Here is a 55,317-nt window from a genome sequence, read left to right on the forward strand (position 1 = left end):
TGCTATCTATCTGTTCATGCTCGCTTTTTCCCTCGCAACAGGGGCGTTCTGGGCAACCATGCTCACCAGCCCGCCCAAATCGAGAGCGGCTCCTACCGCCATTGCCGATACCTGGATCGTCGAGAGGTCTCAGCCTGCAATCGCAGACGATTACGATCCAGAGTTCTAAGTTGCGCAATAGATCTGATGCGTGTTGGGCGGATGCGCCGAGCAGCGGTAGCGCTATGCGCAACGTCTAAGCCACTTGCAGCGCGAGCCGTGCCGATCGGCACGTCAGACCCGCGTCAGCCTCACGATCTTCGGGTTGGAACCTGTCACGGCCCCTGATGATCAGAGACCGCGCCTTGCTCAAAGGTGCAACCATGTCGCTACATATCGCTTCCGTTACCGCCGCGCTCGTTGTCACCGCGCTCGGGTTGAGCCTGCTGACGAGTGCCGCTCACATGCCGCAGCAGATGTCTTCGGTCTCGCCTAAGCTTGCGCTGGCCCTTTCTTTGGCGGGATGAAGGCTGGGGACTGAAAGCAGCGAAGCTGCCTGCCGCCGCAGCTTCCGATCCCTTGCGGACAAAGCAAGCTCATCGCGTTGTCCAAGAAGTTGCGACGGAGCAATATGCGAAGAAACTGCCGTCGAGCAACATCTTGGAAGGGCGATTACCCTTCTCCAATGAATAAGCAAAGGGATATACCTTGTACTTACCATCCCTTGAAAAGGAGTGCGGCTGCCCCATCGACGAATAGCAACAGATCGTCCGGGATCAGCTGTCGGCCAAACAGATGGACTTCGTGTCGATGTTGAAGGACGAGTACGGCCTGGGGCCACGGTCACGCTAACCCGATCATCGCCTACGTGCTGTCCACGGGAATGGCTTAGGCAACTCTGCCATCAATCTGAGGTGACGGCTTTCAACCCTCAGCAGCCCTTTGCACGCTCAAACTGCTTAGGCTCTGACTCTGAGCCGTATCCGGCCTGATTGCATCAGGCCGGCGCCTCGAAGTCTCTGTCTCGATACTATCCCTTCGACGAACCGGTGATCGCTGCGTCGAAATGCGCTCTACGCGCCATCTACGACGGCGCCGAGCGGCGGAAGGCGTCGCGCTCCTCCAAAGCTTCGATCAGGTCGAGCACCCGCACGACCTGGCCCGAGACGTCCCACCAAGCCGGGAGGCCGCGCGAGGCCGGCACCGGATGGCGCAGCACGGCCTCGACGAGGAAGGCCGTCTCGGAGAGCGGCGGCATTTCCAGCCCGTGCGGGCGCGCGGCCGGCAGGGCGGCGCGGGCGAGCAGGCCGGCCTTGCGCAGCCCGCTCACGCGGGCGCGGCGAGTCACCGAATCGAGGCCGTTCGCCTGCACTTCGCAGCCGATCTCGGCGTAGATCGCCCGGGCGGCCCGGATCGCCGGGCGGCAGGCGGGGGGCAGCGCAGCGATGCCGGGTTCGGCGCGGGCGTAGAGCTGGCCGGCGACGGCCAGGAGATGCGCCACGACCCGCTCCAGCCCGGGGCTGGGACGGGGATCGGCGAGGAAGGCCCGGGCATCGAGGCCGGCCGCGTCGAGCCATGCGCGGGGAAGGTAAAGGCGGCCCGCCCGCGCATCCTCGCCGACGTCGCGGGCGATGTTGGTGAACTGCATCGCCACGCCGAGATCGCAGGCGCGGGCGAGCGCGTGCGCGTCGCGCACCCCCATCACCAGCGTCATCATCGCCCCGACCGTGCCGGCGACCCGGGCGGCGTAGGCCGCCAGATCCGACAGGGTGTCGTAGTGCCGGCCCTGCACGTCCCAGGCGAGCCCTTCGAGGAGCGCCCGCGGCAGGGCCTCGGGGATGGCGTGGCGGGCGAGCACGTCGGCGAGCGCCCGGTCTGCCGGGTGGTCCGCGGGGCGCCCGGCGACGGCTGCCGAGAGGCGCCGCTCCAGCCGGGCGAGCGCCGCCAGCCGGTTGCCGCCGGCCTCGTCCACCGCGTCGTCGGAGAGGCGGCAGAAGGCGTAGAGGCCGTAGGCCGAACTGCGCACCGACGGCGGCAGCAGCAGCGAGGCCGCGAAGAAGCTCTTCGAGCCGGCGCGGATCGAGGCCCGGCAGGCGGCGTGGTCCGCGCGGCTGGCGAGAGGCGGATCAGGCAGGAACACGGGCATCCGGCACCACGGAATCGAGGACACGGGCCGAGGAGAGGACGCCCGGAAGGCCGGCTCCGGGATGCGTCCCCGCCCCGACGAGGTAGAGGTTCGCCACGTCTTCCGAGCGGTTGTGCGGGCGAAACCACGCCGATTGCGTCAGCACCGGCTCCAGCCCGAAGCCCGAGCCGCGGAAGCTGAGGAAGTCGTCGGCGAAATCCTGCGGCGTCGTCACCCGCGAGGTGACGAGCGCCTCGGAGAGCCCCGGCATCACCGAGGCTTCGAGCGCGCGGGCGATCTTCGCGCGGAACGGCTCGGCGAGCTGCGCCCAGTCCTGGCCGCCGGCGAGGTTCGGCACGGGCGCAAGTACGTAGAAGGCGTCGTGGCCCGGGGGCGCGAGCAGCGGGTCGGTCGCGGTCGGGCGGTGGAGGTAGAGGCTGAAATCCTCCGCGAGCGCCTTCCGCTCGAAGATGTCGCGCAGCAGGCCGCGATAGCGCGGCCCCATCAGGATCGTGTGGTGATCGACCTCCGGGTATTTCCTGCGCGTGCCGAAATACCAGACGAACAGGCCCATGGACGAGGCGGCGCGCTTTAGGCGCCGGGCGCTCCAGCGCCGCGTCGTGCCGCCCAGCAGCGTGCCGTAGGTGAAGGCGGAATCGGCGTTCGAGACCACGATGTCGGCAGGAATCGTCTCGCCGCTCGACAGGGTCACGCCCGTCGCCGTCCCGCCTTCGACGCGGATGCGCGCGACATCCGCCCCGCAGCGGACCGTGCCGCCCTGGCCGCAGATCAGCCCGGCCAGCCCCTCTACGAGGCGCCCGGTGCCGCCCATGGCGAAGTGGACGCCCCAGCGCCGCTCCAGATGGGCGATCAGGCAGTAGATCCCGCTCGCCCGGAACGGGTTGCCGCCGATGAGCAGGGGGTGGAAGCTGAAGATGGTGCGCAGCCGCTCGTCGCGGATGAAGCGGGCCACCACGTCGTAGACGCTGCGGTGGCCCGAGAGCCGCAGCAGGTCCGGCGCGATCCGCAGCATGGCACCGAGGCTGCCGAAGGGAACGTGGCCGAGTTCCTCGAACCCCACCCGGCAGACCGCCTCGCTGTGGGCCATGAAGCGCTCGTATCCGGGCACGTCCTCGGGCGAGAAGCGGGCGACCTCGGCGCGCATCGCCGCCCGGTCGCCGCTATAGGCGAAGCTCTGACCGTCTTCGAAGCGGATGCGGTAGAAGGGCAGCATCGGCACCAGCGCGATGTCCTGGGCCATCTCCCGCCCGCACAGCCGCCACAGCTCCTCGAACAGGAACGGCGCGGTGACGATGGTCGGCCCCGCATCGAAGGTGAAGCCGTCCTGCCGGTGGACGCGGGCGCGCCCGCCCGGCTGGTCGAGCCGCTCCAGCACCGTGACGCGGTAGCCCCGCGCCCCGAGCCTGACCGCCGCCGCAAGTCCGCCGAATCCGGAGCCGATCACGACCGCGTGCGGCCGGCGATCCGGGTCGGTCCTGTCGCTCGGCTTGACGGCGAGTGTCAACATGAGTTGACAGTAGGACCGGAATCCCCGTCAAGGCAAGAGGACACGGAGAGAGGACGTAACCGCTCTAGGGTGCAAGCGCCGCGACCTCGGCGGCGATGGTTTCGGCCACGCGCTCCGGCGCTTCCTCGTGGGCAAGGTGGCCGAGGCCGCGCAGCAGTTCCACCCGGGCCTGCGGCAGGCGCTCCCGCAGGGCGAAGGCGTCGTCCGGCTTGATCGCCTTGTCGTCGCCGCCGACGATCAGAAGCGTGCGCGTGGCGAGGCCGGGCAGGTCGCGGGACAGGGCGGGAAGATCCCAGTTCGCCATCATCCCGAGCGCACCCGCCACGTGGCCGGCGCGGGTGAAGAGCCGCCGGTAGAGTTCGAGCCCCTGGGGATCGAGGCGCGAGCCCGTGCCGTCGATGAGGCGGCGCACCGCCGCGCGGTCCGCGCCCCAGGCGAAGACCTTCGGGGTCACGGGGTTCAGGAACAGCACCCGGGCGATGCCGGGAAAGAGGATGTTGGCGAGCCCCGGAAAGGGCGTGAGCGCCCCGTTGATCGCCACGAGCAGGTCGGGAGCGATGCGCCGGTCGAGGCACATCCGGGCAAGCACCGCCGCTCCCGCCGAGTGACCCACCGCGAGGCGTGGCGCGAGGCCGAGCTGCGCCGTCAGATCGCCGACCGCCTCGGCCATCCCCGGCAGGGAAAGCCGCCGGCTCGGCAGCGGATCGCTGAAGCCGTGGCCCGGCAGATCGGGTGCGACGACCCGAAATTCCTTCGCCAGCAGGGGCGCCAGACCCCGCCAGGAATGGGTCGCGGCGCCGGTGCCGTGCAGGAGCAGGAGCACGGGTGCGTCAGGCGCCCCGAATTCCTGCAGGTGCCACCGGAGCCCCGCGGCCTCCACGAAGCGGCTCGCGGCACGGTGGGGCCAATCGCGGCCGTCGCGCTCCCATTTCGGCCGGTCTTTGTCGTGGCTGGGCAAGGGCAAGCCGACTTTCAGGCTGTCGCGGCGCGGACCGCGGCGCTGAGGCTGCCGGCATCCGCGTGGGGCAGCGGACAGTAGCGCGCCTGCGCCGCTTCGGCGAGGCGGCGCGCGCCGTCGGGCCGGTTTCCGGTGTCGATCACCAGGGTGCGGAGCCCCTGCGCCCGCAGCAGCCGCCCCGCCGCCAGGGCCTCCTCCCCCGCCAGCGCCCGGCCGCCGAGGCCGGAGCGGGCGACGTTGGCCCGCCCGTCAGTGAGCAGGACGATGACCGGATTGCCGCCCGAGCGCCGCACGCCGAGCGCCACGAGCGCGGCGGCATCGAGCCCGGCGGCGAGCGGCGTGCCGCCCCCGCCCGGCAGGCCGGCGAGCGCCCGCTTGGCGCGGACCAGGGAGCGCGTGGGCGGCAGCACGATGTCGGCGCGCGTGCCGCGGAAGGCCACCAGGGCGATGCGGTCGCGCCGGACGTACGATTCGGCGAGGAGCAGTTCGACGGCGCCCTTGGCCTCCGCGAGGCGTTCGAGCGCCGCCGAGCCGGAGGCATCGACGCAGAAGATCGTCGTGGTCTCGCTGCGCCGCTTCAGCCGGCGGATGCGGAAATCCTCCGGGGCGACGACGATGCGGCGATCCTCATCGCCAGTCCGGCGCAGGCCCTGCCAGGGGGCCGCGGCCCGTAGGGTCGCGATGAGATCGAGCGGACCTCGGCGCGGATCGCCCGCCCGGCTTCCGACAGGGCGGCCCTTGCGCGGCGAGGCCGAAGCCGCGCCCATCCGCCCCGCCGCCGATCCGGTCAGCGGCTTTCCGCCCGCCAGCAACCGGGCGAGCAGATCCTTCGGCAGGGCGGCACGGGCCGCCTCGATCACGACCTCCTCGAAGGCCCGCGGCGTTTCCGCGGCCTCCGACGCCTCGTCCCGCGGCGCTTCTTCGGGGGACGGCGCCTGCGGCTCCCCCTGCTCGCCCGCGTCGTTCTCGGCGTCGTCCGGCGGCTGCGGGGCCGGAGGCAGGCGCGTCGCCCGCGGCGCGAGGACGAGGCGAGCGGCCTTGATCAGGTCGGTTTCTCCGACGGAGTCGCGTTCCTCCGCCGCGGCGATCCGCCGGGCTGCGCGGAGCGCGAGGAGCGGCGCCCGCAGCGAATCGATGCCCAGCGCCTGCGCGACGGCGCAGAGGGCGGCATCGGGCTCGGATGCCGGTGCGCCGCCCTCGCCGGGGGGCGAGGAGAGCGGCGAGGGGAGCGGAACGGCATCGCGCAGACCCACCGCGCTCAGGTCGATCCGGAAGGCCAGCCGGTCGGCCAGCGCCGCCGACACGGTCTCGTCCTCCTGCCCGTCACGCGCCTGCCCCTCGTCCAGCAGCACGAGGCCGAACCGGGCGGGCAGGCGGAGGGCGAGGCCGTCGCGCTCCAGGGCGAGTTCACCCGTATCGAGGCTGCTCGCGAGCCGGGCGACGGTGCCGCGCTCCAGCCGCTCGGCCATGGGCACGACGACGACACCGCCATCGGCCTCCGCGAGAAGGCCGCGTTGCGCCACCGGCCGGCCGGTGCGCAGGGTGGCGGGCAGATCGAGCCCGCCGATCAGCCGATCGTCGGCGATGCCGGGGGGCATGCGGTGGATCGGGCCCGCGAACCGCTCGCGCAGCGCCGCGAGCCAGAGGTCGCGCACGGGGCCGGCCCCGGCCCGCAGGACGATGCCGCCGAGGCCGTGGGGATCGGCGGCGAACAGGTCCGCCACTCGAAGGGCATCGGCCCAGGCCGCCGCCGGATCGGCTCGGGCCTCCGCCTCCGGCATCGCTCTCAGCGCCTGAACAGGGTGTGCTCGACCCGGTCGCCCGCGCGGATGCCGAGCTTGGCCGCGGTGCCCGCGTTGAGTTCGAGCACCGCGAGCACGGGCTCGCCCGAGGCGATGACCTTCGTCGAGAGCGGTTCGGTGTCGGGGGCGATCCGGGCGATCGAGCCGTCGGAGCGGATGAATACCATGTCGAGGGGCAGGTAGGTGTTCTTCATCCACATGGTGACAGGCATCGGCCGCTCGAAGTCGAACAGCATGCCGTGGTCCGCCGCCATGGAACGGCGATACATCAGGCCGCGGGCGCGCTGCGCGTCGTCGCGCATCACCTCGACCTGGAAGGCGTGGCGGCCGCTCTTGGCGACGATGCCGAGCGGCTCGGTCGCGGCCTGCGCGGCGGGCGCGGCCTCCTGGGCACGCAGGATGGTGGCCGGGCCTCCCGACAGGGCGGCGAGGCAGGCGGCGAGGCGGAAGGCGCGGGACGCGGTACGGAAAGCAGGCACGCGGATCACCGTCAGTGGGAAGCGGGAAGCGCCCCGTCGACGAGGCGGACTTCCGCCGCCATAGCACCCTTCGAGCCGTCGCCGTAGCGCACCAGCACCTGCTCGCCGGGCTTCAACTCGGCTATGCCGTAGCGGCGCAGCGTCTCCATGTGGACGAAGATGTCGGGCGTGCCGTCGCCGCGGCTGACGAAGCCGAACCCGCGCAGCCGGTTGAACCACTTCACCACGGCGAGTTCCAGGCCGCTCGTCGGCGTCACGTTCACGTGCGTGCGCGGCATCGGCAGTTCGGAGGGGTGGAGCGCGGTGGATTGATCCAGCGACACCACCCGGAAGGTCTGCCAGCCGCGCGCCCGCTGCACGGCCTCGACCACGATGCGCGCGCCCTCGCTCGCGGCCTGGAAGCCGTCGCGGCGCAGGCAGGTGATGTGCAGGAGCACGTCCGCCGAGCCGTCGTCGGGCACGATGAAACCGAAGCCCTTCGAAACGTCGAACCACTTGATGCGGCCGGCGACCTCGACGAGTTCCGTCGGGAGCTCGGCCTCGCTGTCCCGGTCCGTCGCGCGGTCCCGGCTCTCCGCGGTTCGGGGCCCGACGGGACTGAGTTCGTGTTCGTTCGACATGTAAGCAACCCGTGCCGAATCGCGCCGCGCAATTCCGAGGCTACGTTAACAAAGTCACGATTCGCGGGAAGCCCGTTTGGCCGGCATTGGGACATCGCGGCGAGCAATTTCCGCGCACATGGCGTCCATGCCGCAGCAGGCGGTGGAGCCGATTCAACCGGCGGATTCAGGAAACCGTTCCCGGCCCCGCCGCCACAACGAGGGCGCGCGTCGCTCAATGCGCCGAAGGGTGGTAGGGCGCCGGCATGCCTGCTTCCCCCTCTCCCGCGACGGACCGGCGGATCGTCGCCCTCGATCTGGCCCGGGGCATCGCGCTTGCCGCCATGGCCGCCTATCACGGCCTGTGGGATCTCGGCTTCTTTCAGCTCACGCCGCAGAACCTCGCGCTGACGCCGCCGGGCCGGCTCGCGGCGCACGCCATCGCCGGCTCGTTCCTGCTGCTGGTCGGGATCGGCCTCGTGCTCGCCAACGCAGATGGCGTGCGCTGGCGGCCCTTCCGGCTGCGGCTGGCGCGGATCGGCGGCGCGGCCCTGATCATCACGGCGGCCACGTGGTTCGCCTTTCCGCAGAGCTACATCTTCTTCGGCATCCTGCACTGCATCGCCGTCTCCAGCGTGCTCGGGCTGCCGTTCGTGTTCCTGCCGGCCTGGGTGACGGCGCTGGCTGCCGCCGCGGTGATGCTGGCGCCGCGCCTCGTCGGGCATCCTCTGCTCGACGCGCCCGAACTCTATTTTCTCGGCCTCGGCCGCGGCCTGCCCGACACCAACGATTGGGTGCCGCTGTTTCCCTGGTTCGGGCTCGTTCTCGCGGGCATCGCACTCGCCCGCCTCGTCCGGCCGGCGCTGGCCGGTTCGCGGCTCGCCCGCTGGCGGCCCCGGAACGTCGCCGCGCGGGCCGCGGCTCTCGCCGGGCGGCACAGCCTCGCCGTCTACCTCGTGCACCAGCCGGTGCTGCTCGCTCTCTTTGCAGGGCTCGTCACCCTGACCGGGCCGCATCCGAAGGCGGGGCTGGCGAGCTTCCGCAAGGATTACGTCGCCAATTGCACCCGCACCGGCGGCGGGCCGGAGGCCTGCCGCATCGCGGCGCGCTGCACAGCGGATGCCCTGCGCCGTAAGGAATTGTGGGGTTCGGGAAAACCCTATTCGGTCGAGCAGCGGGCGCAGGCGCAGGGCCTCTCCCAACGCTGCTACGAGGCCGCGGAAGGTACCGCGGCCCCACCGTAAGGGTCAGTCCTTGGCACGCTCCACGTAGGAGCCGTCCGCCGTCATGATGACGACGCGGGTGCCGGTGGTGATATGCGGCGGGACGCTCGTCTTCAGGCCGTTCGAGAGGATCGCCGGCTTGTAGGACGAGGAGGCCGTCTGGCCCTTGGTCACCGGCTCGGTCTCGACGATCTCGAAGGTCATGCGCTGGGGCAGCTCGATGGTCAGCGGCACGCCGTTATGGGTCGAGAGGCTGACGGTCATGCCCTCCTGCAGGTAGGGGGCGGAATCGCCGATCACGTCCTCGGGAACCGCGATCTGCTCGTAGCTCTCGGGGTTCATGAAGTGATACCCCTCGCCGTCCTGGTAGAGGAAGGTGTGGTCGCGGTCCTCCACGAAGGCCCGCTCCACCTGTTCGGTGGTGCGGTAGCGCTCGGACACCTTCACGCCGTCGGTGATGCGGCGCATGTCGAGCTGCGTCACCGGGGTGCCCTTGCCGGGGTGGATGTTCTCCGCCGTCAGGATGACGTAGAGCTTGCCGTCCTTCTCGACGACGTTGCCCTTACGAAGGGTACTGGCGATCACTTTCACGAGCGTGGACCTTGGCTTGACGAGAACGGCGGCTCTTTCCTGGCGCATCGGCCGGGCGAGCGGAATCATCCGCGAGGCCCTATCCTATCCGCGGCTCCGTTGCCAGCGCGAGGCTCCGTTCGCGTGAGCACCGAACCCTCGCCCTGGTGGCATCCCGGCATCCACGCGGATCGCCGGCCCCTGCTCCTGACCCGCAACCGCATCCTCGCGGCCTTCCGCGGGCATTTCGCGCGGCACGACTTCGTTGAGGTGGAGGCCGCCGCGCTGCAGGTCTCTCCGGGCAACGAGGCGCATCTCTCCGCCTTCGCCACCGAGGCGATCCTGCCCGACGGACGCCGCGAGACGCTCTACCTGCACACCTCGCCGGAATTCGCCTGCAAGAAGCTGCTGGCCGCGGGCGAGCCGCGCCTCTTCAGCCTCGCCCGCGTCTTCCGCAACCGCGAGCGCGGCGCCCTGCACCATCCCGAGTTCACGATGCTCGAATGGTACCGGGCCGGTGAGACCTACGACGCACTGATGGCCGATTGCGCCGTGCTGCTCGCGCTCGCCGCCGAGACCGCCGGAGCAAAGCGGCTGAGCTTCCGCGGGCGCGAGGTCGATCCTTTCGCCCCCTTCGAGCGGCTGACCCTGGCCGAGGCGTTCCACCGCTTCGCCGCCATCGACCTCCTCGCCACCGTTTCGGCGGACGGCGCGACCGACCGCGACGCGCTCGCCGATGCGGTGATGACCCGGGGCCTGCGCGTGGCCGCCGACGACAGCTGGGCCGACCTGTTCAGCCGCGTCCTCGTCGGGCTGATCGAGCCGCATCTCGGCCAGGGCCGCCCGACCATCCTGTGCGAGTATCCCGTCAGCGAGGCCGCGCTCGCCCGGCCGAGCCCGCGCGATCCCCGCGTCGCCGAACGCTTCGAGCTCTATGCCTGCGGCGTCGAGCTCGCCAACGCCTTCGGCGAGCTGATCGACCCGGAAGAGCAGCGCCGCCGCTTCGAGGCGGAGATGGCGGAGAAGGCCCGGATCTACGGCGAGCGCTATCCGATCGACGAGGATTTCCTGGCGGCACTCGCCCTCATGCCCGAGGCCAGCGGCACCGCGCTCGGCTTCGACCGGCTGGTGATGCTGGCCACGGCCGCGCCGCGGATCGACGACGTGATCTGGACGCCGGTGGTCCGGGGACAGGCCCGGTGAGTATCGCCCTCAAGAGCCCCGCGGCGCTGGCCCAGGCCGGGCTTGTGCCGGCCGCCGACCTGCCCGCCCTGGAGCGGGTCGCCGGTCGCTACGCCGTCTCGGTCACGGCCGACATGGCCGAGCTGATCGAGCCGGGTGCCCCCGATGATCCCATCGCCCGCCAATTCGTGCCGCGCGCCGAGGAGATCGAGACGGGTCCCCATGAGCGCGCCGATCCCATCGGCGACGACGTGCACGAGCCGGTGCCGGGCATTGTCCACCGCTATCCCGACCGGGTGCTGCTGAAGCCGCTGCATGTCTGTCCGGTCTATTGCCGCTTCTGCTTCCGCCGCGAGCGCGTCGGGCCCGAGGGACAGGGCTCCCTGAGCGAGGCGCAGCTGGCGGGGGCCTACGCCTACGTCGCGGCGCAGCCGGAGATCTGGGAGGTGGTGGTGACGGGCGGCGACCCCTTCGCCCTCTCGCCCCGCCGGCTCGGGAGCATCGCCGCGGCGCTCGGCGCGATCCCGCACGTGCGGGTTCTGCGCTTCCACACCCGCGTGCCCGTGGTCGAGCCGGCTCGCGTGGACGAGCGGCTGGTGGCCGCGCTCAAGCGCTTCCCCGGTGCGGTGTTCGTGGCGCTCCACGCCAACCACCCGCGGGAATTCACGCAGGCCGCGCGCGGGGCGATCGCCCGGCTGGTCGATGCCGGCATTCCTATGGTGAGCCAGAGCGTGCTGCTGCGCGGCGTCAACGACGACGCGGCGACCCTGGACGCCCTGATGCGCCGCTTCGTCGAGAACCGGATCAAGCCCTACTACCTGCACCACGGCGATCTGGCGCCGGGAACGGGCCACCTGCGCACGAGCCTGCCCGAGGGGCAGGCGCTGATGCGGGGCCTGCGGGGCCGCCTCTCCGGCCTCGCTCAGCCGCTCTACGTGCTCGATATCCCCGGCGGTCACGGAAAGGTGCCGGTGGGGCCGGGCTATCTGGAGGAATCGGACGGGGCGTGGCAGGTGACCGACCCGCGGGGGGCGGTTCACCCTTATCCGCCCGCGACAGACGACGAGGACGAGCGATGACGCGCAGGCTGTGGGGACGGGCGAGCTCCGGCAACGTCCAGAAGGCGCTCTGGGCGCTCGACGAATTGGGCTTGCCCTACGAGGCGATCGAGGCGGGCGGTGCCCACGGCATCGTCGGCGAAGCGGCCTACCGGGCGATGAACCCGAACGGCCTCGTGCCGACGCTGGAAGAGGATGGCTTCGTGCTCTGGGAGTCGAACGCGATCCTGCGCTACCTCGCTCATGCCCATGGCGGCCCCCTCGCCCTGCCGGAGGAGCCCCGCGCCCGGGCGCTGGTCGATCAGTGGCTCGACTGGCAGGCCACGTCCTTCACGCCGGCCATGCGCGACGCTTTCCTCCAGCTCGTGCGCTTCGCGCCCGAGAAGCGCGATAGCGCCGTGGTCGAGGCTTCGCGAGCCAGTTCCGAGCGCTGCGCCGCCCTGCTCGACCGGCACCTGGCCGGGACGCCCTACGTGGCGGGCGAGCGCTTCTCCATCGCCGACATCGCCGTGGGGCTCGCGGCGAACCGCTGGTTCCAGCTTCCCCTGGCGCGGGAGGAGCGGCCCGGCATCCGGCGCTGGCTCGCGACGCTGGCGCAACGTCCCGCCTCCTCGGCCGTTCTGTCGCTGCCGCTCACCTGAGCCGTTCGCGGCGGAGGGCCGGACCGTGACCGATGCCGCATCCGGATCAGGACTGAAGAAGATGTTCTTCCCGCTCTCGAAGCTCGTCTTCTTCGTCCTCACTCCTTCGAACTTCCTGATCCTGCTCGGACTCCTCGGCTGCCTGCTGCTCTTCACCGAGTTCGGCCGCGGCTTCGGACGCGTCCTCGTCGCGGCCGGCTTCGTCGGGCTCCTCGTGGCCGGGCTCTCGCCGCTCTCGGCCTGGGTGCTGATGCCGCTGGAGAACCGGTTTCCCGCCTTCGCCGACGACGGCATGCCGGTCACCGGCATCATCGTGCTCGGCGGCGCGGTGGAGGCGGACACCTCGATCGGGCGCGACCAGATCAGCGTCAACGACGCGGGCGAGCGGCCGATCGCCTTCGCCGACCTCGCCCGGCGATACCCGCAGGCGCGCCTCGTCTTCTCGGGCGGGGCGGGCAGCACCCGCGAGGACGCGGTCTCGGAGGCCGAGATCGTCAGCCGCTTCGCCGACACGCTGGGCGTGCCGCGCAACCGCCTGATCCTGGAGCAGCAATCGCGCAACACCCGCGAGAACGCGGTCTTCTCCGCGCGCATGACCCAGCCCAAGCCCGGGGAGCGATGGCTTCTCGTGACCTCAGCCTGGCACATGCCGCGGGCGATCGGCTGCTTCCGCAAGGCCGGCTTCGCGGTGACCGCCTACCCGGTGGATTACCGCACCAACTGGCCTCGCGACGCGTACCGCTTCGCCACCTTCGCCTCCGACGGTTTGAAGGAGCTCGATATCGGCGTGAAGGAGTGGGTCGGCATGATCGCCTACAAGTTCGCAGGCTACACCGACGAGGTGATGTCGGCGCCGTAGCGGAGCCTCAGTCCGTTCCCGTCTGATCGCCCCGGATCGTCACGGCGAGGCGGAGCCGGAGCCATCCGGCGCTCCGCACGATCCGGAGGGATCGCGCCGCTGGATCGCTTCGCGTCCGCTCGCGATGACGGTCCGCGGTGAAGGCCTGGGCCATAGAACGGAAGCCGTGTCAGCCCCGCGGCAGGCTGAGCCGGTAGATCCCGCGAAAATCCTCCGGGTCCGGCACCGGCTTGCCTTTCCGAAGGATCTGCACCCGGCCCTCCTTGGTCAGCCGCACGGCGACGCGGCGCACCGGCTGCATCAGCGGACTCCAGCCGTCCGGATGCGGGCCGCCGAGCGCGCGGGCGACCTCGGAAGGGCAGCAGGTCTTGTCCGCCCCGCGCTCGGTCACGAGGCGCAGCAAGGTCTCTTCGATCGCGGCCTCATCGGCCATGCACATCCTCCTCGGCGAGCAGAAAGGCGCGGATGCGTGAGGAGAACTGACGCCGCCACATCACCCAGACCACACTCGCGGTTGCCAGCATCATCACCGGCGCGCTCACGAACCAGCCGAGATAGGCCAGCGCGAACAGGAAGGCACGCTGGCCCTTCGCGAAATGCGAGCCCGCCGCCACGTTCATCGCGCCGGCCCGTTCGGCCGCACGGAGCATCACCGCCTCGGAGGCACCCGAGCCTTTGGGCGGCACCGCGCCGATCAGGATGGCGCCGTAGTTGAACAGCCGGTAGGCCCAGGCGAACTTGAAGAAGGCGTAGACGAACACGACCGCCAGCCCGGCGACCTTGATCTCCCAGGTCTGGCGGGTGGTGCCCGCGCCGAAGGGCAGCGCGGAGAACAGGTTCAGCACGTCGTCGCCCGAGCGCGACAGCGTCAGCACCGAGCCGAGCGCGATCAGCGAGGTCGAGGCGAAGAAGGCGGTGCCGTTCTGCAGCGAGGCGTTGATCGTCGTGTCCACGACCCGGTTGTCCCGGGTGATCATCTGCGCCGCCCAACGGTGCCGCTGCCGGTTCATGATCTGGCTGAGGCTCAGCCGGTCGCCGCGCCGCCGCTGCACGGCGAGGCTGTAGCCGGCCCAGGACGCCACGAAGAAGACGAGGGCCGCGAAGTCGAGCGGGGAGAAGGCGTGGAGGTCCCACATGGTCAGGGCGTCGTCCCGCCGGTCGGAAAGGTCATGGCTCCGGCGGCTACAGGCCGGACGGCCGCACGGCAAGTCCCGCCGGCTTCTACCCGCGGATCTCGAAGCCCTCGCCCTCGGCGTCCGCCTCCGTCACCTCGATGCCGTCGACCCGGGCGGCGAAGGGGCCGCGTCGGCACTCGGCGAGAAGCGCCTCGACCGCCTCGGCGGGGCCGGAGAACAGCGCTTCGACCGTGCGGTCGGGACGGTTGCGGACCCAGCCCGCGACGCCGTGCCGGTCCGCCCGCTTCTTGGTCCAGGCGCGGTAGGACACGCCCTGCACGCGGCCGCGGATCACCGCGCGGATGGTTTTTCTCTCGGTGCTCACGACGGACGGGACTCCCGAAACGCAGGTCCGGGAGTTCTGCCGTCTCCCGGGGAGCGGGCGGGCGCCCGCGGCTGGCCGCCTGGATACCACGCCGCCGCGCTCGGCGCCGAGGAAGGCCGGGCTCGTTCCGGGTCTCAGGCCGGAGCCCGGCGCTTCCAGCCGCGGATCTCCTGAAGATAGGCGCCGGGCAACTGCGCCGCCTGCCCCGCGGCGAGCACGGCTTCGAGATAGCCCGGGCGGGGCAGGCCTCCGGACGGGCTGCGGCCGAGATAGATCAGGGCGCGCTTGGTGCCGCCCTCGGCGACGATGGGCTGGTAGGCCTTCACGTAGAGGCCGCCCGCCACGCCCTCGTAGCGGTCGAGGGCCGGCACGTCGGAGAGCGCCAGTTCCCACAGCACGCCCCAGACCGTCGAGCCGGGCGCGCGCACCGCGGAGGCCCAGCCCTCGCGCATGATGACGAAGCGGTGCCGCGGCAGCCGCCCGCGCCCGATCAACCGCGAGGCCGGGCAGCGCTGGGCCATGGCGGCGGCGTCCATGTTGGCGCCGTAGGCGAAGTAGAGGGGCATGAGTTTTTCAAAGCGGCGCGGGGTGCCGGCTCGCCCGGGACGCCGCGCCCGTGAGAGCGATCGCGCGCGAGGCGTGCCGGCGTCGCGGTCTGGATTGCTTGGCTGCCGCTCGCAACGACGGTCGAGACGGACCCGCATCGTCATTGCGAGGCGTCAGCCGAAGCGATCCGGGGCGCCGGCCGACCCGGAAAGGTCGCACCGCCGGACCGCTTCGCGCGCGGTGACCGGGCCGCCGATCAGGCGAATTCCATGATCACCGCATCGACCGCGAGGCTGTCGCCTTCCTTCGCGGCGATCTTCGAGACGGTGCCGTCGCGCTCGGCGCGCAGCACGTTCTCCATCTTCATCGCCTCGACGATGGCGAGCGGCTCGCCGTTCTTCACCTCTTGGCCCTCCGCGACCATGATCTGCTTGACCAGGCCCGGCATCGGACAGAGCAACTGCTTGCCCGAGCCGACATTCTCCTTGATCGGCATCAGGTCGGCGAGTTCGGCCTCGCGGCGGGTGAAGACCCGCGCCTCGGCCGCCGCGCCCGCGTGCTGGAGGAACACGCCGTTCAGGAGCGGGCGCACCTGGATCGCGATCCGGTCAGCCCCGACCGTACCGGTCCAGACGGGATCGCCGGGGCGCCAGTCGCTGCGCACCGGGGCCACCGTGCCGTCGTTGAAGGTGACGAGGAGGTCGTCGTCCTGCGCCTCGACGGTGACGTTGAAGCGCTGGCCCGAGAGCACCACCACGCGCTCGCGCTGGAAGGTCAGCAGGCTCGGGTCGCGCATCTGGCCGGAAATGCCGCGCTTGCGGATGTTGAGCTTGTGGTCGATCGCCGCCGCCACCGCGGCGAGCCGGTGGGCAACCTGTCCCTCGGGCTCGGGAGCGGAGAAGCCCTCCGGGAACTCCTCCTTGATGAAGCCCGTGGAGAGCCGGCCCTCGCGCCAGCGCGGATGGGACATCAGGGTGGCGAGGAAGGGGATGTTGTGGCGGATGCCCTCGATGGCGAAGGCGTCGAGGGCGGTGGCCTGCGCCTCGATCGCTTCGAGCCGGGACGGCGCCCAGGTCACGAGTTTGGCGATCATCGGATCGTAGTGGATCGCGATCTCGCCGCCCTCCTCCACGCCGGTATCGTTGCGGACGATTGCCTCGCCGAGAGGGCCCTCCTCCGGCGGCTGGTAGGTGGTGAGCCGGCCGATCGAGGGCAGGAAGTTGCGGGTCGGATCCTCGGCGTAGACGCGGCTCTCCACCGCCCAGCCGTTCAGCTTCACATCCAATTGCGCCATCGGAAGCGCCTCGCCCGCGGCCACCCGGATCATGAGCTCGACGAGGTCGAGCCCGGTGATCATCTCGGTCACCGGGTGCTCCACCTGCAGGCGGGTGTTCATTTCGAGGAAGTAGAACGACTTGTCCTGGCCGGCGACGAACTCGACGGTGCCGGCGGAATCGTAGTTCACGGCCTTGGCGAGCGCGACCGCCTGCTCGCCCATCCTGGCGCGGGTCTCCTCGTCGAGGAGCGGGCTCGGGGCCTCCTCGATGACCTTCTGGTTGCGGCGCTGGATCGAGCACTCGCGCTCGCCGAGATAGATCACGTTGCCGTGCTTGTCGCCGATCACCTGGATCTCGATGTGGCGCGGATCGGTGATGAACTTCTCGATGAAGACGCGGTCGTCGCCGAAGGAGGAAGACGCCTCGGACTTGGCGCGGGCGAAGCCCTCGGCGACCTCGTCGGCCGATTCGGCGATGCGCATGCCCTTGCCGCCGCCGCCGGCCGAGGCCTTGATCATCACCGGATAGCCGATCTCGTCGGCGATCTGGACGGCGTGCTCGGGGCTCTCGATCACGCCGAGGAAGCCGGGCACGGTCGAAACCTGCGCGGCGGCGGCGGCCTTCTTCGACTCGATCTTGTCGCCCATCGCGGCGATGGCGCCGGGATTGGGGCCGATGAAGACGATGCCGGCTTCAGCCAGCGCCTTCGGGAAGGACTCGCGCTCGGAGAGGAAGCCGTAGCCCGGATGCACCGCCTGCGCGCCGGTCTGCTTGCAGGCGTCGATGATCTTGTCGATCAGGAGGTAGGACTGCGCGGCCGGGGCCGGGCCGATATGCACGGCCTCGTCGGCCATGGCCACGTGGACGGCATCGCGGTCGGCGTCCGAGTAGACCGCCACCGTCTTGATGCCCATCCTGCGGGCCGTCTTGATGATGCGGCAGGCGATCTCGCCCCGGTTGGCAATCAGGATTTTCTCGAACATCGCAGCCGCTTCTTCAGGGGGACTGTTCCGGCTCGCCCCTCCCGAAGGCAAGCCTGACCGCTTCCCGATAAAGCAGTTGTGCGAGAGACGGAAGCTGCGCCGCCCCGTCCAAAAGGCCAGCCTCGATGAAATCCGATTGACGGCTCATCAATTCGAATTTTTGCCGGTGCCGAAGCCTTCCCTTCCTCTCGATACCGAGTCCATGCCCGGTCTCGACTTTGTATTCATCATGCAGTCTTCAGGCGGCGCAGTGCAGGCGTCCGGCGCCGGCCGTCTGCGGCTCGCGGTTCATGCTCTTGGCCCGCAGGGCGAAGGCGATCAGCGTCTCGTCGCTGGTCTCGGCCTCGCGCACGATCTCCTGGGCGATGCGGCTGCCGAGCGCGGTGGGGCCCTTGCGGCCGGCGATGGAGGCGGCGAGCCACGCGGCCATCTCGCGGGTGATGATGCCGGTGGGGCGCTCGCCGTGCACGGCGAAGTTCACGACTTCGGCCGTGACGAAGGCGCCGAAGCCCTCGTGGGTGTCGGCCACCGCCCGGTCGAGGGCGAGGAGCAGGTCGGCCTCGTCGCGACCCATGATGCCGTCGGGAAGGATCTCCCGGGCGAGCTCGCGGACATCGTCCTGGACGAGGCGGCCGGCATCGACGATGCGGGTGCAGAACAGTTCAAGCGCAGTGTTGGTCATGGTCTGATGCCTCCCCGGCTCGGTTGCGCCGGTCTTCGTTCGTGTCTGTGCTGACATTACGGGGCGGCAACGCTCGAACAGGTTAATGGCTAAATCTGAACCCGTGTTCAGGTAAACGCAGGCTCACGAATGAGCCTTTCGGAAATCTTGCTTCCCGAAAGTAAGACTCTCTTCAGCGAACCACGACCCGCGTCCCGACCGGCACGCGCGCGTAGAGATCCATCACGTCCTCGTTGAGCATGCGGATGCAGCCCGAGGAGACCGCCTGCCCGATCGTCTCCGGCTCGTTGGTGCCGTGGATGCGGTAGAGCGTGTCCTTGCGGTTTTGCGCGAGGTAGAGGGCGCGGGCGCCGATCGGGCTGTAGGGACCGCCCTCCAGGCGCCCCGGCAGGTCGGGCCGCCGGCCGATCATCTCGGGGGCGGGGTTCCAGTCCGGCCATTCGAGCTTGCGGTCGATCTCCGCCGTGCCGGTCCAGGACTGGCCCTCCTTGCCGACCGAAACCGGGTAGCGCAGGGCCTTGCCGCCGGGCTGGACGAGGTAGAGCCGCCGCTCGGCGGTCCCCACCACGATGGTGCCCACCGGTTCCCGGGTCGGGAAGTCCACGCTGGTGCGGGCGATGGCCGGATCGACGGGGGCCTGCGGCGCCAGCTTCATCCAGGCCGCGTCCCGCTCCGGTCCCGGCGGCAGGGGTGGAACGGGCGGCAGGGCGGCGGTCTGGACCGGCATGGCGGACGGAGCGACGAGCGGTGCGATCTGTGCCGTCTGCGACGATTGGCAGGCGGCCAGCGGCGCGAGCCCCGCGAGGAGGACGAGGGCGGGCAGAGGGCGCATGGCGGGGCCGGTCGTGCGAGGGCAACCAGCGAGTGTGACGAAGGGTTTATGGCCAAGCTGGGGCCGGGCGGCCTTCGCGGTGTGGAATCGGGACTTCCCGCGCGAAGAACGATTTCAGGCTGTTGCGCGCCGACGACAACGGCGACAAGCTCTGGTCCCAACAACAATGGCGGCAGGCCCGGCGGAACCGGAACCTGTCGCATCGGCGATGGACGAGGGCCGACCCGCATCCGCGGGGCGGACCGCGACCAGACGGTCTCGTCGCGCTCCGGGCCACCGGCGCCGCACCCGGGAGAAACGACCCTGAGTACCCTTTACGTCACCCATCCGAGCGCCGTCGAACACATCGTCCCGACCGGCCATCCCGAGCGCCCCGCCCGCATGCAGGCGGTGGAGCGCGCGCTGGAACACGAGCGCTTCGCGCCCCTGGTGCGCTGCCACGCGCCGAAGGCCGAGACCTCGGTCGTCGAACTCGTGCACCCGGCCTCCTTCGTCGAGGCCCTCGTCGCGGCCTCCCCCACCGAGGGCTTCTTCCAGATCGACGGCGACACGATGATGTCCCCGGGCACGCTCGACACCTGCCTGCACGCGGTGGGCGGCTCGAACCACGCGGTCGACGCGGTGATGCGGGGCGAGAGCACCAACGCCTTCGTCGCCATGCGCCCGCCCGGCCACCACGCCGAGATCTCCCGCGCCATGGGCTTCTGCCTGTTCAACCACGCGGCCATCGCCGCGCGCCATGCCCGCAAGGCGCACGGCGCTTCCCGGGTCGCGCTGGTGGATTGGGATGTCCATCACGGCAACGGCTCGCAGCACATCTTCTGGGCCGACCGGGACGTGATGTACGCCTCGACCCACCAGATGCCGCTGTTTCCCGGCACGGGCGCGACGGGGGAGCGGGGCGATCACGACACCATCGTCAACGCGCCGCTCAACGCCTTCGACGGCAGCGAGGTTTTCCGCGAAGCGTTCGAGGCGCGGATCCTGCCGCGGCTGGAGGCCTTCGCGCCGGACCTGATCGTCATCTCGGCAGGCTTCGACGCGCACAAGCTCGACCCGCTGGGCAACATCCAGCTCGATGAGGCGGATTTCGGCTGGGCGACGCGCAAGCTGATGGAGGTGGCCGACCGCCACGCGGGCGGGCGCATCGTCTCGATCCTGGAGGGCGGCTACAGCCTGGACGGGCTCGGCCGCTCGGTGGCCGCCCACATGGATGCGCTGATGGGGCGGTGAGCCGGCACCGCCCCGGCCGTGCGGGCTACCGGTGGGCGAGGATTAGGGTGATGAGCACGGCGGCGACGCTGAGGAACATCACGCTGCCGAGGATCGCCCCGGTCACGGCGTTGACGGAGACGTAGGTTCCGGCGACGCGGCTCAGGGCCGGCACGACGCCGTGCCGGTCCGGCCCACCGCCGGGATGCCCGCAGGACGGGCAGGCGAAGGCCTTCTCGGAGATGCGGTGATCGCAGGCGGGACAATTGACGAGACCCATGCGCGCTCCTTCGTCCGCAACCGGTGGTCGGATCGACCCCCTCTCGAGGAACTGGGAACGGCCGCGCTTGTCCGCAAGGGCCGCACCCGGAGTCCGCATCAGCCCTCCAGCGGCTCCTCGCTGACGAGTTCGATCCCGAAGCCCGACAAGCCGACATAGGAGCGGGACGAGGAGGACAGGTTGCGGATGGAGACGACGCCGAGGTCGCGCAGGATCTGCGCGCCCAGGCCCACCTCGCGCCACTGGCGCACGCGCTGGGCCTCGGCGCCCTCCTCCGCGTAGCGGTTGAGCGGGACGCCCGCCGTGCCGTCGCGCAGGTAGACGAGGATGCCGCGGCCCTCCTTGGCGAAGCGGCGCATCACCGCCTCGATCTGCCCTCCGCCCTCGATCACGTCGGCGACCACGTTGGAGCGGTGCAGGCGCACGGGCATGTTGCGGCCGTCGCCGATGGGGCCGTGCACGAAGGCGAATTGCTGGATCGGCTCGAAGGGCGTGACGTAGGCGTAGCCCGTCATCGCACCGAACTCGGTCTTGACCGGGAAGGTGCCGACCCGCTCCACCAACCGGTCGCGGGCCTGCCGGTAGGCGATCAGGTCGGCGACCGAGACGCGCTTGAGGCTGTGGCGCTGCGAGAAGTCGTCGATCTGCGGCCCCTTCATCACGGTGCCGTCGTCGTTGGCGAGTTCGCAGATCACGCCCACCGGCGGCAGGCCGGCGAGCTTGCACAGATCGACGGCGGCTTCCGTGTGGCCGGAGCGCATCAGCACGCCGCCGTCTCGGGCGATCAGCGGGAAGACGTGGCCGGGCCGCACGAAGTCGCCCGCGCCCATGTTGCCGTTGGCCAGCGCCCGCACCGTGTTGCAGCGCTGCTCCGCCGAAATGCCGGTGGTCAGGCCGTGGCGCACGTCCACGGTGACGGTGAAGGCGGTGCCGAGAGGCGCGTCGTTCGAGGCCACCATCGGGTCGAGATGGAGGCGGCGCGCCTCGTCGAGGGTGATCGGCGCGCAGACGATGCCGCAGGTGTTGCGGATGATGAACGCCATCTTCTCCGGCGTGCAGAGCGAGGCGGCGACGACGAGATCGCCCTCGTTCTCGCGGTCGTCGTCGTCGGTGACGACCACGATCTCGCCGCGGGCGAAGGCTTCGATGGCCTCGGTGACGGTGCAGTGGGACACGGGCTAGGTCTCGCTTCTGGCAGCGGGCCGGCGATCAGCCGACCTGGCCGCGGTGGCGCAGGAAATGGTCGGCCAGCACGCAGGCCATCATCGCCTCGGCGACGGGGACGGCGCGGATGCCGACGCAAGGGTCGTGGCGGCCCCTGGTGATCAGATCGACCTCGCCGCCGTCGCGGTTCACGCTCTGGCGCGGCGTCAGGATCGAGGACGTGGGCTTCACGGCAAAGCGCACCACCACCGGCTCGCCCGAGGAGATGCCGCCGAGAATGCCGCCGGCATGGTTGGCGAGGAAGCGCGGGCGCCCGTCATTGCCGGCGCGCATCTCGTCGGCGTTGTCCTCGCCGCGCAACGCCGCGGCCGCGAAGCCGTCGCCGATCTCGACGCCCTTGACCGCGTTGATCGACATCATCGCCGCGGCGAGATCGGCGTCGAGCTTGCCGTAGACCGGGGCGCCGAGACCGGGGGGCACGCCCTCGGCCACCACCTCGATCACCGCGCCGACGGAGGAGCCGTCCTTCCGGATGCCGTCGAGATAGGTCTCGTAGAGCGCGGCCGCCTTCGCATCCGGGCAGAAGAACGGGTTGTTGCCGACCTCGGCCCAGTCCCAGTTCGCGCGGTCGATCCCGTGCGGGCCCATCTGCACCAGGGCAGCGCGGATGGTGATGCCGGGGATCACCTTGCGCGCGACCGCGCCCGCCGCGACCCGCGCGGCGGTCTCGCGGGCGGAGGAGCGCCCACCGCCGCGATAGTCGCGGATGCCGTACTTGGCGTCGTAGGTGTAGTCGGCGTGGCCGGGCCGGTAGCTGTCGCGGATCTCGGAATAGTCCTTCGAGCGCTGGTCGGTGTTCTCGATCATCAGCGCGATCGGCGTGCCCGTGGTGAGCTGGCGCCCGCCGGTGCGGTCGTCGCTGAACACCCCCGACAGGATCTTCACCTGATCGGGCTCGCGCCGCTGCGTGGTGAAGCGCGACTGGCCGGGCTTGCGCCGGTCGAGCTCGGCCTGGATCTCGTCGGCCTCCAGCGCGAGGCCGGGCGGGCAGCCGTCCACCACGCAGCCGAGAGCGACCCCGTGGCTCTCGCCGAAGGTCGTGACGCGGAACAGGTGGCCGAAGCTGTTGTGGGACATGGTGCGCGTGCCTTAGCGCGGCTTGAAAGACGGCACAAATTCGAGCCGCGCACGACAGCTGCCCTGTCGCCGCACAGGCTCAATTCGTGGCCGCGCTCATTTCCAAAAGGGGTTTGCGGCCAGTCACGCCTTGGCTCCGCCCCGCGCCTTCAGAGCGCGGTAGGCCGCGATCCCCGTGGCGAGATCGGCGTGCAGGCGCCGCTCGTCGGCCAGTGCACCGAGATCGTAGGTCACTCCGAGGATGTGGGCGGCCTCGTAGCCCTCCGGCAATTCGCCGACGCTTCCCAAAGTGATCGCCGGGACCGGCAGCGCGTCCGAAAAATCCGAGAGGCGGTCCCGCAACCGGGTTCCGGCGGCGCGCAGATGATCGCCCGCACGCGGACCGTGCTCGCGGATCGCCGTCACCGTTCCCTGCGCCAGGGAGAGATGCACTGCTTCGCGATGGGCGGGGAAGAGGTAGACGAGGTAGTATCCGCGGGTCGCGCTCGTCGTCACCGCCGGGTCGAACACCGCGAGCCAGGGCACGGCCGCCCAGTGACTGCCGCGGCCCGGACTGCCCTTGACGAGGAAGGAGCCGCCGAGCGGTCCGAGCGCCCGGCGCAGCTCGTCCGGCGCCCCTTTGCGGATCACGTGCGCCAGCGGGTGCCCGGCCACCGGGTCGAGACGGGCGAGCGGGTATTCCTCGATGATGAGGCGCAGGGCGTGACCGAGAGTCAAGGCTCCGAGACGATCCCGCCGGTGACCGGGGCGCGCACGCCCGTGGTGGTCGGATAGGTGAGCGCACGCCCCTCCAGGGCGCGCAGCGCCAGATAGGCGAAGGCCTGTGCCTCCAGGAAGTCCGAGGACCAGCCGATCGCGTCGGCATTCATCACCTCGGCCTCAAGAAGCCGCTCCAGCATCGCCATCAGCGTGCGGTTCTTCGCGCCTCCGCCGCCGACGATCCAGCGGGTCGGGCGCTCGCGCGCGAAGGCGAGGCTGCGGGCGACCGCGTGCGCGGTGAAGGCGGTCAGCGTCGCCGCGCCGTCCTCGATCGTGAGGTAGCCGGCGAGCCGGTGCGAGAACCAGTTCCGGTCGAGCGATTTGGGTGGCGCGCGCAGGATCAGCGGATGGCCGAGCAGGTTTTCGAGCAGGTCTTCGTCCACGCGGCCGCGGGCGGCGGTGGCGCCCCCCTCATCGAAATCCCTCCCCTCGCGCTCCTTCATCCAGTCGTTGATCGGGCCGTTGCCCGGCCCGGTGTCGAAGGCGAGCACGCCGCCGGCCGAATCGATCAGGGTGACGTTGGCGAGTCCGCCGATGTTGAGGATTCCGAGCGGCCCTGAAAAGCCGGCGGCCTCGGCCAGCGCCTTGTGAAACACCGGCACCAGCGGCGCACCCTGGCCGCCCTGCGCCACGTCGTTGGCACGCATGTCGGACACCACCCGAACGCCGAGGCGCTTGGCCAGCGCGGCGCCGTCGCCGATCTGCACGGTGAGGCCGAGCCGGGGCCGGTGGATCACGGTCTGCCCGTGGAAGCCGACCACGTCGATCTCTTCGGGCCGCAGGTCGTTCTGCGCCAGGAAGGCTTCGATCGCCTCGGCATGGGCGTTTGTGACGAAGTCTTCCGCCTGCCGAAGGCGGCCGGGCCGCTCGTCCCGATTGCGGATGCCTTCCGCATCGCGGGTCGCCTCGCGCAGGAGCGCCTTCTCGTCCTCGCCGTAGCCGCGATATCCCGTCGGACCGAGCGGCGCGATGAAGCCGTTGGCGGACGTCACGACCCGGATGCGCTCGCCGTCGCTCTCGATCAGCGCCACGTCGATCCCGTCCAGCGAGGTGCCGCTCATCAGGCCGATCGCGCGCTTCATCGCCATGGCCGCCCCTCTCCCCGTGCCTTTCGCGGCCCGCCCTGCTAAGAGCCCGCGCGAGCGCTTCCCCTCCCGGGATAGCATTCCGGCCGCGCCGCTGTCGCGCCGCTCAAAACAGTCCGAGACCGACCACGATGACCGCCGAGAGCTTCGCGCCGAAATCCAACTTCATCCGGGTGCTGCAGGAGCGCGGCTACATCCACCAAGCCTCCGATCTCGCCGGCATCGACGCGCTGGCGGCCGAGGGCGGGCTGACGACCTATACCGGCTACGACTGCACGGCGGCCTCGCTGCATGTCGGCCACCTGCTCTCGATCATGATGCTGCACTGGCTGCAGCAGACCGGCGGCAGGCCCGTCGTGCTGATGGGCGGCGGCACCACCCGGGTCGGCGACCCTTCGGGCCGCGACGAGTCGCGCAAGATCCTCTCGCTCGAGCAGATCGAGACCAACAAGGAGGGGATCAAGAAGACGTTCTCGCGCTTCCTCGGCTTCGGCGAGGGCGGAAACGATGCCGTGATGGTCGACAACGCCGAGTGGCTGACCCGGCTCAACTACATCGAGATGCTGCGCGACATCGGCCGCCACTTCTCGGTCAACCGCATGATGTCGATGGACAGCGTGCGCATGCGGCTGGAGCGCGACCAGGAACTCTCGTTCCTGGAGTTCAACTACATGATCCTCCAGTCCTACGATTTCGTGGAGCTCAACCGCCGCCTCGGCACCCGCCTGCAGATGGGCGGTTCGGATCAGTGGGGCAACATCGTCAACGGCATCGATCTCGGCCGGCGCATGGGCACGCCCCAGCTCTACGGCCTGACCTGCCCGCTGCTCACCACAGCGTCCGGCGCCAAGATGGGCAAGACCGCCGCCGGCGCGGTCTGGCTCGATGCGGGCATGCTCTCGCCTTACGATTACTGGCAATTCTGGCGCAACACCGAGGATGCCGACGTCGGCCGCTTCCTCAAGCTGTTCACGCTGCTGCCGCTCGCCGAGATCGAGCGCTTGGCCGCGCTGCAGGGCGCCGAGATCAACGAGGCCAAGACGGTGCTGGCCACCGAGGCGACCCGGCTGATGCACGGCGACGAGGCGGCGCAGCAGGCGGCGGAGACGGCCCGCAAGACCTTCGTGGAGGGCACGCTCGCGGAGTCGCTACCGAGCGTCGCCGTGCCGCGCGCGGCGCTGGAGGCGGGACTCGGCCTGCTCACGGCGTTCGGTCCGGATTACGCCCGGCTGGTTCCCTCCACGAGCGAGGCGCGCCGCCAGATCAAGAGCGGCGGGCTGCGGGTCAACGACGTACAGGTAAGCGATGAGCGCGCGGTCCTGCGCAGTGAAGACCTGACCGTCGAGGGCGTGATCAAGCTTTCCTTCGGACGCAAGAAGCACGTGCTGCTGCGGCCGGAATGAGCCTTCCGCATCGGTTCGATCACGCTCGCGCTGCCGGATTGCCTGCACTCAGCCTCCCCGCGCGTGATCGACCGTCTTTTCCGCGAGCGTGAACGAACCGATCCGGCACCGCCGCGGCCGGAAGAGCACAGCCCGAACGGAGGGCGGCTCTTGAAAGCGCCGGGAACGCGATGACTCGATCGGGTCGGCCCAGCGAGGGGCGCTACAGGCCGCCAAGCGGACGTTGCTCGCTGAGAACAGTAGGAGTTTAGAAGCGGCTCCGTTTGGCGAGGGCACGCCCGACCGCCCACAGTAGAGCATCGGCGGCAACGCGCAGCGCTGTCCTATCGTGTCCAGCCATCTTATCGACCGCGTGTCGGGCTTGAAGCGCGCAGGTTGCGAGGCGATCGAGCGGCGATTCGTTCTTTTGCAGGAAGAAGAACGCGTGATTTTCCGCTTGCCAGTTCAGCTTGCTCTCGGTGATGTCGACGACGATGCCGCGCCCGATGACGTTTCCGGTATTGTCATCGCGCTCGTAATGTCCCCGCGCCAACACCCAGCGCACGCCGTTCGCGGCTGAGCAGACGCGATACTCGACCACGAACGAGCCGCCATGCTCAAAGACGCGACCGATATTCGTGAAGAATTCCTCCCGGTCGGCAGGGAAGATCGCCTCAGCGTAGGCCGACAGGGGCAATCCGATCGCGGCTTGCATGGGATCTAGGCCGAACAATGCGGCGGTGGTTGCATCAGCGACGGTGCGATCGCTTCCGAAGTCCGTTTCCCAGATGCCGACTTGAGAAGCAGTTAGAGCGTCAGGCAGCAGTTCAAGCCAATATCGCCTCGATTGATGCGGCATGCTTAACATCCAATCTGCCGCTGATTAAAATTAGCGACAAAGGGCACCGACGGCTGACAATTTCCGTATCATGCAATTTGGAAGGAAGGGAAGTCAAATGGCACGGGCGCTGCCCCTGTCCCGGATTGCAGCTATCCGAGTTCTTTGAACGGATCGACTGAGCTTCGTGAATTGGCAGATGTGTTCGGCCTGCCGGTCGATGTGCTCAGGTGCCGGGAGAGACCCATCGGCTGCATGTGGACACAGATAGTCTTCGCTGGATCCGGCTGAGCGGTGCGCAGGGTGCCGTGATGTCTCGCATCGGCAAAAATGCGGATCAGAACCCAATCGAAGAAAGCATTTCCCTGTTTCCGGCACGCTGCAAACAAAGGTCGCAGCGTGAGGTAACGACTGTATTCAGGGCCGAGCTCGCGCGGCGCATCCTACGGATCGATGCTGTCTGCTTTGCTGTCAGACCGGATATCAGGACGAGCGAGTGAGCTCAGGCTTCAAGGCCGCTCGTCGGGGTCGAAAGAGTCCTGCATTCGACCTGTCCGCGAGCCCCTGGAAATCCCATTGTCCCGATGCCGATCTCCGGCAGCCGGACATTCCCGCGGGATCGGAACCCGCCTGACGTCCAGGCAGAGTTCGCGACACGGCCGAGCGATGCCGTCTTTCTCTAACGCTCCGGTGCGCCCGCTCCGGCGCCGTTGGCGAAGGCGTCGCCGCTGCCCGCACCGAAGAGCTTGCGCAGGAAGCCGGGGGCGACCGCCGAGAGCGGGTTCACGTTCACCGTCGGCTTGGCGATCGGGCCCGAGACGTTGAAGTTGACCGCGAACAGGCCCTCGTTGCTGCCGCCCGCGAGCAGCGGGCCGACCAGCGGCAGGTGGGCCACCACGTTGTTGAGGCCGTAGAGCGGCACGAAGGTGCCGTCGATCTGCGTGCGCTCCTTGGCGGTGTCGAGCCAGCCGCCCGCGGTGAAGCCCATCGCCGCGTTCGAGATCGCCGCGTCCGAGAAGCTGACCCGCGAGCCGCTGCGGACGAAGTTCGCCCGCATCTTGTCGAAGCCGACATCGTTGGCATTCGCCGCCGCGCGCCGTCCGTCCGCGGGGGGCGGCGCCTGGGCGACGATGCTCGAGAGCGCGGGCTCGTTGCGCAGGGCGAAGTCCTTGATCTGGACGACGCCGGCTTGGGGACCGTCATTGAGGTAGACGTTGAGTGCGAGGCGCCCGCCATTCATCCGCTTGTAGATGTCGAGGAAGCGCAGGGTCGCGCCGGAATCGGCGGATTCGAGGCTGAGCAGCGGCTGCCCGCGCTCGCCCTTCACCACCGTGGCGTTGAGGGGCGCGCCGCCGAAACGGCCCTTGAACTGGGCGGTGCGCACGTCCCCGCCCTTGAGGTTCGCCCTCAAGGTCACGTTGGTGAGCGACTCGCCGTTGAAGCCCGACAGGATGTTGGCGGCGAGTTCGGCGTCGATCTCCTTGCCCGAGTCGCGCCCGCCCTTCTCGTCCGGACCCGTCATGCTCTTGAGGAAGGGGCGCGCATCGACGACCGCGCCCTTCACGGCGACCTTGTAGGCCGAGCCCGCCCGGTCGAGGCTGACGCGCATGTCGTCGCCCGGCGAGAGCTTGAGGCTGGTGAGGTCCGCCCGCTCCAGGGTTCCCTCCGCCGAGATCGTGGCGCTGCCCCGGGCGAGCGCGGGCGCCGCGTCGAGGGCGATGTCGCGCAATTCCATCCCACCGCCCGCGCTCTCCACCAGGGTGAAGCCGAGCCGCCCGGCCTTGCCCACAGGCTTGCTCCAGCCCGGAAGCAATCCGTTGATCGAGGCCCGGGTCAGGTCCGCCTCGATCCGGGCGGGCGGCTTGCCCGCCGAGGCGGGGCGGCCGCCCACCGGCATCACCACGCGGGCGGGGATGACGCCGCCGAGTTGCGGCGCCGTGGGCAGGCCGCGCTTGGCCCGGAAAGCGTCGTCGAGGGAGAGCGTCACAACGGCCTCGCCGGGGCTGCCGGGCTTGGGCTGGCGCAGATCGATGGCGACGGGCGCGCCGAGCAGCCGGCCGTCGCCCTTCAGGGCAAAGCCGCTGCGGTCGAACGAGACGGAGAAGCGGCCGGCCTCGAAACGGTCCTTGCCGACCGCCTTCTCCATCGAGAGGTCGGTGAGCGTGCCGGTGAGCGTCACCGGCATCTCGGCGAGTTCGGGAACGTGCTTGAGGTCGATCGGCAGGTCGATGCGCAGGTCGGCCCGGCCCTTGATCGTGGAGGGGTCGATATCGGCGCCGGTCAGCCCCCGGAACATCGGGGTTTCGAGGAGCGCGGCCAGCGAATCCGCGCTGCCGCCGAGGCGCAGGCCGACCTGAGCGACGACCTTGTGCGGCTCGGGATCGCGGATCACGAAGGAACCGTCCGAGAGCGAGAGCACGCGGCTGTCGGAGAGGCGGATCTCGGCGGTGGCGTTCTGGATCGTGGTGCTGCGCCCGGTGATCGTCCCGGAGACCCGGCCGCCGCTGAGCGGAGGTGCGTCCTGAGAGATGGTCAGCCCCGCCTCGGAGATCGCGAAGGTGACGCGGAGCGCGTTGTCCGGCATCGGGTCGCCGCGGGTCGCGGCGGCGAGTTCCGGCCCGCTCATGTCGATCTGGATGTCGGCTTGATCGAGCCGGCCGCCGCGCAACTCGTCCACGAGGTAGTTGCGCACCGCCGGGGCGATGTTCTCCGGCCAGAGCCGCAGGGCCTTGCGCCCGTCGGTGCCGCTGGCGCCGATGCGCAGGGTCAGCCCCGCATCGTCGGCCCGGGTTCCGACCGTGCCGCTCAGGCGGCCGTTCAGATTGTCCCCTGTGATGGCGAGCGACTCGATGTTGACCCCGCCGTTGCGCCCGGTCACGCGCCCCGTGACCGAGCCGACGCGGAAGGACGGGTCGGAGCGGGCGGCGCCGCGCAGCAGCAGGTCGTTGCCGGCGAGGTCCAGGGTCCAGGCCTCCGGCGCGCCGGAATGGCCGATGGCGAAGGCGCCGGTCAGGTGGGCCTCGTTGCCGCCGCCCTTGTAGTCGATCGCCGAGATGTCGAGGGAGCGCTGCGCCTCGTCCCAGCGGGCCTGGGCGCGCAGCTGTTCGATGACGACGGGGTTGAAGTCCTTCTCGTCGATGAGGAACAGGCCCTCGCCGGTTTTCACCTCCGCCTGCATCGTCTCGATGCGGCCGCCCACCAGGGCCACATCCGCCTTGGCCGAGATCTTCAGGTCGGACTCCACCGGCATCTTCGAATGGCCGGACAGGAGCAGGAGGTCGGTGACCGGCAGGTCGTCCAGGGTGATGACGCCCGCGCGCCGGCCCTCCCCCGCCTCGTGGACACGCCCGCCGAAGCGCCACTCGCCGTGGGGGCCGTCGATGCGCAGCTCGAACACCCGCGCGCCGTCGCTGGCGCCGCGGTGGAACAAGCCGTTCACCCGCTCGAAGGTCGCCTGATGGTTGGCGTCGTCGATCAGGGTCAGCCGACCGTTGGTGATGCGCGCCCGGTCGAGGGCGCCGATGACGCCCGCCGGGTCGAGCACCACGCCGAAGATCGAGGCGACCGCGGCCGAGACCGGCGAGACGGTGCCGCGGGCGGCATCCACGCTGGGCAGCGTGTGGGGCTTGGCCGCGTCGGCCTGATTGGGCGAGGAGGCCGCGAAGGCGATGGAGCCGTCGTCGTGGACGAGGGCGGTCATCTGGATGTCGCGGAACTCGATGGAGCGGGGCTGTACCGCCAGTTGCAGCAGGCTCCAGGTGTCGAGGCTCACCACCGCCAGGGGCGCGCGCACCACCAGGGCACCGTCGGGATTGTAGATGTCGAGCCCGTCGACCCGCAGGGCGAGAGAGTTTTCCGCGTCGAGTTCGAGGGCGCTGTCGCGCAACGCCACCCGCCAGCCCGGACCGAAGCGGCCGGCGACCGCCTCGGCCACCTGCTGCGTCAGGCCGTCGATGCGCATCGGCCCCTGCGACAGGCGCCACAGGGCGAGCCCGCCGCCCAGCCCGACCAGGAGGACCAGGGCGAGCGCAGTGAACAGGCAGGCACGGCGGCGGCGCCCACGGGGCGGCTTGCAGGCCGCCTTGCGGGGCGGCCCGATCTCGACCGCCTCCTGGAGCAGGGTCCTGGCCGTTTCCTGATCCATCACTCGTTCGCTGCTGCACCCGTAGGTTCGGGCGGAGGTCGGTTCGCCCCGGGGCGTCTTTCCTCAGGATATCGCCCTCTCCGGCATGGCGTGTCCGGAGCGATGCGTGCATGGGGTAAGGCACACCATCAATCGGCCGAAAGGAAGGCGAGATGCCCCTCGAACCCGGCGATGCCGCACCTCTGTTCTCGTTACCCGGAGCGGGCGGGGAGACCATCGCCCTGGAGGCCCTGCGCGGTCACAAGATCGTGCTCTACTTCTACCCCAAGGACGATACGAGCGGTTGCACCCTGGAGGCGCAGACCTTCAACGGCCTGTCCGATGCCTTCGCGGCGGCCGACACCCGGGTGATCGGCGTCTCGCCGGACTCGGTGAAGAGCCACGACAAGTTCCGGACGAAGTACGGGCTCGGCTTCCCGCTCGCCTCCGACGAGGCCAGGACCATGTTGGAGGCCTACGGCGTCTGGGTCGAGAAGAGCATGTACGGCCGCAAGTACATGGGCGTGGAGCGCACCACGCTGCTGATCGACCGTGAGGGCCGCATCGCCCGGGTCTGGGCCAAGGTGAAGGTGCCGGGCCATGCCGAGGAGGTGCTGGAGGCTGCCCGCAGCCTGCCCTGAGCCGCCTCATGGGAGCCGGCGGGACCGTCTCCGGGCCGAAATCCTGATAGAATGCTGATGGAGGCGGGCCCGCCTCCCGCTCGAACCCTTACGCGATCCGGCCGAGCTTGAGCGCGCGGTCCGAGCCGGATCGCGCGAACCCCCGATCCGCAATGCCTCCGACCCTCTCGCTCGCCGCCATCCCTGCCGAGACCTCCGCCGCGGACCTGGCCCGGTTCGTCGTCGGCCAGGACCCGGAGGGCCGCTGGGTCGCCATCGAGATCCACGGGCGCGCCGGAGGGCTGTTCCGGAGCCGGAAGGATGCGGTCGACTTCGCCGCGGACGAGACCGGCCACCGGCCCGACGCCGTACTTATATCCGGGGAGCGCGTCGAACTGCGCCTGTGAGACGGCGTCCGCTTGATTGCCTCGGATCCCGCCTCGCAAGGACGGCGAGCGATCCGAGGGCGCCCAGCCGGCGTCGTCTGCACCGGTCGGTCGGCCCGATCCCGAGTTGCCGAGGATCATCGCACCGGCCGGCGATATGCGCGAGAGGACATCAGAGGCTCGTTCCGGATCCAGGCGGTGCTTCGCCGATCGCGGGCGGCCCGGGGTTCGGCTCGTCGTCGGGCGCGCGCAGCCGGTAGCCGACGCCGGTCTCGGTCAGCAGGATGCGGGGCCGCTCGGGGTCGGCCTCCAGCTTCTGCCGAAGCTGGCGCATGTAGACGCGCAGATATTGCGGGTCCGAGGAAACCGAGACCGACCGCATCAGCTGGGCATGGGTCAGCACCTTGCCGGCATGGAGCACGAGAACCCGCAGGAAGTCGTACTCGCGCGGCGTGAGCTTCACCTCGGCGCCGTCGACCCGCACGATGCGCCGCACGAGATCGACCGACAGGCCGTCGACGTAAAAAACCGGGCGCTCGCCCTTCGCGGCGAGCTGGTGGCGCAGGGCCGTGCGCAGCCGGGCCAGCAGCTCGGCCATGCCGAAGGGCTTGGTGACGTAGTCGTCGGCGCCGAGATCGAGCGCTTCGACCTTGCCGCCCTCGTCGTCGCGGCTCGACAGGACCACCACGGGCAGGTCGGGATGGCTCGCCCGGATCGCGCGCAGCAGGTCGTGGCCGCGCATGTCGGGCAGGCCGAGGTCGAGGATGATCAGATCGATCCGGTGTCGCCCGAGGATTTCGCGTGCGGCGGCGGCGTTTGCCGCCTCCAGGATGGCGTAGCCCTGGGTGGCGAGCCCCATCCGCAGCAATCTGCGGATCGGCGGCTCGTCGTCGATGACGAGGATGATCGGGCTCATGCGGCGATGTCCTTCGCGGAGCCGGCCGGCACCGGCAGCGTCACGGTCAAGCAGGCGCCCGCGCGGTCCGGCCGGTTGGCCGCGGTGACGCGGCCGCCCATCGCCTCGACGAAGCCGCGCGCGATGGCCAGCCCGAGCCCCGTCCCGGCGCGGACCCGGTCGCTCTTGCGCACCCGGTAGAACTTGTCGAACACGCGCTCGGCTTCCGCCTCGGGCAGGCCGTCGCCCTCGTCGAGGATCTCGATGCGCACGCTGCCGCCCTCCCGGCGGGCGCGCACCGTGACCGTCGTGCCCTCGGGCGCGTATTTGGCGGCGTTGTCGAGCAGGTTGACGAGCACCTGTTCGAACAGGATCGGATCGAGCCGGAGCGTCGGCAGGTCGGGCGCGAGGGCGACGGCGATCCTATGCCCGGAGAGCACCTTCTCCAGGCGCCGCAGCGCCGTGTCGACACCCTCGGTGACGTCCTGGGCCACGAGGTTCGGCGCCACCGCCCCGGCCTCCAGGCGGGTCATGTCGAGCAGGTTCGCGATGAAGCGGTTCAGCCGCTCCGATTCCTCGATGATCGTCGCCAGCAGATCCGCCTTGGCCTCGGGCGGAAGCGCCGCGTCGAGGTCGCGCAGGGTGCTGGCCGCGCCGAGCACGGAGGCGAGCGGCGTCCTCAGATCGTGGCTGATCGAGGTGAGGAGGGCTCGGGCCAGGCGGTCGGTCTCGGCGGCGCGCTCGGCCCGGTCGAGATCCTCCACGAGCCGCACACGCTCGATGGCGAGCGCGCCCATATCGGCGAGCGCATCGAGGAGGCGCCGCCCTTCCGGCGTCAGGATCGGCCCGGTCCCGTCCGCGTCGAGGCCGATCACACCGATCGTGCCCCGGCCCGTGCGCAGGGGCAGGAACAGGCGCCGGGCGCCCGGCAGCGTGTCGGCGCCGCGCCCGGCCGGGCGCTCGTTGTCGAAGGCCCATTGGGCGGCGGCGCGGTCGGCCTCGTCCAGCCTGTCCTCCGGCGGGTAGCCGGCCCGGACGGTGACGGTCTCGCCCTCGGGCAGCAGCAGCACGACCCGGACCTTCAGCATGGCCGCGACCTGCGCCGAGGTGGCCCAGAGCACGTCGTCGAGGGTGCCGCAGCCCGAGAGCTTGCGGGAGAAGCCGTAGAGCCGCTCGGTCGCCCGCGCCCGGCTCTGGCTGACCATCGCGGACCGGCGCACGCGTGCGGCGAGGTTCGAGACCAGAACCGCCACCACGGTGAAGAGCAGGAAGGCCGCGACGTTGGTGGGGTCGGCGATGGTCAGGGTGTAGACCGGCGGAAGGAAGAAGAAGTTGTAGGCGAGCGAGGCCATCACCACCGCCGCCAGCGACGGGCCGAGGCCCAGGCGCACCGCCACCGCCACCACCGCCGTCAGCAGGATCAGGTCGGCGTTCTCGACGCCCGTATAGGGCTGCAGCAGCAGGGCGAGCCCGAGCCCGAGCGCGGTGGCGAAGAGGGCGGTCGCGTAGGCGCCAAGATCGGGCGCGGCGGAGGGTGGACGCGTCGCGACCGCGCGCCGCGAGGGGGACTCGGCGGGCGCCGCCTCGCCGGGCACCACGTGGATGCTGATGTTGCCGGAGCCCCGCACGAGGTCGTGCACCACCGAGCCGTTCAGAAGCTCGAAGGCCCAGGAGCGCGTCGCCTTGCCGACCACGATGTGGTTCACGTTGGCGGTGCGGGCATAGGCGAGGATGTCGTCGGCGATCCGCCGCCCGCCCGGCATCGTCACGGCATCGCCCCCGAGCCGGTCGGCGAGCCGCAACGCCTCGGCGATGCGGTCGCGCGCCCCCTCGCTCAGGGAGGCGGAGCGGGCGCCCTCGACGAAGAGCGCCGTCCAGGGGGCATGCAGGCGGTCGGCGAGCCGCTTGGCGTGGCGCACCAGGCCGGCCGAGCGGGGATCCTCGCTGACGCAGACCAGGACCCGCTCGCCCGCCGCCCAGGGGCCGGGAATGGCATTGGCCCGCATGTGGCTCAGGAGCTCGTCGTCGACCCGGTCGGCGGTGCGGCGGAGCGCGAGCTCGCGAAGTGCCGTGAGGTTTCCGCGGGAAAAATAGTGCCGCAAAGCCCGCTCGGCATGGGTCGGGACGTAGACCTTGCCCGCCTTCAGCCGCTCGATCAGGTCGTCGGGGTTGAGGTCCACCACCTCGATGTCGTCGGCCCGGTCGAGGATGCCGTCCGGCACGGTCTCGCGGACGCGGATGCGGGTGATGGAGGCCACCACGTCGTTGAGGCTCTCGACATGCTGGATGTTGAGCGTGGTCAGCACGTCGATGCCGGCGTCGAGCAGTTCTTCGACGTCTTGATAGCGCTTGGGATGGCGCGAGCCGGGCGCGTTGGTGTGGGCGAGTTCGTCGACGAGGGCGAGCTGCGGCCGGCGGGCGAGCAGCGCGTCGAGATCCATCTCCTCCAGCGCCGTACCGCGGTAGGGCACGGCGCGGCGGGGGATCACCTCGAAGCCGTCGAGCAGCGCCTCGGTCTCGGCGCGGCCATGGGTCTCCACGATCCCGACCACCACGTCGGCGCCGGCCCTCAGCCTGGACCGGCCGACGGTCAGCATCTCGTAGGTCTTGCCGACGCCCGGGGCCGCCCCGAGAAAGACCTTGAGCCGGCCGCGCGTCCGCTCCTCCCGGCGCGCCGCTTCGAGCAGGGCGTCGGGCGAGGGGCGGTTCGGATCGCGGCCGGTCTCGGGCATATCTTGAGAGTCTCAGCGCGACGTCAGCTCGTCCAGCGCGAGGTTGAGCGCCAGGACGTTCACGCGCGGCTCGCCGAGGAGGCCGAGGGTGCGCCCCCGAACCTGGCCGGCGACGAGGTCGCGCAGCCTGTCCTCCGGGATGTTGCGGGCCTTGGCAACGCGCGGCAGCTGAAACAGGGCGGCCTCGGGCGAGATGTCGGGATCGAGGCCCGAGCCGCTGGCCGTGACGAGATCGACCGGCACCGGCCGGCCCGGGTTCTCCGCCCGAAGCGCGCCGAGATCGCCCCGCACCCGCTCTGCCAGAGCCGCGCTCGTGGGCCCGAGGTTCGAGCCCATGGAGTTCCCCGCGTTGTAGGGCGCCGGAACGGTCTTGGCGGGATCGGCCGGGTCCGGTGCCGTCGTCGCCGAGGGCCGGCCGTGGAAGTAGCCGGCGCTCGCGAAGTTCTGGCCGATCAACTCGGAGCCGACGACGCGGCCGCCGCGCTCGACCAGGCTGCCGGCGGCCTTTGCGGGGAAGATGGTTCCGGCGAGACCGGTCACGGCGAGGGGATAGGCAAGGCCCGTGACCGCCGTCTGGGCGACCAGCAGGACGAGGGCGGGACGCAGCGGGTTCGACATGGGGTTCTCCGGGGCCCGGAACTTCAGGCGAGGTGTAGGGCGGTGACGGCGAGGTCGATGAGCTTGATGCCGATGAAGGGCACCGCGACGCCGCCGAGGCCGTAGACGAGGAGATTGCGGCGCAGGAGCGAGGCCGCGCCGACCGCGTGGTAAGTGACGCCCCGCAGAGCCAGCGGGATCAGCGCGACGATGATGAGGGCGTTGAAGATGATCGCCGAGAGGATCGCGCTCTGCGGTGAAGCGAGCCCCATGACGTTGAGCGCCTGAAGCTGCGGGTAGAGCGTCAGGAACATGGCCGGAAGGATCGCGAAATACTTCGCCACGTCGTTGGCGATGGAGAAGGTGGTGAGCGCCCCGCGCGTCATCAGCAATTGCTTGCCGATGCCGACGATCTCGATGAGCTTGGTCGGGTCGGAATCGAGATCGACCATGTTGCCGGCCTCCCGCGCCGCCACCGTGCCGGTGTTCATGGCCACGCCGACATCGGCCTGGGCGAGTGCGGGCGCGTCGTTGGTGCCGTCGCCGCACATCGCCACCAGCTTTCCGTCGGCCTGCTCGCGCCGGATCAGCGCCAGCTTGTCCTCGGGCGTCGCCTGGGCGAGGAAGTCGTCGACACCGGCCTCCGCCGCGATGGCGGCCGCGGTGACGGGATTGTCGCCGGTGATCATCACCGTGCGGATGCCCATCCGGCGCAGTTCCGCGAAGCGCTCGCGAATGCCGCCCTTCACGATGTCCTTGAGCGCGACGACGCCGAGCAGCCGTCCGTCGCGCGCGACCGCGAGCGGCGTGCCGCCCGCCCTGGCGATCGCCTCGGCGAGGGCGCGCACCTCGGCGACGGCCTCGGTCTCCGGCCGGACGGCCAGGGCGAGATCCGCCTCGCCGCGCACCGGCACAGGGCCGGAGACGGCGGCGATGACGGCCTCGACCGCGCCCTTGCGGATCGAGGCGCCGTCGATATCGATCCCGCTCATGCGCGTCTGGGCGGTGAAGGGGACGAAGGTGGCACCCAGGTCCGCCATGTCACGTGCCCGGATGCCGTAGGCTTCCTTGGCGAGCACGACGATCGAGCGCCCCTCCGGCGTCTCGTCGGCGAGCGAGGCGAGTTGCGCCGCATCCGCCAGTTCCTGCTCGGAGACGCCGCGCACGGCGCAAAACTCCGTCGCTTGGCGATTGCCCAGGGTGATGGTGCCGGTCTTGTCGAGGAGCAGCGTGTCGACATCGCCCGCCGCCTCGACGGCGCGGCCGGACATGGCCAGCACATTGAAGCGCACCAGCCGGTCCATGCCGGCGATGCCGATGGCCGAGAGCAGTGCGCCGATCGTGGTCGGGATCAGCGTCACGAACAGCGCGACCAGCACGATCACGGGGATGGCGCCGCCGGCATAGCTCGCGAAGCTCGGGATGCTCGCCACCGCGATGACGAAGACGAGGGTGAGCCCGGCGAGCAGGATGTTGAGAGCGATCTCGTTGGGCGTCTTCTGGCGCGCGGCGCCCTCGACCAGGGCGATCATGCGATCGACGAAGGTCGAGCCGGCGGCGGCGGTGATGCGCACCTTGATCGCGTCGGAGAGCACCTGCGTGCCCCCGGTCACCGCCGAGCGGTCGCCGCCGGATTCGCGGATCACGGGCGCGGACTCGCCGGTGATGGCGGCCTCGTTCACGGAGGCGACGCCCTCGATGACCTCGCCGTCGGAGGGGATGAGATCGCCGGCTTCCACCAGGACGACGTCGCCGACCTTGAGGGCGGTGCCGGCCACCGTCTCGTAGTCCCGCCCGCGCCCGGTGAGTCGCTTGGCCGTCATCTCGGTGCGGGTGCGCCGGAGCGAGTCGGCCTGGGCCTTGCCACGCCCCTCGGCCAAGGCCTCGGCGAAGTTGGCGAACAGCAGGGTGAACCAGAGCCAGAGCACGATCTGGCCGGAGAAGAACAGGTCGGCCCCACCCGTGGCGAGATCGCGGAGGAACAGCACGGTGGTCAGGGCGGCCACGACTTCGACCACGAACATGACCGGGTTTCGGATCATGGCGCGCGGGTCGAGCTTCCTGACGGAGCCGAGGAGCGCCGGGCCGACCAGGGCTACGGCGAACAGGGACGAGGTCTTGCGGGACATGGATGGTGGTGTCCGGGAAGGAGCGAGGGGGCTCGGCAGCGGGCCGGGCCGTGTCGGTTCAGGATGCGGTCGTCTCGGACGCCAGGGCGAAGGCCGCCATCAGGGCGAGGCCGCCGAGGAGGGCGACGCCGAGGAGCGCCAGGACGAGGTCGGAGGTGCGCAGGGGGTTCAGCCCGCCGCCGTGGGCGCGATGGAGCGGCGGCCGCTGCCGCGGCAGTCCGCGGCGCGGAAGGCGCCGGGACGGAAGGGGGTGCGCCATCTCAGCCGCCCGCCGGGAAGGTCTGGCCGGCCTCGCCCGCGAGGTGCTCGACGATCGGCCCGAGGGCCAGGGAGGGGAAGAAGGTGAGGCCGCCGATGATCAGCACCACGCCGACGAGGAGGCCGACGAACAGGCCGCCATGGGTCGGCAGCGTGCCGGCGGAGGCCGGGACCGTCTTCTTGGCCGCCAGCGAGCCCGCGATGGCCAGGACCGGGATCTTCACGAAGAAGCGCCCGAGCAGCATCGCGACCGCCAGGGTCGCGTTGTAGAAGGGCGTGTTGGCCGTGAGCCCGCCGAAGGCCGAGCCGTTGTTGGCCGCCGCGGAGGTGTAGGCGTAGAGGATCTCCGAGAAGCCGTGCGGGCCGGCATTGGCGGGCCCCGCGAGCCCGGCGGGCAGCACGGTCGCGAGCGCCGTGAAGCCGAGCATCGCCAGCGGCAGGCAGAGGATGCCGAGCATCGCCATCTTCACCTCCCGGGCCTCGATCTTCTTGCCGAGATATTCGGGAGTGCGGCCGACCATCAGGCCGGCGACGAAGATCGCCACGATCACGAAGACGAGCATGCCGTAGAGCCCGGCACCGACGCCGCCGACGATGACCTCGCCGAGCTGCATGTTGAGCAGGGGCACGAGGCCGCCGAGCGCCGTGAACGAGTCGTGCATGGCGTTGACCGCGCCGCAGGAGGCGGCGGTGGTGATGGTGGCGAAGAGCGCGGAGGCCGCGATGCCGAAGCGGACCTCCTTGCCCTCCATGTTTCCGCCGCTCAGGCCGAGATGGGCGAGGACGCCATTGGGGTTCGCCTCGGCCCAGTAGGTGACGAGGACGCCGGCCAGGAACAGCACGCCCATCGCCGAGAGGATCGCCCAGCCCTGACGCTCATCCCCGACCATGCGGCCGAACACGTTGGTCATCGCCGCCCCGATCGCGAAGATCGCCACCATCTGCAGGAGGTTCGAGAGCGCCGTCGGGTTCTCGAAGGGATGCGCCGCGTTGGCGTTGAAGAAGCCGCCGCCGTTGGTGCCGAGCATCTTGATCGCGACCTGGCTCGCCACCGGCCCGACCGCGATGGTCTGCCTGATGCCCTCCAGGGTCGTGGCCTCGACGGACGGCCCGAGCGTCTGCGGCATCCCCTGCGAGACCAGCACCAGCGCGAGCAGGAGGCAGAGCGGAAGCAGGACGTAGAGGGTAGCGCGGGTCAGATCGACCCAGAACGAGCCGAGCGTCTTCGTCGAGGCGCGGCCGAACCCGCGGATCAGCGCCACGGCGACCGCCATGCCCGACGCTGCCGAGACGAAGTTCTGGACCGTGAGCCCGAGCATCTGGCTCAAGTACGAGAGTGTGGTCTCGCCGCCGTAGGACTGCCAGTTCGTGTTGGTGACGAAGCTCGCCGCGGTGTTGAAGGCGAGGTCGGGCGCCACCGCGGCCTGCCCGGCCGGGTTCAGCGGCAGCCCCGCCTGCAGGCGCAGGAGCGCGTAGAGCAGCACGAAGCCGAGTCCGTTGAACACGACCATCGCGCCGGCGTAGCCGAGCCAGCTCTGTTCCTGACGCGCGTCGATGCCGGAGAGACGGTAGAGGCCGCGCTCGAACGGGGCGACCACGGGCGAGAGCAGGGTGCGCTCGCCGTTGAAGACACGGGTCATGTAGCCGCCGAGCGGCTTGACGAGCGCCAGCACGACCGCGCCGTACAGCGCGATCTGCATCCAGCCTTGGAGTGTCATGGGGGAAGTCCGTGCTCGGCCGCTCAGAACCGCTCGGGGCGGACGAGGGCGTAGGTGAGGTAGACGAGGAGCCCGGCCGCCACGCAGGCGCCGAGGGCGAGGTCGAGAGTCATGGGGGCTTCCTTCAGAGGCGCTCGCAGAGCGCGGCGTAGCCCGCGGCGAGCGCGAAGAAGGCGAGGCCCGCGGCGATGAAGACGATGTCGAGCATGGGGCGTCCCTGTCCGATCGGCCGCCCGATCCCGGGAGTACCGGGGCCCGAGCGGCCGCCCCGGAATCTGGCCTGGAACCGCGTTAGGGTTCGAGAGGGGGCAAACGGCGATCGCGTGAGGATCGCATTAGGATCGGCCGGAGCCCGGCGCCGTCGATCCGACCGCGCGCGCCTCCGGACGCCAGGCCGATTGCAACTGCCGGCAGGCGCCGGGAACATCGATCAGCGCCGCGCTGGGACAGGTGCCGCGCCACCGGGCCCGGTCGACCCGTATGACGCCCGTGTCTTCGACCGCGAAGCCGCTGAACGGCACGCCGCAGGCGCGGCAGCGACCGGCGAGGCGCTGGAGCGCGGTCGACGGACACGGCGCAGTCGGATGTTCGCTCGGACCGGGCAGGAAGCCCGCGCTCAGGAGGCGGACAGGAGGTCGAGGAGGTTCAGGGCGAGCAGGGCCAGGGAGAGGACGGACCAGGAGTCCAGGCCCAGGATCATCAGTCTGAAGGCGTGGTCGGTCCTGAACTCGGCGGCGATGTGCCGGAAGACAGTCATTGCGATGCTCCATCCGGACGGGTGCCCGGTGGTGCGAGACGTCTTACTTTGCCCGTGAGGAACCCAGACGGAGGCAAAGGCTCCGGCATAGGGATTTCATAAGGAGCGGCGCGGGCCCCGGGTCCGCATCAAGCTTCCTTAACCTTAATCGGCTGTGATCGTGCCCGTCATCGAACGTCCGACGTGCCCATGCCATCGACTGCCCGGGCCGGCCGCAGCGCCGCCCTCCCCATCTCCGAGCGCCGCCTTGCCCTCACGCTCGGCATCGGATGCGCCCTCGCCATCCTCTGGGTGCTGGCAGCGAGCTACTACCTCGTCTTCCACGACGAGGCGCTGGCCCGCTTCGTCTCCCGTCAGAGCGCGATGCAATACGCCTACGAGGAGCGGCTCGGCGCCCTCCAGCGTGCCCTCGATCGCGCGGCCGCCGAGCGCCAGACGGCCCGCGGCGGCGTCGAGAGCCGTCTCGCGGCTCTGGCCGAGCGGCAGGACCTGATCGAGAAGCGCCAGGGTCTGCTTTCCGGTCTCGGCGGTGCGGCGGCCCAGATCGACGTGCCGCCGGCTCCCGCCCCGGTTTCCGAGGCGCCGCGGGTGCAAAAGCCGTTCCCGACTCCGGAGTTGCGGTTCGGCGGCGACGATCGCGCCGAAGCCGATCCGGGCCCCGGCGCCCGCGTGGCCCGGCTGGAAACCGCCCTCGACCGGATCGGCGAGGCCCAGTCCCGCGCGCTGGCCGGCGTCGCCCGCCAAGCCGAGCGCAGCGCCGAGCGGTTTCGCGACCTGATCGCCCGCACCGGCCTGTCGCCCGCCCGCTTCGACGCGCCGAAGGAGGGCGTCGGCGGTCCCCTGGTGCCGCTCGCCGGCGACGCCTTCGAGCGGGCGTTGACCGAGGCCCGCCGCCAGATCGAGGAAGAGACGCATCTGCGCCGGGTCGCCGCCGCCCTCCCCTTCCGCCAGCCCCTGCCCGGCGAGATCACCTTCAGCAGCGGCTTCGGCGCCCGGCTCGATCCCTTCACCCGCGGCTATGCCCTCCATACGGGCCTCGACATGCGCGCGGCGACCGGCGCCCCGGTCCACGCCACGGCGGCCGGGCGGGTGACCGCCGCCGAATATGCCGGCGGCTACGGCAACATGGTCGAGGTCGATCACGGCCGCGGCCTCGTCACCCGCTACGCGCATCTCTCCGCGGCCGCGGTCTCCGTCGGCCAGCGGGTCGAGGCGGGCAGCGTGATCGGATTGGCCGGTTCGACGGGGCGCTCCACCGGGAGCCACCTGCACTACGAGACCCGCATCGACGGCGAGCCGGTCGATCCGCAGCGGTTTCTGCGCGCAGGCGCGCAGCTCGTCTTCGCCGATTGAGGGAGGCCCTCGCCCCGGAGCGCCGGGGAGAGGGTGTCTCGCTCAGTCGATGTCGGCCACTTCCTCGCTGCCGCCATAGACCCGCTGCGCCAGCGAGGCTTCCATGAACGGGTCGAGGTCGCCGTCCAGAACCTCGTCCGGATCGGTGGACTGGGTGCCCGTGCGCAGATCCTTTACGAGCTGGTACGGCTGAAGCACGTAGCTTCGGATCTGGTGGCCCCAGCCGATCTCGGTCTTCGAGGCGGCCTCGGCGTTGGCCTTCTCCTCGCGCTTCTTCAGCTCGGCCTCGTAGAGGCGGGCGCGCAGCATGTTCCAGGCGGTGGCCCGGTTCTTGTGCTGCGAGCGCTCCTGCTGGCACGCCACAACGATGCCGGTCGGGTTGTGCGTGATGCGCACCGCCGAATCGGTCGTGTTGACGTGCTGGCCGCCCGCGCCCGATGACCGGTAGGTGTCGATGCGGCAGTCCGATTCCTTGATCTCGATCTCGATCCGGTCGTCGACGACCGGATAGACCCATACGCTCGCGAAGCTGGTGTGCCGTCGGGCGTTGGAATCGTAGGGCGAAATCCGCACCAGCCGGTGCACGCCGGATTCGGTCTTGAGCCAGCCATAGGCGTTGTGGCCCTTGATCAGGAGCGTGGCGCCCTTGATCCCGGCCTCTTCGCCGTCGGTCATCTCGACGATCTCGACCTTGAACTTCCGGCGCTCGGCCCAGCGGGCATACATGCGCTGGAGCATGTTGGCCCAGTCCTGGCTCTCGGTGCCGCCCGCGCCCGCATGGACTTCGAGATAGGTGTCGAAGCCGTCGGCCTCGCCCGAGAGCAGGGTCTCGACCTGCCGGCTCGCGGCCTCCTTCTCGACCGCCTTGATCGCGGCCTCGCCCTCGTTGATGGAGGCTTGGTCACCCTCCATCTCGCCGAGTTCGATCAGCGTCGCGCCATCCTCGAGCTCGCGTTCGAGCTTCTTGATCGCGGTGACGGCCTCGTCGAGCTCCTGGCGCTCGCGCATGACCTTCTGTGCGGCCTCTGGATCGTTCCAGAGGTCGGGATTCTCGGAAGCCGCATTCAGCTCCGCGAGACGTTTATCGACGGTGTCCCAGTCAAAGATGCCTCCTCAGCAGCCCTATAGACTGCTTGGCGGCATCCGAGGCCTGTTCGATCTCGGCGCGCATCTGGTGTGAAACTCGTATGTCGGTGTGGCCCGGGGTGATACCGGGCGCCTCCCGCCCTGTAAACCGCCGCACCACGATGCTCAGCCTCCGATCCCGCCGTCTCCGCCTCTTCGCCGCGGTCCTCGCCGTGATCGCGGCGGGCCTCGGCGTGCGCTATCTGCCGCTCGGCATGCCGAAAGAGGTCGTGAAGTATGCGGGCTCCGTCCTGTGGGGCGCGATGGTCTACGGACTCGTCGCGTTCGTACGGCCCGCCGCCCCGGTCGCGCGGCTAGCGGCGATCGCTCTGATCGTCGCCGTGTTGGTCGAGCTGTTCCGCCTCGTCCACACGCCGGGGCTCGATGCCTTCCGCTTGACGCTGGCGGGGCAATTGTTGCTCGGCCGCGTCTTCTCACCGTGGAACGTCGCGGCCTACGCCGCCGGTATCGGGCTGGCGGCGGCGCTTGATCGGAGCACACGGCGACTCCACGGGCGGCGGAACGTTGCCGATGCGCTGGCGATGCCGGGCGTCGCGGAGATCGATTTCGAGCCGCCTCGCGCGAAGATCGCTCGCCGTCCGGCTGATTTTTCGTGATGTGAGGTGGCCGGCGACGAGCCGACCGGCGTGGTTCAGCCTCCCGACAGGGCCCGCACCACCGCCCGGTTCGGCGCGATCAGGGCGGCGAGAACGCCGAGGATGCCAGCCAACGCCCGCATCCTCCGCATCGGCCCCGCCCCTGCTCAGGCTGCCGCGGCCTTGCGGCTCGCCAGGAAGGCCTCGTGCTCGGCCACCAGCGCGCCGCTCAGTGCCTTCTCGATCAGCGCCCGGGTGCCCGCCACGCCGTAGAGCGCGATGAACGAGCCGAAGCGCGGTCCCTGCGCCTCGCCGAACAGCACGTTGTAGATCGAGGCGAACCACGTCTTGGAGACGCCGGGCCGTCCGTCAGGGCTCTTGGCCTTGCCCGACAGGTCGGGGAAGTGGCGCCGTCCGACCTCGTAGACGATGGCCTGCAACGCTTCCGGATCGGTCGATCTCTCGTGCTCCTCGAGCGTCCCCGCGAGGTCGCGCAGAGCGGCGGCCTCCTCTTCGGTGGGGGCACGGTACTGCTTCTGCGGCCGCACGAAGTCCCGGTAATAGGCGAGCGCGCGCGTCACGAGACCGGCGAGCCGCGGATGCGTCTCGGGTCCGACATTCGGGGCATAGCGGCGAATGAAGCCCCACAGCACCGCCTCGTCCTCGGCATTGGCCACTGCCACGAGGTTCAGGAGCATGCCGAAGGAGAGCGTGGTGCCGGCCTCATCGATGGTCTCGATGGCCGGCGGGGCGCCTGCGTGCAGGTGCCAGACCGGATTGCCGAGCCGATGCTTGGCCTCCTGGCCGGCGAAACGGCCCAAGAAGTTGTCGTACTCGTCGACGTGGCGCGGAATCACGTCGAAGAACAGGCGCTTGGCCTCGCGGGGCTTGTTGTACATGAACAAAGCCAGCGATTCCGGGGTGGCGTAGGTCAGCCACTCGTCGATGGTCAGGCCGTTGCCCTTCGACTTCGAGATCTTCTGGCCCTTCTCGTCGAGGAAGAGTTCGTAGTTGAACCCCTCCGGCGGCTCGGCCCCGAGGGCGCGGGCGATCTGGCCCGAGAGCTTGACCGAATCGATCAGGTCCTTGCCGGCCATCTCGTAATCGACGCCCAGCGCGACCCAGCGCATCGCCCAGTCGGGCTTCCACTGCAGCTTGACGTGGCCGCCGGTCACCGGCGTCTCGTAGGACTCGTTCGTCGCCGGATCGCGCCAGACGATGGTGCCGGCGGCGGGCCGAACCTCGTCGATCGCCACCTGCATCACGTGGCCGGTGACGGGGTGGATCGGCAGGAAGGGCGAGTAGCTCGCCGAGCGCTCGGCCCGCAGCGAGGGCAGCATGATCGCCATCACCGCCTCGTAGCGCTCCAGCACGAGGCGCAGCGTGTCGTCGAAGAGGCCGGCCTTGTAGCACTCGGTGGCCGAGCGGAACTCGTAGTCGAAGCCGAAGGCGTCGAGGAAGCGGCGCAGCTCGGCGTTGTTGTGCGCGCCGAAGCTCTCATGCGTGCCGAACGGGTCGGGCACCCGGGTCAGCGGGAGGTTCAGGGCCTCGGCCAGCCGCTCGCGGTTCGGCACGTTGTCAGGGACTTTGCGCAGGCCGTCCATGTCATCGGAGAAGGCGATCAGCCGGGTCGGCACCGCGTCCTTGGTCAGCACCCGGAAGGCGTGGCGCACCATGGAGGTGCGGGCGACCTCGCCGAAGGTGCCGATATGCGGCAGGCCCGAGGGGCCGTAGCCGGTCTCGAACAGCACCTCGCTCTTGGGCTTCCTCTCCAGCCGCGCCACGAGCTTGCGCGCCTCCTCGAACGGCCAGGCGGCGGCGGAGGCGGCGGCCTCCAGAATGTCGGGGTCGAGACGAAGGGGCGCGGACATCGGAAGGGAGCTTTTCGGGGTTTGGACAAGCGTCACACCGGCCATCCGGGCCGGGGCGCGAGAGCGGGCAACCTATGGAGCGAGGGAGCCGGGGTCAACGCAGCCCTTCCGCCCGACGACGCGAGATCCTGCTTGAGAACGCGTCTCCCATCCACCGGCCTCAGCCTGCGAGGCCTGCGCTGCGCTCCGGCACCTCGGGATGCGGGCGGGAGCCGGGTCGAGGAGCCTTCTCGATAACTATCCCCGCCCGAGCAGCATCAGCCAGCCGATGGTGGTCGCGGTCGCGGCGAGCGTCGAGACCAGCACGGCGGCGGCCACGAGCCCCTGCTCGCTCTTGTATCGCACCGCCAGCAAGTACGAGTTGATGCCCACCGGCATTGCCGCGAACAGCACGGCCACGCCCGCATAGGCCGGCGGCATGGTGAAGACGTGGAAGGCCAGCCCGTAGACCGCCAGCGGATGCAGCCCGAGCTTCAGGGCCGCGACGACGCTGGCGCCGGGAAGGTCGTGCAGCACCTTGTAGCGGGTCAGTCCGGCCCCGAGCGCGATCAGGGCGCAGGTCGAGGCGGTGCCGGCCAAGGCATCGACCAGGGCCTTCGGAATGCCCGAGAAGGAGAGGCCCGCGGCCTTCATCGCCATGCCGACGACGAGTGCCAGGAAGATCGGGTTCTTGCCCAGGGCGAGGCCCAGCGCCTTCAGCCGCTGGCTGTAGGAACGCCCGCCCTCCGATTCGATCAGGAGAGTCGCCGCGCCCATCATCAAGGGCAGGTGCACGGCAAGCAGCATGAAGAGCGGGAAGGCCCCCGCCTCGCCGTAGGCCTGGAGGATCATCGGCACGCCGACGAAGACCGTGTTGGACTGGCTCGCGGCAAAGCCGTGCAGCACCGCGCCGCGCCGGTCGACGCCCTCGGTGCGGCGTCCGATCAGCGATCCGACCGTCCAGGCGAGAGCCGCCCCGCCGAAATAGCTCGCCCAGTAGCCCCAGGCGATTTCGCCGGAGAGCCCCGGCCGCGTCAGCGTCGAGACGATGAGGGCCGGCACCGCGAGCGAGAAGACGTATTCGGACAGCCCGTCGCCGACCCGCTCCGAGATGATCTTGGTGAGCGAGGCCAGCCAGCCGACGAGGACGAGACCGAAGATCGGAAGGATGAGGGTGAGCGCCGTCATCGGCCGCGAGTGCCCCGTCGAACGGAAAAGGCCACCGGGCGCCTCAGCGCATCCGGTGGCCTCCCGATGATTCTGCGAAGAGGGCCGGTCCGTGCCGGCCCGGACGCGTTACGCGGCGGCGGGCGTCGCGGTCTCGGCGAGCTTCTTCTCGATGTCGCGCTTGAGCAGGCGGGCCGTCTGCGACAGCTCGATCTCGCGCGCCTTGACGAGGAACGCGTCGAGGCCGCCGCGGTGCTCGACCGAGCGCAGCGCGTGGGCGGTGACCCGCAGGCGGACGCGGCGGTTGAGGGCATCCGACTGCAGCGTGACGTTGCAGAGGTTCGGCAGGAACCGGCACTTGGTCTTCCGGTTCGAGTGGCTCACGAGGTGACCGACCTGAACGGCCTTGCCCGTGAGTTCGCAGCGACGCGACATCGTTACAGTCCTGTCAACGTTAGGCCGGGTCTCGGCGCTGAAGCGTTTCGGCAATGCCACACGGCTCTCGCGCCGAGGGCGTCGAACCCTCGCGACAATCGATACCGGCGGAGTCCTATGGAAGTGGCGAGCCTATAGGGGAGATGGGCCGGATTCGTCAAGGTCGGAGGGCGAGAAGTTCGGGGGCGAGCCCGCGATCTACGGGACCACGCTCCGCGCGAGCTGCCGCCGGGGATTGGGGGCCGCGGCCTGAGCCGTCTTCGCTCCCGCATGGCGGGCCGCCATGGCGCGCAGGGACTGGACGTTGGCTGCCGCCTCCGCCGGGCCGAGATCCTGTGCCAGCACCCGTTCGGCTTCGTCGTAGCGGCCCTTCAGGCCGAGCACCAGAGCGAGGTTGCCGCGCACGCGGGCGTCGGCCCGGGGCTGCTCGGCGGCGAGGCGCAGCGTCGTCTCCGCCGCGTCGAGCTGGCGGGCGAGCGCGTAGGACAGGCCGAGATTCGACAGGATGCGCGGCTCGTTCGGGGCGATCTTGAGAGCCGCGTCGTAGAGGCTCTGCGCCCGGGCGTGATCGCCGGTCTGGTCGGCCACCATGCCCTGCGCCGAGAGCACGCGCCAGTCCGGCTGAGCCGGGCTGTGGGCGTTCTGAAGGACCTCGTTGGCCTCCCCGTAGCGGCCGGCCTCCGCGAGGCTCTTGCCGTAGGCGGCGAGCACCGCCCGGTCCTTCGGATTGCGCAGGGCGACCTGCTGGAGCACGGCCGCGGCCTGGGATTTCTGGTCGGTCGCCCGCAGGGCGTCGGCGTAGCGCATGGCGTTGCGCACGTCCTTCGGGTCGGAGGCGTAGCGCGCGGCCAGGGCGTCGATCTCCGCCCGGGGCGAGCGCTCGGAGCGCTTCGTGCCCAGCAGATCGAGGCCGCCGATCGAGCCCGTCGTCTCCGGCGAGCGGCTCTGGCAGCCGGCAAGGCCGAGGCCGATCACGGCCGCAGCGAGCAGGCGCGGGGCCGTGCCGCGGATGCCGGTCATCTCTGTCATCTCCCAAGGCGGAACGCCGGCGCTTGCGCCGCGCCGACCCCGGGGTGATAGAGCGTTAACCCTAATGGCCGGTTAAGCTTATTCTCCATGACCCAGACCGAGACCCGGGACGGACCCGCCCTCCTCATCGACGTCGCCGACGCGATCCCGATTCTCTGCGTGACGGCGCAGGATTGGGCGGGCGCCGAGGCGGCGCTGCCGCCGATCCAGCGAGCCTTCGCCGCCGCCACGGGCTTTGCCCCGAAGGCCGGGCGCGTCGCCCTGCTGCCCGGTGACGACGGGCGCCTCGCCCGCGTGCTGCTCGGTCTCGGCGAGGCCGAAGCGCCGGCCCGCGACCGCTTCCTGGCCGGCAAGCTGCCGGGGACGCTGCCGGCAGGCGATTATCGGTTCGAGACCGCTGACGGGTTCGATGCGGGCGAGGCGGCCCTGGCATGGCTGCTCGGAAGCTACCGGTTCGAACGCTACCGCAAGCCCGGCGAGCCGCGTCCGCGCCTCGTCGCCCCGGAGGGCGTCGACGCGGCGGCGCTGGGGCGGATCGCGGCGGCGGTCTGCGCCGGGCGGGATCTCGTCAACACCCCCGCCAACGACCTCGGCCCCGCCGAGATCGAGGCGGCTTTGCGTGCCCTCGGCGCCCGGTTCGGGGCTGTGGTCACCGTCACCGCGGGCGAGGCTCTGAAAGAGGAGTTTCCCCTCGTCCACGCGGTCGGCGCCGCCTCGCCGCGGGCGCCACGGCTGATCGACCTGACTTGGGGCGCGGAGGATGCGCCGCGGGTCACGCTGGTCGGCAAGGGCGTGGTGTTCGACACGGGCGGGCTGGACATCAAGCCCGCCTCCAACATGCTGCTGATGAAGAAGGATATGGGCGGCGCCGCCGCCGCGCTCGCGGCTGCCGAGATGATCATGGGCGCGGGCCTGCCGGTCCGGTTGCGGCTGATCGTGCCGAGCGTCGAGAACGCGATCGCCGGCGAGGCCTTCCGGCCGGGCGACGTGCTCCGCTCCCGCGCCGGCCTCACTGTCGAGATCGGCAACACCGATGCGGAGGGCCGCCTGATCCTCGCCGACGCCCTGGCGCTGGCCGATGCGGACGAGCCCGAACTGCTGATCGATTTCGCGACCCTCACCGGCGCCGCCCGCGTGGCCCTGGGGCCCGAACTGCCTGCCTTCTTCACCGAGGACGAAGGGCTGGCCGCCGCCGTCGCGCGGGCCGGGCTCAGCGTCAACGATCCGGTCTGGCGCCTTCCCCTGCACGCGCCCTATGCCAGCTTGCTCGATTCGAAGGTGGCCGACCTCAACAACGCGCCGGGCGGCCCCTTCGCCGGGGCGATCACCGCCGCCCTGTTCCTGCGCCGGTTCGTGCGCCGCACGCGAGCCCACGTGCATTTCGACCTGTTCGGCTGGAATCCCTCGACCAAGCCGGGTCGGCCGGAGGGCGGCGAGGTGCAGACCGCCCGCCTCGCCCACGCCCTGGTGGCCGAGCGCTACCCGCGAAAACAGTGACGGAGTCGGCGGGCGCTGCTCAGCGTCCCCGCGCAGAGCGTTCGGATTCCGGCAGGCGGCGCTCCTGCACCCGCGCCACGCTCGGTGGGAGTCCGTCTCCCGGCTGCGCCTCGCCCGGCAGGGACGGCACCGCCGAGACGGTGTCGCGGTCGCGCCCGGAGGCCCAGCCCGCATTCACCCCGGCATAGAAGCCGGTGAAGTCCTCCGCCGCGGCCGGCGCCGCGCAGAGGAGGAGCAGGCCGAGCGCGCTCGCCGTCCGCCGCATCGCATCACTCTCACGCTGTTCGCTCGGGAGGCGCCCGATATGCGCGCCATCCCGATAAACGAAAACGGCGGCCGTGAGGCCGCCGCTTCGTCAATCCGTTGCGCGTCGATCAGTAATCGACGCTGACGCTCTGCGCCTCGCGGCCCTTCTGGCCCTCGACGACGCCGAGGGTGACCTGCTGGCCCTCGGCCAGAGAGTCGAGGCCGGCGCGCGACAGGGCGGAACGGTGCACGAACACGTCCTTGCCGCCGTCGTTGACCGAGACGAAGCCGAAGCCCTTGGCCGGGTCGTACCACTTCACGGTGCCGGTCATCTCGACCGAGGGGCCGCTGGCGAAACGCCCGCCGCCGCCACCGCCGCCACCGCCGAAGCGGTCACGGCTGCCGCCGCCGAAGCGGTCGCCGCCGCCACCGCCGAAGCGATCGCCGCCGCCACCACCGAAGCGGTCACCACCGCCGCCGAAGCGCGGGGCCTCGCGCCGGGGCGGAGCCGCCTCGGCCGTCGAGGTGTCGACGCTGGTCACCGCGGTGACCTGCGGACCCTTCTGGCCCTGAGCGGTCTGGACCGTCAGGCGCGTGCCGGGAAGGAGATCGTCGTGGCCGGCGGCTTCGACCGCGCGGATGTGGAGGAAGGCGTCGCCGGAGCCGTCGCCGAGCTCCACGAAGCCGAAGCCCTTCTCCTTGTTGAACCACTTTACCGTGGCATCACGCTCCGGGCCTGTCGGCGCCGCGGCAGCGCGCGACGGACCGCGGTCGAAACCACCACCGCCGCCGTAACCGCCACCGAAGCGGTCCCCGCCGCCGTACCCGCCGCTGGAGGGGAGCTGATCGGGCCACTGCGGCTCGGCACCACCCTCATCGAAGCCGCGCTTCTGCGGCCCCCTGAAATCACGACCACGTCCCATTGAAAGCTCGCAAAAACCGTTCGCCCGCCAAGTCTCGAATACCGCGTGCGCGCTATCTCGAGACAGCCCACGCCCCGCACTATCATTCCCCCGGCTGCGGCCACCGGGAGTAACGCCATAGGTCTGACGCAATCCCGCCCATACCGCAAGGATCTTCTAACCGGTCCGTGCTTCAGGCTCCGCTTTTTCGGGGTCAACTGCTTACGCAGTCTCTTCCGCAAGGCGTCCATTGCCTCTTTGAGGTTGTGACGCGATGAAAACCGGCCGAGGTGATTCGGTGCCGTGGTCGTTCGTGGGTCTTAGGGAAACGCAAACCGGCGCGGCGCTAGGATGGTCCGGAGACGCTTCGGATCCCGCCGGGCGTGACCGCCGCCGATGATCGCAACCCCGACCTTTCCGGATCTCTCGGCCCTCGTCGTGGACGAGAGCCTCTATATCCGCCGCATCGTGCGCGACATGCTGATGCGCGTCGGCATCAAGCGCGTGCTGGAGGCGCCGGACGGCGCCGAGGCGCTCGGCGTGCTGGCCGAGAGCAAGCCCGACCTCACGATCATCGACTGGGATCTGGCGATCCTGTCGGGCGAGGAATTCATCCGGCTCGCCCGCACGCCGGCCACCTCGCCCTCGCCGACGGTGCCGATCATCCTGATGCTGGCCCAGCCGCGCCGCAACGTCGTCGACCGCGCGATCGCGCTCGGCGTCAACGAGATCATCGCCAAGCCGTTCTCGCCCAAGACCCTGTGGTCGCGGCTCGACGAGGTGATCAACCGGCCGCGGCCCTTCTCGCAGGTGAAGAGCCTGCTGCGCCCCCTGCCCCGCGCCAACGGGCTCTCCAAGATGGGCCTGATCTGACGCCCTCAGGCCCGGTGGCGGCGGTGGATGCGCCCGATCCGGTCGGCAGGCGGAGTCTCGATGTCGAAGCCCGACAGCGGCCCGATGCCGCCCGCCTCGTCGAGGCCGCGCTCCGTCACGGCGATGCGGTAGCCCGCTTCTCCCTGCGTGACCGTGTAGAGGTAGTAGGAGGCGCGGCGGTTGGTGAGCAGCGTGCGTGCCGAGGCCGAGGGCGCGCCCACCACCGGCACCGGCCGTCCCCCCGGCCCCAAAATCTGCGCCACGGTGCCGACGTGGTTGTGCCCGTGCAGGATCAGGTCTGCTCCCGCCCGGCCGATCATCGCCGAGAAATCGGCCGCATCCTTCAATTCCCGCCCCGAGGCCGCTCCGCCGAGGTGGGGCGGGTGGTGGATCATCACCACGCGGCAGGGGCGCTCCGGCGCCGCGGCGAGATCGCGCAGCAGCCGCTCGGCCCGCTCGATCTGGCTCGGTCCGAGGCGCCCGCTCGCGGCGAAGGGCTTTGTCGGGATCGCCGAGGACAATCCCACCAGGGCGAGCGGCCCGCGCCGCCGGAGATAGGGGAAGGCGCAGCTCTGGCCGTCATCGGCCTCCGTCCAGCCGCCGCAGGTGCCGAGCAGGCCCTCCAGCGAGCCGCGGACATAGGCATCGTGGTTGCCCGGCACGAAGCTGACCCGATCCGCGGGACCGAGCGCCTCCAGGAAGATCCGGGCGGTCTCCCACTCGTCGGGAAGGCCGAGATTGCACAGGTCGCCCGTGCAGGCGACGTGATCGACGCCCTGGCCGTGTAGGTCGGCCACGAGCGCGCCGAGCAGGTCCATGTCGTGGTGGCGGCCACGGCCGCGGCGCCAGTTCACGTAGCCGGTGGCCCGCTTGCTGAGGAGCTGGCGCAGGCGCGGTCGCGGCAGCGGTCCGACATGCGGATCGGTGAGATGGGCGAGGCGGAACATGTCGCCGCCTCGCATCGCGGGAACCCGCGCCCGCGTCAACACCACACCGGAGCCGAAGCGGACATGAACTTATAACTTATATTAAGCTTTCGCATTCCGTCCGTTGCCTCGGCGGACCTGTCGGGGCTAGACAGCCCCCGTCTGTCGGACCCCCCGGACCTCGCCGCCGGGAGCCGGCAATCCGCGAATGGGAAGAGCGCGCCGATCCCATGGGCCTCCTCAAGACCATCGGCCGCAAGCCGGCCGTGCAGCTTGCGCTCAGCCACATCGCCTCCGGCTATCTCCGGCTCGTGCGGCGCACCAACCGCTTCACACGGGAGCCGGCGGACGCCTATGCCCGGCTCGATGCCCACGGCCCGTTCATCGCGGCGATGTGGCACGGCCAGCACATCATGATTTCGTTCATGAGCCGTCCGCAGGACCGGGTCGCCACGATCATCTCGCGCTCGCCCGACGGCAACATCAACACCATGGCCCTTACTCGCCTGGGCGTCCGGGTGATGCGCGCCTCCGGCGCCCGGGGCCGTGCGGTGCGGGATGTGCGCGCCAAGGGCGGGGCGGAGGGCCTGCGGGCCATGGTCCGGGCGCTCAAGGGCGGCGAGACCGTCGCCTTCTCGGCGGACGTGCCCAAGGTTTCGCGAGTCTGCGATGCGGGCATCATCATGCTCGCCCGCTTCTCCGGCGCTCCCATCGTGCCGGTGGCCGTCGTGACGAGCCGACACATCCGCTTCAAGTCCTGGGACCGGGCCTGCCTCGGCCTGCCCTTCGGCCGCGGGGCGATGGTGTTCGGCGAGCCGACCTTCGTCCCCCGCGACATCGAGCCCGCCGAGGTCGAAGCCCTGCGGCAGCGGGTGCAGACGGAACTCAACCGCGTCCACGACCGCGCCTACACCCTCGTCGGCCGTCCCGACCGGGTCGGCGCCTGGCCCGCGACGCCGACCGAGTCCTTGAGCGACGCGCCGGGCCGCCCGGCATGAGGGTGGCGCCGCTTCCCGTCGCCCTGCGCGCCTATCGCTACGGGCTCTATCTCGGCGAGCCCGCGGTCGCCGGCCTGCTGGCCTGGCGCTCCCGCCGGGGCAAGGAAGATCCCGCCCGGCTCTCCGAGCGCCGGGGTCTGGCCGGCCGGGCGCGGCCGGTGGGTCACCTCGTCTGGATGCACGGGGCCAGTATCGGCGAGGCCCTTTCCCTGGTCGGACTGATCGAGGGCATGATCGCCCGCGGCTGCTCGGTGCTCGTCACCACCGGCACCCGCAGCGCCGCCGACCTTCTGAGCCGGCGCCTGCCGCCGGGCGCCGTGCACCAGTACATGCCGCTCGACGCGCCGCGCTGGATCGAGCGCTTCCTCGATCATTGGCAGCCCGACCTTGCCCTCGTGGCCGAATCCGAGATTTGGCCCAACACCATCGTCTCCCTGCACCGAAGGGGCGTCGCGCTGGTGCTCGTCAACGGCCGGATGTCGGAGCGCTCCTACAAGGCCTGGACGCGCTCGCCCGACACCGCCCGCGCGCTGCTGACCCGGATCGCGGTCTGCCTCGTTCAGACCCGGGAGGACGGCGAGCGCTTCGCCCGGCTCGGCGCCCCGCGCATCAGCGTGGTCGGCAACCTCAAATACGATTCGGCCGTGCCGCCCGCGGATGCGCAGCAGGTCGCCTATCTCGGCGACATGATCGGCGACCGGCCGGTCTGGGTGGCGGCGAGCACCCATCCGGGCGAGGACGAGATCGTCGCCCGCGTCCATGCCCGCCTCAAGCCGCGCCTTCCCCGCCTGCTGACGGTGATCGTGCCGCGCCATCCCCGCCGGGGCGACGAGGTGGCTCAGGCCGCCGTGGAGGCCGGCCTGCGCGTGGCCCGCCGCGCCAAGGTCGGGCGCCCGCTGCCGGGCATAGACCTCTACGTGGCCGACACGCTCGGCGAACTCGGCCTGTTCTACCGGCTCTGCCCGCTCGTCTTCCTCGGCGGCTCGCTGGTGCCGCACGGGGGCCAGAACCCGATCGAGCCGGTGCGCCTGGAGAGCGCGATTCTGCACGGGCCGCACGTCCACAATTTCACGGAGCCCTACGGCGCTCTCGACGCCGACGGCGGCGCGCGTGCGGTGGCGGACGAAGACTCCCTCCTCGCGGCCGTCGGCGAACTCGTCGCCGATCCGCACAGTCTCTCCGCCATGGCGCGGCGGGGCCACGCGGCGCTCCTGCCCTTCGAGGGGGCCGTGACGCGCACGCTGGCGGTGCTCGAACCCTACGTCGCGCAGATGAAGCTGGCCGCGCGGGAGCGCGCCTGAGCCCCCGATGCGCCCGCCCGGATTCTGGTCGCAGCCGCCGACCCATCCCCTCGCCCGGCTGCTGGCACCCGTGGGCCGCGTCTACGGCGGGCGCGTCGCCGGCCGCATGGACCGCCCCGGCGCC

At 70.6% G+C, this 55,317-nt stretch carries 54 protein-coding genes (2 of these 54 only partly in view); 17 read left to right on the forward strand and 37 right to left on the reverse strand.

Features of this window, described 5'->3' with window-relative positions; translation table 11 throughout:
* Positions 1-169: the 3' portion of a hypothetical protein gene (locus tag BY998_RS01370; protein WP_245421435.1), read on the forward strand. It extends 5 nt beyond the left edge of the window; 169 of the gene's 174 nt are visible here — the last part of the coding sequence; its start codon lies beyond the left edge, outside the window; it ends in the stop codon at positions 167-169.
* Positions 170-1,063: 894 nt separating this feature from the next.
* On the opposite strand, the gene BY998_RS01380 is transcribed toward BY998_RS01370, so the two are convergent.
* The 6 genes from BY998_RS01380 to BY998_RS01405 all read right to left on the reverse strand — a co-directional run bounded on the left by BY998_RS01380 (position 1,064) and on the right by BY998_RS01405 (position 7,491).
* Entirely contained in the window at positions 1,064-2,125 is a 1,062-nt protein-coding gene (locus BY998_RS01380; RefSeq protein ID WP_110349822.1) for a phytoene/squalene synthase family protein, read from the reverse strand.
* The gene (locus BY998_RS01385) at positions 2,106-3,632 is read right to left on the reverse strand and encodes a phytoene desaturase (RefSeq protein ID WP_110349823.1); all 1,527 of its coding nucleotides are present in this window, start codon (positions 3,630-3,632) and stop codon (positions 2,106-2,108) included. The genes BY998_RS01380 and BY998_RS01385 overlap by 20 nt, the downstream gene beginning before the upstream one ends.
* A 64-nt stretch (positions 3,633-3,696) precedes the next feature.
* A complete protein-coding gene (gene bchO, locus BY998_RS01390; protein ID WP_245421436.1) occupies positions 3,697-4,596 on the reverse strand; it encodes an alpha/beta fold hydrolase BchO in 900 nt (299 codons plus the stop codon).
* 8 nt (positions 4,597-4,604) lie between these two features.
* Positions 4,605-6,371 carry a magnesium chelatase subunit D gene (locus tag BY998_RS01395; protein WP_110349825.1) on the reverse strand — a complete coding sequence of 589 codons (1,767 nt, stop codon included), beginning with the start codon at positions 6,369-6,371 and terminating at the stop codon, positions 4,605-4,607.
* 5 nt (positions 6,372-6,376) lie between these two features.
* Positions 6,377-6,886 carry a DUF192 domain-containing protein gene (locus BY998_RS01400; protein WP_110350238.1) on the reverse strand — a complete coding sequence of 170 codons (510 nt, stop codon included), beginning with the start codon at positions 6,884-6,886 and terminating at the stop codon, positions 6,377-6,379.
* Positions 6,883-7,491 (reverse strand): cold-shock protein, encoded by a 609-nt coding sequence (locus tag BY998_RS01405; protein ID WP_110349826.1) that lies wholly within the window; start codon positions 7,489-7,491, stop codon positions 6,883-6,885. The genes BY998_RS01400 and BY998_RS01405 overlap by 4 nt, the downstream gene beginning before the upstream one ends.
* 245 nt (positions 7,492-7,736) lie before the next feature.
* On the opposite strand from BY998_RS01405, the gene BY998_RS01410 reads away from it, so the two are divergent.
* Positions 7,737-8,714: a heparan-alpha-glucosaminide N-acetyltransferase gene (locus BY998_RS01410; RefSeq protein WP_110349827.1), complete on the forward strand. Its 978-nt coding sequence runs from the start codon at positions 7,737-7,739 to the stop codon at positions 8,712-8,714.
* Between the two features lie 3 nt (positions 8,715-8,717).
* On the opposite strand, the gene efp is transcribed toward BY998_RS01410, so the two are convergent.
* Positions 8,718-9,284 carry an elongation factor P gene (gene efp / locus BY998_RS01415; RefSeq protein WP_110350239.1) on the reverse strand — a complete coding sequence of 189 codons (567 nt, stop codon included), beginning with the start codon at positions 9,282-9,284 and terminating at the stop codon, positions 8,718-8,720.
* A gap of 123 nt (positions 9,285-9,407) precedes the next feature.
* Between efp and epmA the strand changes: the two genes are divergently transcribed.
* From epmA to BY998_RS01435, 4 genes are all read left to right on the forward strand, one after another.
* Complete coding sequence (gene epmA / locus BY998_RS01420) at positions 9,408-10,466, forward strand: EF-P lysine aminoacylase EpmA (RefSeq protein WP_110349828.1); 1,059 nt, start codon at positions 9,408-9,410, stop codon at positions 10,464-10,466.
* On the forward strand, positions 10,463-11,524 hold the full coding sequence (locus BY998_RS01425) for a lysine-2,3-aminomutase-like protein (protein ID WP_110349829.1): 1,062 nt from the start codon (positions 10,463-10,465) through the stop codon (positions 11,522-11,524). Before epmA ends, BY998_RS01425 begins: the two co-directional genes overlap by 4 nt.
* On the forward strand, positions 11,521-12,144 hold the full coding sequence (locus BY998_RS01430) for a glutathione S-transferase family protein (protein WP_110349830.1): 624 nt from the start codon (positions 11,521-11,523) through the stop codon (positions 12,142-12,144). Before BY998_RS01425 ends, BY998_RS01430 begins: the two co-directional genes overlap by 4 nt.
* A gap of 61 nt (positions 12,145-12,205) precedes the next feature.
* Positions 12,206-13,003 (forward strand): YdcF family protein, encoded by a 798-nt coding sequence (locus tag BY998_RS01435; protein WP_110349831.1) that lies wholly within the window; start codon positions 12,206-12,208, stop codon positions 13,001-13,003.
* 169 nt (positions 13,004-13,172) lie between these two features.
* On the opposite strand, the gene BY998_RS01440 is transcribed toward BY998_RS01435, so the two are convergent.
* The 7 genes from BY998_RS01440 to BY998_RS01470 all read right to left on the reverse strand — a co-directional run bounded on the left by BY998_RS01440 (position 13,173) and on the right by BY998_RS01470 (position 18,823).
* Positions 13,173-13,436: a DUF3253 domain-containing protein gene (locus BY998_RS01440; RefSeq protein ID WP_110349832.1), complete on the reverse strand. Its 264-nt coding sequence runs from the start codon at positions 13,434-13,436 to the stop codon at positions 13,173-13,175.
* The gene (locus BY998_RS01445; protein WP_110349833.1) at positions 13,426-14,139 is read right to left on the reverse strand and encodes a DUF599 family protein; all 714 of its coding nucleotides are present in this window, start codon (positions 14,137-14,139) and stop codon (positions 13,426-13,428) included. Before BY998_RS01445 ends, BY998_RS01440 begins: the two co-directional genes overlap by 11 nt.
* An 85-nt stretch (positions 14,140-14,224) precedes the next feature.
* Positions 14,225-14,503, reverse strand: coding sequence for an acylphosphatase (locus BY998_RS01450; RefSeq protein ID WP_110349834.1), 279 nt, complete (start codon positions 14,501-14,503; stop codon positions 14,225-14,227).
* A gap of 134 nt (positions 14,504-14,637) precedes the next feature.
* Positions 14,638-15,069: a gamma-glutamylcyclotransferase family protein gene (locus tag BY998_RS01455; RefSeq protein WP_110349835.1), complete on the reverse strand. Its 432-nt coding sequence runs from the start codon at positions 15,067-15,069 to the stop codon at positions 14,638-14,640.
* 236 nt (positions 15,070-15,305) lie between these two features.
* The gene (locus tag BY998_RS01460) at positions 15,306-17,309 is read right to left on the reverse strand and encodes an acetyl/propionyl/methylcrotonyl-CoA carboxylase subunit alpha (protein ID WP_110349836.1); all 2,004 of its coding nucleotides are present in this window, start codon (positions 17,307-17,309) and stop codon (positions 15,306-15,308) included.
* Positions 17,310-17,547: 238 nt separating this feature from the next.
* Positions 17,548-17,991 carry a hypothetical protein gene (locus BY998_RS01465; protein ID WP_110349837.1) on the reverse strand — a complete coding sequence of 148 codons (444 nt, stop codon included), beginning with the start codon at positions 17,989-17,991 and terminating at the stop codon, positions 17,548-17,550.
* Positions 17,992-18,163: 172 nt separating this feature from the next.
* The gene (locus tag BY998_RS01470; protein ID WP_110349838.1) at positions 18,164-18,823 is read right to left on the reverse strand and encodes a L,D-transpeptidase; all 660 of its coding nucleotides are present in this window, start codon (positions 18,821-18,823) and stop codon (positions 18,164-18,166) included.
* Positions 18,824-19,126: 303 nt separating this feature from the next.
* Between BY998_RS01470 and BY998_RS01475 the strand changes: the two genes are divergently transcribed.
* The gene (locus BY998_RS01475) at positions 19,127-20,056 is read left to right on the forward strand and encodes a histone deacetylase family protein (RefSeq protein WP_110350240.1); all 930 of its coding nucleotides are present in this window, start codon (positions 19,127-19,129) and stop codon (positions 20,054-20,056) included.
* Positions 20,057-20,081: 25 nt separating this feature from the next.
* Here the strand turns inward: BY998_RS01475 and BY998_RS01480 are convergent, their stop codons facing one another.
* From BY998_RS01480 to BY998_RS01500, 5 genes are all read right to left on the reverse strand, one after another.
* Positions 20,082-20,315: a hypothetical protein gene (locus BY998_RS01480; protein WP_110349839.1), complete on the reverse strand. Its 234-nt coding sequence runs from the start codon at positions 20,313-20,315 to the stop codon at positions 20,082-20,084.
* 98 nt (positions 20,316-20,413) lie between these two features.
* A complete protein-coding gene (ribB, locus tag BY998_RS01485; protein WP_110349840.1) occupies positions 20,414-21,490 on the reverse strand; it encodes a 3,4-dihydroxy-2-butanone-4-phosphate synthase in 1,077 nt (358 codons plus the stop codon).
* Between the two features lie 34 nt (positions 21,491-21,524).
* On the reverse strand, positions 21,525-22,616 hold the full coding sequence (gene aroC / locus BY998_RS01490; protein WP_110349841.1) for a chorismate synthase: 1,092 nt from the start codon (positions 22,614-22,616) through the stop codon (positions 21,525-21,527).
* A gap of 123 nt (positions 22,617-22,739) precedes the next feature.
* Entirely contained in the window at positions 22,740-23,333 is a 594-nt protein-coding gene (locus tag BY998_RS01495) for a DUF3578 domain-containing protein (protein ID WP_110349842.1), read from the reverse strand.
* Positions 23,330-24,463 carry an anhydro-N-acetylmuramic acid kinase gene (locus BY998_RS01500; protein ID WP_110349843.1) on the reverse strand — a complete coding sequence of 378 codons (1,134 nt, stop codon included), beginning with the start codon at positions 24,461-24,463 and terminating at the stop codon, positions 23,330-23,332. Before BY998_RS01500 ends, BY998_RS01495 begins: the two co-directional genes overlap by 4 nt.
* Positions 24,464-24,591: 128 nt before the next feature.
* Here BY998_RS01500 and tyrS point away from each other — a divergent pair, with 128 nt between their 5' ends.
* Positions 24,592-25,863 (forward strand): tyrosine--tRNA ligase, encoded by a 1,272-nt coding sequence (gene tyrS / locus BY998_RS01505; RefSeq protein WP_110349844.1) that lies wholly within the window; start codon positions 24,592-24,594, stop codon positions 25,861-25,863.
* Positions 25,864-26,110: 247 nt separating this feature from the next.
* On the opposite strand, the gene BY998_RS01510 is transcribed toward tyrS, so the two are convergent.
* The gene (locus BY998_RS01510; protein ID WP_110349845.1) at positions 26,111-26,701 is read right to left on the reverse strand and encodes a PAS domain-containing protein; all 591 of its coding nucleotides are present in this window, start codon (positions 26,699-26,701) and stop codon (positions 26,111-26,113) included.
* 658 nt (positions 26,702-27,359) lie between these two features.
* Positions 27,360-30,824 carry a DUF3971 domain-containing protein gene (locus BY998_RS01515; protein WP_110349846.1) on the reverse strand — a complete coding sequence of 1,155 codons (3,465 nt, stop codon included), beginning with the start codon at positions 30,822-30,824 and terminating at the stop codon, positions 27,360-27,362.
* Positions 30,825-30,976: 152 nt separating this feature from the next.
* On the opposite strand from BY998_RS01515, the gene BY998_RS01520 reads away from it, so the two are divergent.
* Entirely contained in the window at positions 30,977-31,444 is a 468-nt protein-coding gene (locus BY998_RS01520; protein ID WP_110349847.1) for a peroxiredoxin, read from the forward strand.
* 152 nt (positions 31,445-31,596) lie between these two features.
* Positions 31,597-31,830 (forward strand): hypothetical protein, encoded by a 234-nt coding sequence (locus BY998_RS01525; protein ID WP_110349848.1) that lies wholly within the window; start codon positions 31,597-31,599, stop codon positions 31,828-31,830.
* Between the two features lie 151 nt (positions 31,831-31,981).
* On the opposite strand, the gene BY998_RS01530 is transcribed toward BY998_RS01525, so the two are convergent.
* The 8 genes from BY998_RS01530 to BY998_RS24195 all read right to left on the reverse strand — a co-directional run bounded on the left by BY998_RS01530 (position 31,982) and on the right by BY998_RS24195 (position 40,895).
* Positions 31,982-32,725, reverse strand: coding sequence for a response regulator transcription factor (locus BY998_RS01530; RefSeq protein WP_110349849.1), 744 nt, complete (start codon positions 32,723-32,725; stop codon positions 31,982-31,984).
* Complete coding sequence (locus tag BY998_RS01535; protein WP_110349850.1) at positions 32,722-35,436, reverse strand: sensor histidine kinase KdpD; 2,715 nt, start codon at positions 35,434-35,436, stop codon at positions 32,722-32,724. The genes BY998_RS01530 and BY998_RS01535 overlap by 4 nt, the downstream gene beginning before the upstream one ends.
* Positions 35,437-35,448: 12 nt before the next feature.
* A complete protein-coding gene (locus BY998_RS01540; protein ID WP_110349851.1) occupies positions 35,449-36,054 on the reverse strand; it encodes a K(+)-transporting ATPase subunit C in 606 nt (201 codons plus the stop codon).
* 23 nt (positions 36,055-36,077) lie between these two features.
* A complete protein-coding gene (gene kdpB, locus BY998_RS01545) occupies positions 36,078-38,162 on the reverse strand; it encodes a potassium-transporting ATPase subunit KdpB (RefSeq protein WP_110349852.1) in 2,085 nt (694 codons plus the stop codon).
* Between the two features lie 58 nt (positions 38,163-38,220).
* Complete coding sequence (locus tag BY998_RS01550) at positions 38,221-38,421, reverse strand: hypothetical protein (protein ID WP_110349853.1); 201 nt, start codon at positions 38,419-38,421, stop codon at positions 38,221-38,223.
* A gap of 1 nt (position 38,422) precedes the next feature.
* Complete coding sequence (kdpA, locus tag BY998_RS01555) at positions 38,423-40,138, reverse strand: potassium-transporting ATPase subunit KdpA (RefSeq protein WP_110349854.1); 1,716 nt, start codon at positions 40,136-40,138, stop codon at positions 38,423-38,425.
* Between the two features lie 23 nt (positions 40,139-40,161).
* Positions 40,162-40,251 carry a K(+)-transporting ATPase subunit F gene (locus BY998_RS01560; protein ID WP_110349855.1) on the reverse strand — a complete coding sequence of 30 codons (90 nt, stop codon included), beginning with the start codon at positions 40,249-40,251 and terminating at the stop codon, positions 40,162-40,164.
* Positions 40,252-40,754: 503 nt separating this feature from the next.
* Entirely contained in the window at positions 40,755-40,895 is a 141-nt protein-coding gene (locus tag BY998_RS24195) for a hypothetical protein (RefSeq protein WP_181425402.1), read from the reverse strand.
* A 189-nt stretch (positions 40,896-41,084) separates the two neighbouring features.
* Between BY998_RS24195 and BY998_RS01565 the strand changes: the two genes are divergently transcribed.
* Positions 41,085-42,248, forward strand: coding sequence for a M23 family metallopeptidase (locus BY998_RS01565; protein WP_110349856.1), 1,164 nt, complete (start codon positions 41,085-41,087; stop codon positions 42,246-42,248).
* Between the two features lie 42 nt (positions 42,249-42,290).
* Here BY998_RS01565 and prfB read toward each other — a convergent pair.
* A protein-coding gene (gene prfB / locus BY998_RS01570; protein WP_110349857.1) for a peptide chain release factor 2 occupies positions 42,291-43,419 on the reverse strand; the annotation gives its coding sequence in 2 pieces (ribosomal slippage) (positions 42,291-43,349 and positions 43,351-43,419; 1,128 coding nt in all).
* On the opposite strand from prfB, the gene BY998_RS01575 reads away from it, so the two are divergent.
* Positions 43,382-43,990, forward strand: coding sequence for a DUF2809 domain-containing protein (locus BY998_RS01575; RefSeq protein WP_245421438.1), 609 nt, complete (start codon positions 43,382-43,384; stop codon positions 43,988-43,990). The two genes, prfB and BY998_RS01575, sit on opposite strands and share 38 nt — an antisense overlap.
* Positions 43,991-44,136: 146 nt before the next feature.
* On the opposite strand, the gene BY998_RS01580 is transcribed toward BY998_RS01575, so the two are convergent.
* The 4 genes from BY998_RS01580 to BY998_RS01595 all read right to left on the reverse strand — a co-directional run bounded on the left by BY998_RS01580 (position 44,137) and on the right by BY998_RS01595 (position 48,450).
* Positions 44,137-45,840, reverse strand: a complete 1,704-nt coding sequence (locus BY998_RS01580; protein ID WP_110349858.1) for a lysine--tRNA ligase — start codon at positions 45,838-45,840, stop codon at positions 44,137-44,139.
* A 237-nt stretch (positions 45,841-46,077) separates the two neighbouring features.
* Positions 46,078-47,007, reverse strand: coding sequence for an AEC family transporter (locus tag BY998_RS01585; protein ID WP_110349859.1), 930 nt, complete (start codon positions 47,005-47,007; stop codon positions 46,078-46,080).
* Between the two features lie 108 nt (positions 47,008-47,115).
* Positions 47,116-47,421 carry a 50S ribosomal protein L28 gene (gene rpmB / locus BY998_RS01590; RefSeq protein WP_110349860.1) on the reverse strand — a complete coding sequence of 102 codons (306 nt, stop codon included), beginning with the start codon at positions 47,419-47,421 and terminating at the stop codon, positions 47,116-47,118.
* Between the two features lie 198 nt (positions 47,422-47,619).
* Complete coding sequence (locus tag BY998_RS01595) at positions 47,620-48,450, reverse strand: tetratricopeptide repeat protein (RefSeq protein WP_110349861.1); 831 nt, start codon at positions 48,448-48,450, stop codon at positions 47,620-47,622.
* An 87-nt stretch (positions 48,451-48,537) separates the two neighbouring features.
* Between BY998_RS01595 and BY998_RS01600 the strand changes: the two genes are divergently transcribed.
* Positions 48,538-49,947: a leucyl aminopeptidase family protein gene (locus tag BY998_RS01600; RefSeq protein ID WP_110349862.1), complete on the forward strand. Its 1,410-nt coding sequence runs from the start codon at positions 48,538-48,540 to the stop codon at positions 49,945-49,947.
* Positions 49,948-49,966: 19 nt separating this feature from the next.
* Here BY998_RS01600 and BY998_RS01605 read toward each other — a convergent pair whose 3' ends face one another.
* On the reverse strand, positions 49,967-50,212 hold the full coding sequence (locus BY998_RS01605) for a hypothetical protein (protein WP_110349863.1): 246 nt from the start codon (positions 50,210-50,212) through the stop codon (positions 49,967-49,969).
* Positions 50,213-50,321: 109 nt separating this feature from the next.
* The gene (locus BY998_RS24975; protein ID WP_110349864.1) at positions 50,322-51,116 is read right to left on the reverse strand and encodes a cold shock domain-containing protein; all 795 of its coding nucleotides are present in this window, start codon (positions 51,114-51,116) and stop codon (positions 50,322-50,324) included.
* A 375-nt stretch (positions 51,117-51,491) separates the two neighbouring features.
* Between BY998_RS24975 and BY998_RS01615 the strand changes: the two genes are divergently transcribed.
* A complete protein-coding gene (locus BY998_RS01615) occupies positions 51,492-51,968 on the forward strand; it encodes a response regulator (RefSeq protein ID WP_110349865.1) in 477 nt (158 codons plus the stop codon).
* Positions 51,969-51,973: 5 nt separating this feature from the next.
* On the opposite strand, the gene BY998_RS01620 is transcribed toward BY998_RS01615, so the two are convergent.
* On the reverse strand, positions 51,974-52,915 hold the full coding sequence (locus BY998_RS01620; protein WP_110349866.1) for a metallophosphoesterase: 942 nt from the start codon (positions 52,913-52,915) through the stop codon (positions 51,974-51,976).
* Positions 52,916-53,124: 209 nt separating this feature from the next.
* Here BY998_RS01620 and BY998_RS01625 point away from each other — a divergent pair, with 209 nt between their 5' ends.
* The 3 genes in view from BY998_RS01625 to lpxK are tightly spaced (at most 7 nt apart) and all read left to right on the forward strand, a layout consistent with a single transcriptional unit that may run on beyond the window.
* The gene (locus BY998_RS01625) at positions 53,125-53,892 is read left to right on the forward strand and encodes a lysophospholipid acyltransferase family protein (RefSeq protein ID WP_110349867.1); all 768 of its coding nucleotides are present in this window, start codon (positions 53,125-53,127) and stop codon (positions 53,890-53,892) included.
* The gene (locus BY998_RS01630) at positions 53,889-55,193 is read left to right on the forward strand and encodes a 3-deoxy-D-manno-octulosonic acid transferase (RefSeq protein WP_110349868.1); all 1,305 of its coding nucleotides are present in this window, start codon (positions 53,889-53,891) and stop codon (positions 55,191-55,193) included. Before BY998_RS01625 ends, BY998_RS01630 begins: the two co-directional genes overlap by 4 nt.
* Positions 55,194-55,200: 7 nt before the next feature.
* On the forward strand, positions 55,201-55,317 hold the start of the coding sequence (lpxK, locus tag BY998_RS01635) for a tetraacyldisaccharide 4'-kinase (protein ID WP_110349869.1). Its footprint extends 867 nt past the window's final position; the window shows 117 of its 984 coding nt (coding positions 1-117); it begins with the start codon at positions 55,201-55,203; the stop codon falls past the right edge of the window.

This window comes from Methylobacterium sp. B4 (assembly GCF_003201865.1).
Classification (GTDB): Bacteria; Pseudomonadota; Alphaproteobacteria; order Rhizobiales; family Beijerinckiaceae; genus Methylobacterium.

Bases quoted from the DNA above. Each gene is read 5' to 3' on its own strand.
- BY998_RS01535 (WP_110349850.1), bottom strand. From the start codon at position 35,436: ATGCCCGAGACCGGCCGCGATCCGAACCGCCCCTCGCCCGACGCCCTG.
- BY998_RS01625 (WP_110349867.1), top strand. From the start codon at position 53,125: ATGGGCCTCCTCAAGACCATCGGCCGCAAGCCGGCCGTGCAGCTTGCG.
- BY998_RS01605 (WP_110349863.1), bottom strand. From the start codon at position 50,212: ATGCGGCGGACGGCGAGCGCGCTCGGCCTGCTCCTCCTCTGCGCGGCG.
- BY998_RS24195 (WP_181425402.1), bottom strand. From the start codon at position 40,895: ATGACTGTCTTCCGGCACATCGCCGCCGAGTTCAGGACCGACCACGCC.
- BY998_RS01460 (WP_110349836.1), bottom strand. From the start codon at position 17,309: ATGTTCGAGAAAATCCTGATTGCCAACCGGGGCGAGATCGCCTGCCGC.
- kdpA (WP_110349854.1), bottom strand. From the start codon at position 40,138: ATGACACTCCAAGGCTGGATGCAGATCGCGCTGTACGGCGCGGTCGTG.
- BY998_RS01565 (WP_110349856.1), top strand. From the start codon at position 41,085: ATGCCATCGACTGCCCGGGCCGGCCGCAGCGCCGCCCTCCCCATCTCC.
- BY998_RS01515 (WP_110349846.1), bottom strand. From the start codon at position 30,824: ATGGATCAGGAAACGGCCAGGACCCTGCTCCAGGAGGCGGTCGAGATC.
- BY998_RS01500 (WP_110349843.1), bottom strand. From the start codon at position 24,463: ATGGCGATGAAGCGCGCGATCGGCCTGATGAGCGGCACCTCGCTGGAC.
- BY998_RS01445 (WP_110349833.1), bottom strand. From the start codon at position 14,139: ATGTGGGACCTCCACGCCTTCTCCCCGCTCGACTTCGCGGCCCTCGTC.
- BY998_RS01465 (WP_110349837.1), bottom strand. From the start codon at position 17,991: ATGACCAACACTGCGCTTGAACTGTTCTGCACCCGCATCGTCGATGCC.
- BY998_RS24975 (WP_110349864.1), bottom strand. From the start codon at position 51,116: ATGGGACGTGGTCGTGATTTCAGGGGGCCGCAGAAGCGCGGCTTCGAT.
- BY998_RS01580 (WP_110349858.1), bottom strand. From the start codon at position 45,840: ATGTCCGCGCCCCTTCGTCTCGACCCCGACATTCTGGAGGCCGCCGCC.
- BY998_RS01430 (WP_110349830.1), top strand. From the start codon at position 11,521: ATGACGCGCAGGCTGTGGGGACGGGCGAGCTCCGGCAACGTCCAGAAG.
- BY998_RS01620 (WP_110349866.1), bottom strand. From the start codon at position 52,915: ATGTTCCGCCTCGCCCATCTCACCGATCCGCATGTCGGACCGCTGCCG.
- BY998_RS01520 (WP_110349847.1), top strand. From the start codon at position 30,977: ATGCCCCTCGAACCCGGCGATGCCGCACCTCTGTTCTCGTTACCCGGA.
- BY998_RS01380 (WP_110349822.1), bottom strand. From the start codon at position 2,125: ATGCCCGTGTTCCTGCCTGATCCGCCTCTCGCCAGCCGCGCGGACCAC.
- BY998_RS01615 (WP_110349865.1), top strand. From the start codon at position 51,492: ATGATCGCAACCCCGACCTTTCCGGATCTCTCGGCCCTCGTCGTGGAC.
- BY998_RS01395 (WP_110349825.1), bottom strand. From the start codon at position 6,371: ATGCCGGAGGCGGAGGCCCGAGCCGATCCGGCGGCGGCCTGGGCCGAT.
- BY998_RS01585 (WP_110349859.1), bottom strand. From the start codon at position 47,007: ATGACGGCGCTCACCCTCATCCTTCCGATCTTCGGTCTCGTCCTCGTC.
- BY998_RS01510 (WP_110349845.1), bottom strand. From the start codon at position 26,701: ATGCCGCATCAATCGAGGCGATATTGGCTTGAACTGCTGCCTGACGCT.
- BY998_RS01530 (WP_110349849.1), bottom strand. From the start codon at position 32,725: ATGAGCCCGATCATCCTCGTCATCGACGACGAGCCGCCGATCCGCAGA.
- BY998_RS01595 (WP_110349861.1), bottom strand. From the start codon at position 48,450: ATGACAGAGATGACCGGCATCCGCGGCACGGCCCCGCGCCTGCTCGCT.
- BY998_RS01560 (WP_110349855.1), bottom strand. From the start codon at position 40,251: ATGACTCTCGACCTCGCCCTCGGCGCCTGCGTGGCGGCCGGGCTCCTC.
- BY998_RS01405 (WP_110349826.1), bottom strand. From the start codon at position 7,491: ATGTCGAACGAACACGAACTCAGTCCCGTCGGGCCCCGAACCGCGGAG.
- BY998_RS01600 (WP_110349862.1), top strand. From the start codon at position 48,538: ATGACCCAGACCGAGACCCGGGACGGACCCGCCCTCCTCATCGACGTC.
- BY998_RS01480 (WP_110349839.1), bottom strand. From the start codon at position 20,315: ATGGGTCTCGTCAATTGTCCCGCCTGCGATCACCGCATCTCCGAGAAG.
- BY998_RS01470 (WP_110349838.1), bottom strand. From the start codon at position 18,823: ATGCGCCCTCTGCCCGCCCTCGTCCTCCTCGCGGGGCTCGCGCCGCTG.
- BY998_RS01630 (WP_110349868.1), top strand. From the start codon at position 53,889: ATGAGGGTGGCGCCGCTTCCCGTCGCCCTGCGCGCCTATCGCTACGGG.
- BY998_RS01410 (WP_110349827.1), top strand. From the start codon at position 7,737: ATGCCTGCTTCCCCCTCTCCCGCGACGGACCGGCGGATCGTCGCCCTC.
- BY998_RS01440 (WP_110349832.1), bottom strand. From the start codon at position 13,436: ATGGCCGATGAGGCCGCGATCGAAGAGACCTTGCTGCGCCTCGTGACC.
- BY998_RS01435 (WP_110349831.1), top strand. From the start codon at position 12,206: ATGTTCTTCCCGCTCTCGAAGCTCGTCTTCTTCGTCCTCACTCCTTCG.
- BY998_RS01385 (WP_110349823.1), bottom strand. From the start codon at position 3,632: ATGTTGACACTCGCCGTCAAGCCGAGCGACAGGACCGACCCGGATCGC.
- BY998_RS01455 (WP_110349835.1), bottom strand. From the start codon at position 15,069: ATGCCCCTCTACTTCGCCTACGGCGCCAACATGGACGCCGCCGCCATG.
- BY998_RS01550 (WP_110349853.1), bottom strand. From the start codon at position 38,421: ATGGCGCACCCCCTTCCGTCCCGGCGCCTTCCGCGCCGCGGACTGCCG.
- kdpB (WP_110349852.1), bottom strand. From the start codon at position 38,162: ATGTCCCGCAAGACCTCGTCCCTGTTCGCCGTAGCCCTGGTCGGCCCG.
- BY998_RS01540 (WP_110349851.1), bottom strand. From the start codon at position 36,054: ATGTCGAACCCGCTGCGTCCCGCCCTCGTCCTGCTGGTCGCCCAGACG.
- aroC (WP_110349841.1), bottom strand. From the start codon at position 22,616: ATGTCCCACAACAGCTTCGGCCACCTGTTCCGCGTCACGACCTTCGGC.
- rpmB (WP_110349860.1), bottom strand. From the start codon at position 47,421: ATGTCGCGTCGCTGCGAACTCACGGGCAAGGCCGTTCAGGTCGGTCAC.
- tyrS (WP_110349844.1), top strand. From the start codon at position 24,592: ATGACCGCCGAGAGCTTCGCGCCGAAATCCAACTTCATCCGGGTGCTG.
- BY998_RS01525 (WP_110349848.1), top strand. From the start codon at position 31,597: ATGCCTCCGACCCTCTCGCTCGCCGCCATCCCTGCCGAGACCTCCGCC.